Source organism: Hyphomonas sp., from assembly GCF_018402285.1.
Lineage (GTDB): Bacteria > Pseudomonadota > Alphaproteobacteria > Caulobacterales > Hyphomonadaceae > Hyphomonas.
In genome coordinates, this window is the sequence record NZ_JAGYJH010000001.1 from 1 (window position 1) to 56,065 (window position 56,065).

A 56,065-nucleotide genomic window follows, 5' to 3' on the forward strand; every position below is an offset into this window, starting at 1 on the left:
AAGGAAGGATGAATGGTGGGCGATGACGGGCTCGAACCGCCGACATCCTGCGTGTAAAGCAGGCGCTCTACCAACTGAGCTAATCGCCCCACCAGCGCCCTCATAACCGGGCGGGCGGCCTGAAGGCAAGTGCGCTTTGCCGCGCTGCGCAGCGCAGCCCCTCCAGCAGCACACCTGCCCCACCCCGCTCGCGCGCAAACAAAAAGCCCCCTCGTTTCCGAGAGGGCTTTTCCTTCAGTTCAGTCCAGGCTCGAAGCTCAGTGCGTGCGCACCGCGTCACCGTCACCGGAATTGCCCGGTCCGCCGCCAAGGCTCGCCTGCAGGCGGGCCTCGTCTTCTTCCGACCATTCGATCGGCGTCAGCGGCCCGGTCAGCGCCAGTTTCAGAACTTCCTGGATGTCGGACACAGGAATGATCTTCATGCCGGTTTTGACGTTGTCGGGGATCTCGTCGAGGTCCTTCTCGTTTTCCTTCGGGATCAGCACCGTCTTGATGCCGCCGCGCAGGGCCGCGAGCAGTTTCTCCTTGAGGCCGCCAATCGGCAGCACCCGTCCACGCAGGGATATCTCGCCCGTCATCGCCACTTCGCGGTTCACCGGAATGCCGGTCAGCAGCGAGACGATGGCCGTGGTCATGGCCGCGCCAGCAGACGGCCCATCCTTGGGCGTTGCGCCATCAGGCACATGCACGTGGATGTCGGTCGTGTTAAACACCGTCGGCTTGATGCCGAGCGCGACCGAGCGCGAGCGCACCAGCGAGCTGGCCGCCGAGATCGACTCCTTCATCACATCGCGCAGGTTGCCCGTCACCTTCATCGCGCCGCGGCCGGGCATCTTCACCGCCTCGATCGTGAGGAGGTCGCCGCCCACTTCCGTCCAGGCGAGGCCGGTCACGGCGCCCACCTGATCGGTTTCGTCGGCAAGGCCATAACGATGCTTCCGGACGCCCGCATACTGGGCGAGGTTCTCCGAATTGATGGTCAGGCTTGTGATGTCCTGCGTCGCCAGTTCGCGCACGGCCTTGCGGGCCAGGCGGGAAACTTCGCGCTTCAGGCTGCGCACGCCCGCTTCCCGGCTGTAATACCGGATCAGGTCGCGGATGGCGTCGTCGGTGACGATCCATTCCTCTTCCTTGAGGCCGTGATCCTCACGCACCTGGGGAACCAGGTGGCGCTTGGTGATCTCCAGCTTTTCGTCCTCGGTATAGCCTGCGATGCGGATGATCTCCATGCGGTCCAGCAAGGGCTGGGGCATGTTGAGCGAGTTCGCCGTCGTCACGAACATCACGTCGGAAAGGTCATAGTCGACCTCCAGATAGTGGTCGTTGAACGTGGAGTTCTGCTCCGGATCGAGCACTTCCAGCAGCGCTGAAGCCGGATCGCCGCGATGGTCCATGCCCATCTTGTCGATCTCGTCGAGCAGGAACAGCGGGTTGCCGCTCTTGGTCTTCTTGAGGCTCTGGATCACCCGGCCCGGCATCGAGCCGATATAGGTCCGGCGGTGGCCGCGGATCTCGCTCTCGTCACGCACGCCGCCCAGCGACACGCGCACAAAGTCGCGTCCCGTGGCTTCGGCAATCGAGCGCCCGAGCGATGTCTTGCCTACGCCCGGAGGTCCCACGAGGCAGAGGATCGGGCCTTTCAGGCGCCCGGTCCGCTTCTGCACGGCGAGGTATTCCAGGATACGCTCCTTCACCTTGTCGAGGCCGTAATGGTCGTCATCGAGCTGTTTCTCGGCCTTTGTCAGGTCGGTCTCGATATCCTTCCGCTTGCCCCAGGGCAGCGACAGCAGCCAGTCGAGATAGTTGCGCACAACCGTGGATTCGGCAGACATCGGCGACATCTGGCGCAGTTTCTTGATCTCGGCTTCCGCCTTGGTGCGCGCTTCCAGGCTCAGCGGCGTGTCGGCGATCTTCTGGTCGAGTTCGGCCAGCTCGTCGCGGTCAGAGCCTTCGCCCTGATCGCCCAGCTCGCGCTGGATCGCCTTCATCTGCTCGTTGAGGTAATATTCGCGCTGGGTCTTTTCCATCTGCCGCTTGACGCGGTTTTTGATCTTCCGCTCCATCTGCAGCATGCCCATCTCGCCTTCCATAAGCGAGAACACCTTCTCGAGGCGGTCCTTCACCTCCGGCATCTCCAGCAATTCCTGCTTGTCGGAGAGCTTCACCGAAAGGTTCGACGCCACCTGGTCGGCAAGCCGGCCGGGATCGGTCAGCTGGCTGATCGTGGTCACCGCTTCGGGCGGGATCTTGCGGTTGAGCTTTACGTAATTCTCGAACTGCTCCTGCACGGCGCGCATCAGCGCCTGCACATCGGTACCCGACGCATCGGCTTCCGGAATGGCCTCCACCTCGGCCTCGAAATATTCGGACCGGTCGTGCAGCGCCAACAGCTTAGCGCGCGTGCGGCCCTCGACCAGCACCTTCACGGTGCCATCTGGCAGCTTCAGCAGTTGCAGGATGGTCGCCAGAGTGCCAGTGGCATGCAGATCGCCGGTCACCGGGTTGTCGATCGCCGCATCCTTCTGGGCCACCAGCATGATCTCATTGTCGGACTCGTCGATCATCTCGAGCGCCCGGACGGACTTGTCGCGGCCCACAAACAACGGCGCAACCATGTCAGGGAAAACAACGATGTCCCGAAGCGGCAACACCGGCACTGTCTTGGTCTTTGGCATCTTCAAGTGCCTCCTTTGATTCGGGCCCCGCTGAGCAGCGACCCTTATACCCTGTCATGCCATATAGGGCATTACTGGGGCGACACTAGGAATGTGGAAACCCACCCCTGACCCTGCAAGCGATCGGCTGCTCAACAATGTTGTGAATTGAGCTCACGCAGCCGCCGCCCCCTTGCCCCGCCTCGCGAAGCCCTGCAGATGGTGCCCCTTGGCAGAATGCCGAAGGTTAATGCGCCGTTAAGGGCTTTAACCTCCTATCTGCCACGACAGTTCTGCCGGGGTTCGGCGGTGTTCAGTGACGGAGAAGCGGTCCAATGTCCTCAGCGCGGCAGATGAAGCAAGACGACCTGCTGGCCGGAACGGCGGGCTATTCGGCCAAGGATATCGAGGTTCTCGAGGGCCTTGAGCCCGTCCGCAAGCGCCCGGGCATGTATATCGGCGGCACCGACGAGCGCGCCTGGCACCATCTCTTCGCCGAAGTCCTCGACAACGCCATGGACGAAGCCGTCGCCGGCTATGCCAACCGCATCGACATCAAGCTCGACGCCGACGGCTTCCTTACCGTGGTCGACAACGGACGCGGCATCCCCATCGACCCCCACCCGAAATTCCCCAAGAAATCAGCGCTCGAAGTCATCATGACGACGCTCCACTCGGGCGGCAAATTCTCCGATAAAGCCTACTCCACCGCCGGCGGCCTCCACGGCGTCGGCATCTCGGTCGTCAACGCCCTCTCCGAGCTTGTCGAAGTCGAAGTGGCCCGCGACCGCACCCTCTATCGCCAGGATTTCTCGCGCGGCCAGCCGCTCGGCAAGCTCCAGAAGGTCGGCGCCGCCCCCAACCGGCGCGGCACATCGGTGCGCTTCAAGCCCGATTTCCAGATCTTCGGCGACAAGCTCCGCTGGCGCCCCCAGCGCCTCTTCCAGATGGCGCGCTCAAAGGCCTATCTCTTCCGCGGCGTCGAAGTGCGCTGGTCGTGTGATCCCGAGCTTCTGCCCGAGGATTCCAAAGTCCCCGCCGAAGCCGTCCTCTCCTACCCCAATGGCCTGGCTGACCAGCTCACCGAAGTCTTCGGCGACAAATCCACCATCACCGAAACCCCCTTCACGGGCCTCGTCGACATGGGCGCCGAGGGCAAGGTCGAATGGGCCATCGCCTGGACCCAGGCCGGCTTCGGTGAGGCAGACGGCTTTGCCCGCTCCTACTGTAACACCATCCCGACGCCCGAAGGCGGCACCCATGAGGCCGGTTTCCGCTCGGCCATCACCAAGGGCATCCGTAATTTCGGCGAACTCACCGGCAACAAGAAAGCTGCCGAAGTCACCGCAGAGGACATCATGGGCCATTCCGGCCTCCTTCTCTCGGTCTTCATCCGCGGCCCCGAATTTGTCGGACAGACGAAAGACAAGCTCTCCTCCACTCACGCCTTCCGCCTGGTGGAAAACGCCGTCCGCGATCACTTCGACCATTGGCTCGCCGGCTCCCCAAAGGAAGCGGGCAAGCTGCTCGGCTGGGCGATTGACCGGGCCGACGAGCGCGCCAAGCGCCGCAAGGCCAAGGAAATCAGCCGCAAGTCCGCCACCAAGAAACTCCGCCTGCCCGGCAAGCTCGCCGATTGCTCCGCCAAGGGCCCGGAAGGCACCGAGCTTTTCCTGGTCGAAGGCGACTCGGCCGGCGGCTCGGCCAAGCAGGCCCGCAACCGCGAGACGCAGGCGATCCTTCCCCTGCGCGGCAAGATCCTCAACGTCGAAAGCGCGTCCGATGACAAGCTTATGGGCAACCAGGAACTCTCTGACCTCTCCCTTGCTCTGGGCACCGACCTTGGCCGCAAGTTCAACATCGATGATCTGCGCTATGAGCGCATCATCATCATGACCGATGCCGATGTCGACGGCGCCCACATCGCCGCCCTCCTCATCACCTTCTTCTACCGGCTCACCCCCGGCCTGATCGAAAGCGGCCGGCTCTATCTCGCCCTGCCCCCGCTCTACAAGCTGTCGAACAAGGGCAACATCCACTATGCCATGGACGACGCCGACCGTGCCCGGATCATGAAGGAACACTTCAAGGGCAACCAGAAAGTCGACATGACCCGCTTCAAGGGCCTCGGCGAAATGAACCCGGCCCAGCTCAAAGAGACCACCATGAACCCGGCCAGCCGCACCCTCGCGCGCGTCACCTTGCCCGCCACCATGGACGACCTCGAAATCAAGCCCGCCGACCTCATCAACACCCTGATGGGCAAGAAAGCCGAACTCCGCTTCCGCTTCATCCAGGAAAACGCCGCCTTCGTCGAAGAGCTGGATATCTAAGCGCCGCCGCCCGCCCCGCCCCGGCACCTCCTGAGGCCATGCCCGATCGCCTTCCCCACCTCCCGCGCGCACCGCGGGAAGGTCAAGGCGTTTGCCTCATACAAAAAACCCCTCCGTCACCGGAGGGGTTTCTCAATTCCACAAACAGCGCCCGAAAATCAGGCTTTGCGCACCAGCGCCGTGTTTCCGTCCGTATCGCTGACGACAACCGTATCCCCGGCCAGGACCGGCGGCTCGCCCGGAACCGCTTCTGCGCCCCACACGGTATCGCCGATCTGCACCTGGCCGGACCCGGCCACGAAATCCTTCGTCGCCTGCCCATGCTGGCCGACAAGCCCGGCCATCCGCTTGTTCAGCGTCGGATGCTCCGGCGGCGGCCCGCGCCGCGAAAAGAACATCCGCCCGCCCGCAACCAGCACCACGGCCGCAATTCCGAACACCGCCAGCTGCCCCTGCCATCCGGCCAGGCCCTCTGGTGCAAGCCCGGTAAACAGAGCCGTCAGCATCGCGGCAATCGAGATCATCAGGAGGTCAAACGTCCCCGTCATCATCTCGATCCCGAAGAGCACAAGCCCCAGAGCAACCCAGTGCCACCAGGTCAGTTCACTCATCAGAAATTCCATCGAAAGCCTCCTTCAGCAGGCGGATGAATGGCTAGTCTTCACGCCGCGTCGGCGGCACGGCGCCCTGCGGGCGCGGCGGTGGCGCAGAGTTTTTCGCCGAGTCCGTCAGTCCTCGTATCCCCTCTATTGTGCCGAGGATCGAGGAGAATTCCGCCGGGATGATCACGGTGCGCTGCTGCGGCGAGGTCGCCAGCTTCTCGAACGCGGCCACATAGGCCTGGCCGAGGAAGTAGTTGATCGCGTTCACGTCGCCCCGCGCAATGGCTTCAGACACCATCGCGGTTGCCTTGGCTTCGGCTTCGGCTTCGCGCTCGCGGGCTTCGGCGTCGCGGAAGGCGGCTTCCTTGCGGCCCTCGGCCTGCAGGATCTGCGCCTGCTTCTGGCCCTCCGCCTTGAGGATGGCAGACTGTTTCTCGCCCTCGGCGGTCAGGATTTCGGCCCGCTTCAGGCGCTCGGCCTTCATTTGCCGCGCCATCGCCTCGGTGATGTCGGCGGGCGGGGTAAGGTCCTTTATCTCGATCCGGGTGACCTTGATGCCCCAGGGATGGGTCGCCGCGTCAATCGTGCCCAGAAGGCGCGCATTGATCTCATCCCGGTTCGACAGCACCTGGTCCAGGTCCATCGAGCCGACCACGGTGCGGATATTTGTCATCGAGAGGTTGGTGATCGCATGGGTGAGGTTGTTGACCTCATAGGCCGCCTGCACCGCATCGATCACCTGGATGAACACGATGGCGTCACACGAGACCATCGCGTTGTCGCGGGTAATCACTTCCTGCTGGGGCACGTCCAGCACGGTCTCCATCATGTTCATCTTCCGGCCCACCCGGTCGATGAAGGGCGTGATGACCGACACACCCGGGACGAGCGTGCGCGTGTAGCGGCCAAAGCGTTCCACGGTCCAGTTATGGCCCTGCGGCACGAATTTGAAGGCCGACACGATGCCGATCAGGCCAACGACGGCGATCAGCAGGAATACGGCGAGAAAAATATCCATGGGTCCCTCTCCACGTTGATTACACTTACGAATTGGGGAGGGTTTGCCGTTTTTCAATAAATCCGTACTGAAAATCGGCCTGCCACGTCCCCGCAGCAGGCCGATCATCGCTGTATTCGGTAACAGGCGCTTAAACGTGCGCCCGCTAAATCATCAGAGCTGGCCGAGCAGGTAGTCGGCGGCGGACACCTTGAATTCCCCGCCCGATTCCACGTTCAGTTCGGCTACAATGCCGTCCTTGACCAGCATGGAGTAGCGCTGCGAGCGCTTGCCCATGCCAAAGCCGGTGGCGTCGAGTTCGAGGCCAAGGGACTGCGCAAACGCGCCATTTCCGTCGGCCAGCATCCGCACGCTCTCTTCGGCGTGGGAGGATTTACCCCAGGCGCCCATAACGAACACGTCGTTCACCGAGGTGCAGACGATCTCGTCAACGCCCTTGGCCTTGAAGTCGCCTGCCTTGTCGACATAGCCCGGCAGGTGACGCGCCGAACAGGTCGGGGTGTAGGCGCCCGGCACCGCAAACAGCGCCACCGTCTTGCCGCCGAACACCTGCGCAGTGGTCACGGGCTTGGGCCCGTCCACGGTCATTTCCATAAAAGTCGCTTCCGGAAGCTTGTCGCCTACTTTGATCGCCATGGCAGTTTTCTCCTTGTTTGGCCCAACGAAATAGGCCGCTACGGCCCATCCCGCAATGCTTCCCCCACAAGACGGTCGGCGATCCGCGTGGTTTCCGGCAACCGGTAGCGCGGCGCGAGCCTGAGCACCCAGGCGCACGCCGTCTCCAGGCTCACCCGGTGCCCGCTCGAAACATACACCGGCGCCACCGCGTCCCGCGTGCGCAGCATCGCGCCGATCTCCTCGCCCCGGTCCATCAGCGCCGCCCGGCTGCCCCGCGCCGGTCCCGGCATCTCATGCGTCCCCGTCAGCCGCGTCTTGGCGCAGCCGATGGTCGGCAGCCCCGTCCAAACGCCCAGATGACAGGCAAGGCCAAACCGGCGCGGATGGGCAATGCCCTGCCCGTCACACACGATCAGATCCGGCGCCGCCGCCAGCTTCTCCAGCGCCGCCAGAACCGGCGGCAACTCCCGGAACGAAAACAGCCCCGGTACATACGGAAACACCGGCTCGCCCAGCACGATCTGCACGTCCATCACCTGCAGCGTCACCGCGTCCAGCACAACCGCCGCCGCCGCCAGCCGGCCGCTTGCGGCGTGATACGACACGTCCACCCCCGCCACCTGCGAGACCAGCCCCAGCCGGTCCTCACGCTCCACCCGCCCCGCCAGCTCCCGCTGCAGGGCCACGGCCTCTTTCGGTGTCAGATCCCAGGAATGCATGCCTGCACCCCTCCCTGCCCCCGCTTCATTGTCAATGCCGCGAACAAATGCTTGCAAATGCCTGCCGCCTGCCCCAGCCTTGAAGGCCGGAGCCTGACATGCAGATTGAAACGGACCTCACCGGCAAACTGCTGATTGCCATGCCTGGCATCGGCGACCCGCGCTTCGAGCGGTCGGTGATCCTTGTCTGCGCCCACACACCGGAATTTGCGATGGGCATCATCCTCAACAAGCCGATGGACGGGATCGACCTGCAGGAAATCATCGACCAGATGGACATCCCCCAGGATGTGGACCTGGAGGGCGTCACCATCCTGGAGGGCGGCCCGGTCGCTACCGGGCGCGGATTTGTTCTGCACACAGATGACGTCATCTGCGACGGCGCTACCATGGAGGTCGAGGACGAGACTCTGCATGACCGCCACGCGGGAAATCCTCGCCGCCATTGCCTCGGCTTCGCCGCCGCGCAAATTCGTGATGGCGCTCGGCTATGCCGGCTGGGGCGCAGGCCAGCTGGAAGAAGAACTCGCCCAGAATGCCTGGCTTATCGGCGCGCCCGATTCAGATCTCGTCTTCGGCGATGCCTATGAACACAAATGGCGACACGCCCTTACGCGGATGGGCGTCGATCTCTCGCGGCTTCAGTCTAACGCCGGCAACGCCTGAGGCGGCTCAGACCACCGGCGCGCGCAAGAGGTCAAACACATCCGCGCCGGCCGCTTCCAGCTTTTCCTCAAGCGCTTCCACGCCTTCGGCCTCGGCCAGGGCATACTCGCTGTCAGAGATCGGAATGATCTGCAGCCAGACGGTCCGGCCGCCGTCCTGCTCGAACAGACCAAAGGCCTCGTCCCAGAAAAACGGATGTACCAGCAACAGGTGCTGCATCTGGCTGCCTGGAAAATAGGGCTGCATCACATCCGGCAGGATCGTACCGAGCGCAATGCTCCACTCGCCCGCCTGCACCTCATGGGCAATATCGGCGAGCATCTCCACGAACGGGGTCTCATCGGCATAAAGTGCCCCGCACAGTTCCACGCCAAAGCCCATGGGCTCATCGTCCAGAACCAGTTCCCGGTCGCTGAGGCCGATGGTGGAGCAGGAAAGATAAGTCCCCTCCGGCGCGCCGGAAGACACCAGAACGTTCACGGACAGTCCATCCAGATAGGACTGCCCCATCACCTTGATCTCCCCGCCAAACTGGCCGGCAAGATAGTCTGCAATCGCGCGGTGGCGTGCGGGCGCCTGGCTCATTCGCGTTATCCCTTCAGGAAGGCCAGCGCCTTGACCGCGTCCATCGGACGGGCAAAGGCATAGCCCTGCGCATGGTCAAAGCCGAGCGCACGCAGGCGGCTGGCGTCTTCGCGCTTCTCCACGCCCTCGGCGGTGGACGACATGCCGAGCCGGCTCGCCAGAAGCGTGATGGTGGAGAGGATCGTGTCGTTGCGGTGCTGGCCAAGGCGGCTGGTCAGTCCATGATCGATCTTTAGGCTGTCGAACGGCAGGTCCGCCAGCCAGGCAAAGGAGGAATGCCCGGTGCCGAAATCATCGAGCACCAGCCCGGCCCCGACTGCTTTCAGCGCCATCGCGGCGGCCAGCGACTGGGTCTCGTCGCGCAGCGCCGCCTGCTCGGTCAGCTCCATGCGCAGCGCCCGCTCGGGCAGCTTGTAGCCATTCATCAGCGCCTCGATCAGCGCTGGCAGCGTGCTCTTGGTCAGCTCCCGCGCAGTAAGGTTCACATGCATGAAGATGTCGTCGCGCTTTGCCCCCTCGCGCAGGTTCGAGAGGGTCTCAGCCGAGCGGATCAGCATGTTGGAGGCCAGCGCCTGGTCCTCATAGCGGCTCGGCGGGGCGTTCACTTCCATCCCGTCCCAGCGCGCCAGCGCCTCGAAACCGACCACCCGGCCATCGCGCAGCGAGATGATCGGCTGGTAGACCGGCATCAGGTCCGGGCCGGGGCGCATGTCGCTCGGGTCGATCTCCGGGAAAGTCTCGCCCGACAGCAGCATGCCGCGCGCTTCACTGTCGGTCACGAAGGCGCCGACGAAATGGATGTCCCGTCCGTTGGAGAGGCGCAGGCCGCAGCGCACCGGACCGCCCTCGCCGGTGGAGAGCGCCTTGGCCAGCCGGCCCCGGCTGAGGCCCTCGACCATCTTCTCCAGCGCGTCGATGGACCAGTCCCCCGACAGGTCGGAGAGCAGGGTGCCGGTCGGCGCCTCGATGACGAGCCGTCCGGCCTCGCCGCGCCAGTGCCAGTTGCCCTGCGGCTCATTAGGGGTGGGTTTTGCCATGTGTTCTTGTTACCTAGCGGCGAATATCCGCTCTGACGAGAGCGAAAAGGATATGGTCGCGGCGCTGCCCGGCAATTTCCAGATAAGCGCTCGCCCGCCCCTCTTCAGCAAATCCCGTGCCTTCCAGCACCCGGCGGGAGCGCTCATTCTCCGGAACGATGCCTGCTTCGATACGCGCCAGGTTAAGCATCGGAAACGCCCATGTGCACAGGGTTTGCACCGCTTCGCGCATATAGCCCTGCCCGGCATGGGGCTCGCCCATCCAGTAACCAAGGCTGGCGCTGTTGGCCGGCCAGGGGCGCACCTGTGTCAGGGAGGCACCGCCCAGGAGGGCATTGTCGCTATGGCGGCGGATCAGGAACACATAGCCCGTCCCGGCTTTCCAGGCCTTGGTCCAGACATTCACGCGCCTCTGCCAGTCCTTCCGGCTCAGCGCGTCGCTGGGCCAGCTCGGCTCCCAGGGCTCCAGATAGGTGCGGCTTACCGCCCGCAGCGCCGCCCAGTCCTCATAGTCAGGCCGGCGCGCCGCCATCAGCGCCAGCCGCTCTGCCGGGATCACCGTATCGAGCGGCACATATGCCATGGCAGCCGCCTAGCCCGCGAACGCCGCGACGCGCGCGCGCACCGCCGCCGGGTCTGCCGGCATCCGTTCGAACACTTCGCCGCGGAGGCTCAACCCGGCGCAGCGGCTCGGCAGAGGCGCGTCCTCGCCGGTCGCTTCCCTGACGGTCTCGGGAAACTTCGTCGCCGCCGCCGTCGCCAGCACGATGGTTGCCACCGCGTCCGACGGCTTCAGGCGCCGCGCCAGATGCGTGCCCACCGCCGTATGCGGACAGATCAGCCAGCCGGTTTCCTGCCGGAAGCGTTCCATCTCGGCCAGCGTATCGGCATTGCCGACAGACGCCGCCGTCAGGCCGGTGCAGGAGAGCCGCGTGCGGGCGGCCTCGGGAATGTCCACCTCGCCCGCCTGCGCATAGGTCTCATAGGTGCGCCGCACCGCGTCCGCATCCCGGCCAGTCACCTCAAACAGCAGCCGCTCGAAGTTCGACGGCACGGCAATGTCCATCGCCGGGCTTGGTGTCGCCACCGCCGCAGCCCGCGTCATCTTTCCGGTATTGAACACCCGGGCCAGCGTGTCGTTCTCGTTGACCGCGCACTGGATCTCGAGGCCGCCGGGCAGCAGGCCGCAGCGTGCTGCCACATAGCCTGCCAGCGCGTCACCCATATTGCCGCTCGGGACCACGAAGCGCAGCGCCCGGTGGCCAAGCTGCGCGCTGGCCGTGGCGTAATAGACTGACTGGGCCGCAATCCGCGCCCAGTTGATCGAGTTGACGCCCGAGAGGCCGATCCCGGCGGCGAACGCCTTGTCCGCGAACATCGACTTGACCATCGACTGGCAATCATCGAAGTCACCGTCCACGGCGATGTTGAGGACGTTCTCTGCCCCGGTCGTCGTCATGAACAGGCGCTGCACCGGCGAGACCCGCTCATGCGGATGCAGGATCACGAGGCGTACATTCTTCGCCCCGGCAAACGCGCCAGCGGCGGCCCCGCCGGTATCCCCGGAGGTCGCGCAGGTCACCGTCATCCGCTGGCCCGACAGGCCGAGGAGATAGTCATAGATCTGGCCGATGATCTGCATCGCCACATCCTTGAAGGCGAGCGTCGGCCCATGGTGCAGCTCCATAAGCCACAGGCCCGGCCCGGCCTGCGTCAGCGGCGCCACCGAGCGGTGGGCAAACCGGCCATAAGCCCGCTGGCAGAGGCGGGCCATGACATCCCTGGGGATCGCGTCCCCGGCAAAGGCGGAAAGAATGCGCGCAGCCGTCTCGGCATAAGGTTCACCCGCCTTCGCCGGCGCAATCTGCGGCCAGCTTTCGGGCACGTAGAGCCCGCCATCGGCAGCCAGGCCCGCCAGGCACGCCCCGGCAAAATCCACAGGCTCGGCCTGACCCCGGGTCGAAACATACTTCACTCACTCGTCTCCCGCCTGAAGCGCAGCCGCCCGCGCTGGTAATGGAAGGCCAGATACACACCGACAAGCGCCATGGCGAGGCCCCACCAGGTGATCGCATAGCCAAAATGGCGCTCCGGCGGCAGGCGCTCGGCATCGCCCGGCTGGAGCAGAGGATTGGCGACCGGCTGAGGCGCCGGATCATCCATCCGCATCAGCGTTTCCGGCTCGAACACGCGGGGGATCACCCGCGCTGCCTGATCTGCCGGCAGCGACGCGGCCAGCCGCTCGGGATCGAGCGCATAGTAGATGCCCTTCTCCGGCTCATCCGGCGTGGTGAAGGCATTGCGCCGCTGGGGCGGATGCCACAGGCCCCGCAGGGTCAGCGTCTCGGGAGCTTCGGCAACCCTTACCGGCGGCGGCTCGATCGAATAGGCAATGGAGACCGGCAGGAAGAGGATACCCTCGGCCGTTTCGAACGCGGTCACCTGGCGCCAGGCCGCGTCGCCATCAGCATAGGCATAAACGGTCCGCTCCGTGCCGGGCAGTGTTGTGCCGGCGAGCTCGGCCCAGTCGGGCGCCACGCCCTTCTGCGCCATCTTCTCCCCATACCGGGCCCATTGCCAGTTCCCGAACATGATCAGGATGGAAAAACAGATGATGCTCAGCACGGTCATCACGGGCAAAGGACGAAACATCATGGGGTCATATCCGCGACAGGTTCTGACAGGCAGGAACACCAGAAAGACAAAGCCCGCCAGCGTGGGAACACCGGCGGGCCAGATTGTGTCACCGTGGGCCGCCCGGGGAGGCGGCAGCCGGCTTAGTGGCCCCCGCCGTGCACCAGATGTGGCACAACATAGACGAAGGCAAAGAGGAAGAGCCACACGACGTCCACGAAGTGCCAGTACCAGGCGGCAAACTCGAAGCCGAGATGTTTCTTGGGGGTGAGGTTACCGGCATACATGCGGATCAGGCAGACGATCAGGAAGATCGTGCCGATGACGACGTGGGCACCGTGGAAGCCGGTGGCCATGTAGAAGGCCGAGCCATAAAGGGTGCCGTCAAAGGTGAAGCCGGCATGGCTGTATTCGAGAACCTGAAGCGCCGTGAAGCCGAGGCCGAGCAGGATCGTGAGCCAGAGGCCAAGCTTGGCGCCGTTCATGTCGCCATGGGCGAGGGCATGGTGGGCCCAGGTCACCGTGGTGCCCGAGAGCAGCAGGACAAGGGTGTTCATCAGCGGCAGGTGGAAGGGATCAAACGTGGTCACTTCTGCCGGCGGCCACTGCGCAAAGCGGTTGAGCCCATCGGCGAACAGGGCGTTTGCCGAATCCCAGGTTGCGCCGACGCGGGCGTCCCAGAAGATGGAAAATTCAAAGAACGACCAGAACCAGGCCACGAAGAACATCACTTCAGAGGCGATGAACAGGATCATGCCATAGCGCAGGCCGATTTCCACCACAGGGGTGTGATCGCCGGTGCGGCCTTCCTTGATGACGGTCGCCCACCAGCCGAACATGACCCAGAAGACCATGGCAAAGCCGATCGCCATCAGCCACCAGGTGCCTTCAGCCAGGCCAAAGAGGCCTTTCATGTAGGTCACACTGCCGATTGCGAGAACGGTGACCGCCAGCGAGCCAAGGAGCGGCCAAGGCGAGGGGTTCACCAGATGATAATCGTGTTTGACGTCGCTGCCGGCCATTATTCAATCCCCTCCGGAATCGCATGTATTTCTCTGGCGCTGTTTATCGCCAGCGCGAGGCTTTTCGCAACTGTTTCAGCCCGGCGTGGCCGGATTTGCCGCACCCCCGGCCGCAGGGGCCGCAGTTGGCACAGGCCCCGACACTTCCGTTCTGGGCCCATAGTAAGTGCCGCTGTCAAAGAAGGTATAGCTGAGCGTGATGGTTTCCATATTCTTCGCCACCCGGTCTTCGATCATGTTGGGCGAGATGAAATAGACCACCGGCAGCTTGCGCGTTTCGCCCGCCGCAATCACCCGCTCGGAAAAGCAGAAGCATTCCAGCTTGTTGAAATAAGGCCCCGCCATGTGGGGGGTCACGTTATAGCTTGCGATGACGCGGATTTCCGATGCCGTGGGGTTGGTCACCTCATAGAAGGCGAGGCCATGCTGACCGATCTGGACGGTCTGCGAGACCTGCATCGGGCGGAACTGAAGCGGGCTGTCGGCGACATTTGCATCGAAGCGGACCTCAACGGTCTGCTCCAACATTTCCTTCGGGCCTTCGGTTGCCACCCGCGTGGTGCCGCCAAAGCCGGTGACCTCGCAGAAGGCCGAATAGAGCGGCTCGGCCGCAAAGGCGAGGGTCAGCATGCCCGCGGCAAAGCCCCCGGCGATCATCCCGATCTTTGTGTTTGAAAGTCCCATTACATCCTCCCCGAAATGCCTGTGCCGGTTGTCAGCCGCACGATCGTGGTAATCATCACCAGCAGGACAAATCCGGCCAGCGCAAGGCCGAGCCAGAGATTGCGCTTCTTGCGGGCAGCCAGTTCTTCCGGTGTAGTCGCGCGGACGTCCGGCTTCAGCGTGGGGTCTTCCATATCAGGCTCCAAAGACCGGGAAGTGCAGCCCGGCAGCATGCTCTGCCAGCACCGCGCCAAACAGCGCGAAGAGGTAGAGGATCGAGAAAAGGAATGTATTGCGGGCGAGCTTCATGTCAGCCCCCGGCGCGCCCTCGTCCCCCGCCTTAGAGCGCAGGATCCCCAGCGCGCAGGCGAGGAAGACAAGTCCGAGCGCGCCCGCCGTCACGCCATAGATCCAGCCGCCAAGGCCGGTGGCCAGCGGGCTGAGCGAGACCGGGATCAGTACCAGCGTATAGATGAGGATCTGCAGCCGCGTCGCCCTGGCGCCGTGCGTCACGGGCAGCATCGGCACGGACACCTTGGCGTATTCCTTGTGGGCCAGCAGCGACAGCGCCCAGAAATGCGGGGGCGTCCAGAAGAAGATGATGGCGAAGAGTATCCAGGCATCAAGGGGTGTGTTGCCGGTGACGGCGGCCCAGCCGATGACCGGCGGGAACGCCCCGGCCCCGCCGCCGATGACGATATTCTGCGGGGTCGCCCGCTTCAGCCACATCGTATAGATGACGCCGTAATAGAAGATCGAGAAGGCGAGCAGCGCGGCCGCGAGCCAGTTGGACGCCAGCCACATCAGCATCACCGAGACGCCCGACATGATGAGCCCCATCGTGAGGGCTTCGTCTTTCGGCACGGCGCCCGACGGAATCGGCCGCGTGGACGTGCGGCTCATGATGGCGTCGATGTCGGCATCATACCACATATTGATGGCGCCTGCCGCGCCTGAGCCGAGCGCAACGGCCAGCACGGCAATCGCCGCCATGGCCGGATGCATCATCACGCCCGTGATTCCGCTGGCGGCGGCCAGACCTGCGACAGCTGTAAACACCACCAGCATCATGATGCGGGGCTTCATCAGGTTCACATAGTCAGTCGCCGTCGCGGGACGCTTCAGGGGGTGCTGTCAGCTCAGTCATCTTTGAGGCCTCTCTCCGGCCGTCTAAACGAAGCGGCCCACACGCTTTTGCGCGAGGGCCGCCCCGGTTGGTTTAATTCTCCAGCCCGGTGCGGCGGGCCTGGCCAGTGCCTAGTGGCCGCCCTTGGTGTTGACCACCGGCAGTTCGTTGAACTGGTGGAATGGCGGCGGCGACGGCAGGGTCCATTCCAGCGTCGTGGCGCCCTCGCCCCAGGGGTTGCCGCTCTCGGTCGCCTTGCGGCGCTGGATGAAGGCAACGGCCAGCGAGATGAAGAAGATCAGCGTGGCAACCAGGGTGATCACATAGCCGATCGACGACCAGTAATGCCAGGTCGAGAAGCCATCGGCATAGTCGATATAGCGGCGCGGCATGCCCTGCAGACCCAGGAAGTGCTGCGGGAAGAACAGGACGTTCGAGCCGATGAACATCAGCCAGAAGTGCAGGCCGCCGAGGAAGCTGTTATACTTGATGCCGAACATCTTCTCGAACCAGTAGTACCAGCCAGCAAACAGCCCGAACACAGCGCCCAGCGACAGCACATAGTGGAAGTGAGCGACCACATAGTAGGTGTCGTGCAGGGCATGGTCGACACCGGCGTTCGCCAGCACCACGCCCGTCACACCGCCAACGGTGAACAGGAAGATGAAGCCAATGGCCCAGAGCATCGGCAGTTTGAACTCGATCGAGCCGCCCCACATCGTTGCGATCCAGGAGAAGATCTTGATCCCGGTGGGCACCGCGATGACCATTGTTGCGGCCACGAAGTAGGCCTTGAGGTCAACGTTCATGCCGACCGTGTACATGTGGTGAGCCCACACGACGAAGCCGATGACGCCGATCGACACCATGGCGTAGGCCATGCCGAGATAGCCGAAGATCGGCTTTTTCGAGAAGGTCGACACGATGTGGCTGATGATGCCGAAGGCCGGCAGGATCATGATGTACACTTCGGGGTGACCGAAGAACCAGAAGAGGTGCTGGAACATCACCGGGTCGCCGCCGCCGGCCGGCACGAAGAATTGCGAGCCGAAGTTGCGGTCGGTGAGCAGCATGGTCAGCGCGCCTGCGAGCACCGGCAGGGCCAGCAGCAGCAGGACCGCGGTGATCAGCATGCTCCAGGCAAAGAGCGGCATCTTGTGCAGCGTCATGCCCGGTGCGCGCATGTTCAGGATGGTGACGATGAAGTTGATGGCGCCAAGGATGGACGCGATACCGGCGGTGTGCAGCGACAGGATCAGAAGATCCATCGACGGGCCGGGGTGGCCGGTCGAACCCGACAGCGGCGGATAGAGCGTCCAGCCGCCACCGAAGCCATTGCCTGCCGGGCCGCCCGGAACCAACATCGACAGGATGGCGAGGATGAAGGCCGCCACGGTAAGCCAGAAGGAGATGTTGTTCATCCGCGGGAAGGCCATGTCCGGCGCGCCGATCATCAGCGGCACAAACCAGTTGCCGAAGCCGCCGATCAGCGCGGGCATCACCATGAAGAAGATCATGACGAGGCCGTGATAGGTGATCACGACATTGTAGAAATGCTTGGCCGCCGCGACGGCTGCGTCGCCTTCAAGGCCGAAGAAGGTGGTCTGGATCCAAAGCATCGGACCGATACCGGGCTCTGCGAGTTCCCAGCGGATGAGGCCCGACAGCGTATACCCGATGATGCCCGCGATGAGCGCGAAGATCAGGTAAAGCGTGCCGATATCCTTATGGTTCGTTGAGAAGAACCAGCGGGAAAAAAAGCCAGGTTTGTGATCGTGGCTGTGATGGCCGTGATCGAGGGCGACTTCGTCCATAGGCATGGGAAAGGCTCTTTCTCTCGGAACTTAGTTGGAAGCAAAATTAGTGCCGGCGTCAGCCGTGGCAATCTGGCGGACCGACGCAGCTGCGGCGTCGAAGTCACCCGCCTTCATCAGCTCTGCCCAGGCATCGAATTGCGCCTGCGGAACAACGCGCACTTCGATGGGCATGTAGGCATGGTCAACGCCGCAAAGCTCGGAACACTGGCCATAATACACGCCCGGCTCCTTCACGAGGAACCAGCCTTCGTTGAGGCGGCCAGGAATGGCATCGACCTTGATGGCAAACGCCGGAACAGCCCAGGAATGGATCACGTCCGCAGCGGCGGTATAGAAGCGGACATAGCGGTCAGCGGGCACAACCATCGGATAGTCGGTGCTCAGGAGCCGCAGGCCATCGGTCGGGTCAGAACTGCGGCCCTTGTGGAGGCCGTTGGAAACGAACTCCACCGGAAGGCCTGCCTCATCGACGATGTCGGCATAGGTGTAGGTCCAGTTCCACTGGTTGCCCTGGATCTTGACGTTGACAAAGCCAGCCTCGGCCGCGTCGGGGAAATAATCCCTGGTGAAGGCCTGGTGCTCGGCCGACTTTCCCTCGGCCAGCAGCTGCTTGGAGGTGGCAACGATCTGGCCAAGGTTGGGCGAGACGTTCTGGTAATAGAGGTTGGGGAAGGACAGGCCTGCAATACCGACCAGGATGAGCGCCGGGACAACCGTCCACACGATCTCGACCGTCGTGTTGTGGCTAAACTTGCGGGACACCTTGTTGGCCTTGGTGTTGTAACGCACCACGACCCAGATGAGCAGTGCCAGCACCAGCAGCGTGATCGCCGTGATGATCACGAGCAGCACGTTGTGGAAGTCATGTACACGCTCGGCGATTCGCGTTGCCGCGGGCTGCATGTTGATCGCGCCGTCTACGGGCTCGGCCGCGAAGGCAGGTCCGGCCAGCAAGGCAGCGGAGAAGGCGGCAAGGATGTGTCGCACGGATTCAACCCCAATTCGTCTCAATTTGGCCTCTAACTATACCAGCCGCGCCGGGAACCCCAGCGTTTTCCGCGCTCAAAATTGTCGCAGCGCATCGCCGGGCCAGAGGGGGTGTGCTATACTCCTTCGACCACCGGATACGGGAGGAAAACATGATCCGTACAGTTGTATTTGCGGCAGTTCTGGCCGCCCTGGCCCCCACCGCTGCGGCCCAGGTCACCGTCATCGGTGGCGGCCTGGCCAAGGATTGTTACCAAGCGGCGAAATACCGGTTGATGTCCGAGGCGGCTGCCGAAGCCCTGTGCACCAAGGCGCTCGAGCATGAAGCGCTCAATCTCAGCAACCGCGCGGCCACCTTCACCAATCGCGGCGTCCTGCGCATGCGGCAGGGCAAGCTCGACACGGCCCTGAGCGATTACAGCGCTTCCAAGCGCATTTCCCCCGATTCCGGACCGACCTGGCTGAACGAAGGCGCCGCCTTCATCCTCAAGCAGGACTACAACTCCGCCCTCGTGTCGCTGGACCGGGCTATCGAGCTCGACTCGATCGACCTTTACGCCGCCTATTACAACCGCGCCCTGGCCCGCGAGCGTACGGGCGATGTGGAAGGGGCCTATTACGACTTCTTGAAGTCCAAGGAACTCAACCCCGACTACACCCCGACGGACGACCAGCTCGCCCGCTTCACGGTGAATACGAACTGAAATTCAGGGGGCCAAATGTGACGATTGGCCCCCACCGCTGTCAGATGAACCCGCAGGCTGAGGCTTGTACCCGGACAGGTTCGCCCGCATCTTGGGGACATGACCCAATCTCTCCTGCCCTTTGACCTGACAGCCGCTTCCGCCATCCTGGCCGAGGCCACCCGCGGCGCTGATGACGGCGATCTCTATGTTGAGCGATCACGCTCGGAGAGCTTCGTTTTCGACGATGGCCGGCTGAAATCGGCCGCCTATGACACCGATCAGGGATTTGGCCTGCGGGTTGTGGCGGGCGAGGCGCAGGGCTCGGGCTATGCCTCGCAGCTGACCCTCGACGCCATCCGCCGCGCGGGCGACACCGCCGCGCAGGCCAAGCGCGGCCATTCCGGCTCGCTGGCGACCGGCCCGCAGCCGACCAACCGGCGCCTTTACGCCCCCATCGACCCGACGCTGGCGCCTGCTTTTACCGACAAGACGAACCTTCTGGCCGAAATCGACGCCTTTGCCCGCGTGAGCGATCCGCGCGTCGTACAAGTGTCGGTCTCGCTGTCTGGCAGCCACAAGGAAATCGACATCCTGCGCCCGGACGGCGCGCACTTCCATGAAGTACGCCCGCTGGTGCGGCTCAACGTGTCGGTCACGCTGGAAGAAAACGGCCGACGCGAATCGGCCGGCTCCGGCGCCGGCGGCCGCGCCGCCTATGACGAATGGATCGCCCCGGACCGCTGGAAGGCGATGGTGCGCCGCGCGATCGAGAAGGCGTCGGTAAACCTCAAATCCATCCCTGCCCCCGCCGGAGAGATGGAAGTCGTGCTCGGCCCCGGCTGGCCCGCCGTGCTTTTGCACGAAGCGGTCGGCCATGGCCTGGAGGGCGACTTCAACCGCAAGGGCACCAGCGTCTATTCCGGCCAGATCGGCCAGCAGGTTGCCGCCAAAGGCGTCACTGTGATTGATGACGGCTCGATCGAAGCCCGTCGCGGCTCGCTCTCCTTCGATGACGAAGGCACGCCGACCCAGCGCACCGTGCTGATCGAGGACGGCATCCTGAAAGGCTACATGCAGGACCGGATGAATGCCCGCCTGATGGGCATGGCGCCCACCGGCAATGGCCGGCGTGAAAGCTACGAGTCCCAGACCATGCCGCGGATGACCAACACGGTGATGCTCGGCGGAGACAAGGACCCCAAGGAGATCGTCGCCTCGATCAAACGCGGTCTGTGGGCGGTGGATTTCGGCGGCGGACAGGTGGACATCACGTCAGGCAACTTTGTCTTTCAGTGTACGGAGGCTTACCTCGTCGAGAACGGCAAGGTGGTTGCCCCCGTTAAGAACGCCACCCTGATCGGCCATGGGCCCACCGTGTTGCACGACGTGACCATGATCGGCAATGATTTTGCCATGGACGACGGCGTAGGCGTATGCGGCAAGGCCGGGCAGTCCGTTCCAGTCGGTGTCGGCCAGCCAACGCTGAAGGTCGGCTCCCTGACCGTTGGCGGAGCCGGATGAACATCCAGTCCATCCTCGCCTCGATGTTTTCCCTGAAGGGCGATGGCCGCGCCGCACCGCCCGTTCAACGGCTGACCGCGCGCGAGGCATATGACAAGCTTCGCGCCGGAGAGATCACCCTGATTGATGTGCGCACATCTGAGGAATGGCGCCAGAGCGGCGTGCCCGAAGGGGCCGGACGCGCCACCCTTCAGGACCAGGATTTTCTGAAACAGGTCATGCAGCATGCCGGAAGCTTTGAAGCACCGGTCGCCTTCATCTGCCGCTCCGGCCAGCGATCGGGCCAGTCCGCAGCCCAGGCGCGGTCTGTCGGCTTCACCCGTGTTTTCAACGTCGTTGGCGGCATGGAAGGCCCTGAGGGCTGGCTGGCCGAGCGCCTGCCAGTAACCTTCCCGCGATGAACCGTTGGGCCCGCATGCGCCGCGGGACAGCCCCAACATGACCCGGCCGGTTTTCATCCTGATCGGCCTTGCCGCCACCGGGCTCGCCATTCTCGGCGCCATCCTGCCCGGCATGCCTGCCACCGTGTTCCTGATCGTCGCGCTGTGGGCGTTCTCGCGCTCTTCAGACCGAATGACCCGGTGGCTCGAAAGCATTCCCATCCTGAGCGTCCCCCTGAAAGAAGCCCGCCGCTTCGAGGAACGCCGCACTGTGCGACCGGCAGTCAAGCGCGTGGCCGTGGGCTTTGCCTGGGGCTCTGCGCTGGTTACGGCGGGCGTGTCCCAGTCCCTCACCGCGCCGCTTGTGCTGATCGTCGCGCTGGCCGCCGTGGCCGCAACCGTCGTGATGATCCTTATACCGACAGACCGGGAGTCGCCGGACGTGCCGTGACCTCTCAGGAAATGCCGGGATCGACACATTCCCTGAGGCTCGTCAGATCATGAATGAGCTCCGGCATACCGTCGATACACAACTCCAGCGGATAGACGATCTTGTGCCGCGGAATGATCCTGCCATCGCGCCGCGCCGGCATGAAGCGCACCGCTTCCAACGCCGCTGTGGCGCTGGCGCAAAACTCCGGATGCGAACAACGCGGTTGGATATGGCTGGTCTGCCCGCGTGTATCGACGCAGAGCATCACCTCGCACTACCCCTGCAACATTACCCGGGCGGCGGCGCGGGGATAGGAGGGCATGGGCGGACGCACCGGGCGGGCCCTGGCGTCCGGCAGGCTGCCGCTCAAGCCATTTCTAACGCACCCACGATCCCGGCGCATTGGTGCGATAGCCCAGCGATGTGTAGGCCGCATCAATCAGGCTCTGGCCACGCTCGTTGAGCAGGAGGCCGCCGCCCATCTGGTTCATGGTGTAGGAAAACGCCATGCGCGCTTCGGGGTCGGCAAAACCGATGGAGCCGCCCGCGCCGACATGGCCGAAGGCTGCCTCGCCCAGGATGGCGCTGGTGCCCGGCCCAAGGCCGAGGCCACGATTGTCCATCGATTTCATATAGCCCGAAGCAAAGCGCGAGGGGATCAGCAGCGTCGCGTCACGCTGGGTCGCGGTGGTGACACGCCCCATGGCAGCGAGACGGTCAGCCGAGACGAGCTTGCCGCTGTTGGTGGCAAGCTCGGTATACCACTTGACCTGCCCGCGCGCGTTCGAGAGGCCGCCGCCGCCGCCGACCTCGGCAGCCTGGCATTTGCGGTCATTCCAGTCCCAGCCACCGGTATTGAGAAAGGATTTGTGCTGGATGGAATTGGGGTCCGTCATCAGCGCGATCGTGAACTCCGTAGGCTGATCTGTGGGCAGAGGCTGATACATGCGGATGGGCGCGATGTGCACCTGCTCGCTTTCGGGAAGGCCGATCCAGAATTTCGCGCCGGTTTTTTCGGCCACTTCCTCCCGGAAGAATGTGCCGAGCGATTTGCCCGAAACCCGGCGGACCAGCTCGCCCACCGTCCAGCCGAAGTTGACCATGTGATAGCCGTTGCGCGTGCCCGGCTCCCAGAAGGCTTCTTCGTCCTCCATCCGCTTGATCATGTAATCCCAGTCGCCAAAGCCGCCGGGCCTCACCGCGTCGCGCACCGTCGGCAGCGCGCTCTCATGATTGAGCATCATCTGGACGGTGGTCTTTTCTTTCCCGGCCTTGGCGAACTCCGGCCAGTATTCGCTGACGAGCGCGGAGGGGTTCAGCTCACCCCGGTCGATAAGAATATGCGCACAGGTGGCGACGGCGGCCTTGGTGCAGGAGAAGACGATGGAAATCGTGTCTTCCTGCCAGGGATCATTCGTCTCCGGATTGGCCATGCCGCCCCAGAGATCGACGGCAACCTCGCCGTCCACCGACAGGCAGACAGAGGCGCCGACTTCGCCGCGCGCGGCAAAGTTGCGCTCGAACGCCTCACGGACTTTTGCGAATTTGGGGTCACACTTTCCCTGCACGCTGGCGGCCATCTGATTTCCTCCCGGGGTTCTTTTGCCGGCAGGTTAGCGGGTTTGCGCGGCTTGGGGAGGGGTTGCGTTGGGGAAAGCAAAAGGGCCGCCCCGGATGGGACGGCCCTTGATGATGTTCAAGCCGGTAAGAAGATCAGGTTGCCGGTTCTTCGGTAGCGTCCTTGGTGGGTTTCTTCTTCTTCGGGGGTTCGGCGAGGTATTTGAAGGTAAGTTCCTCGCCATTCTTGTGGAGGTCGATCTTGACGACGCCGCCCTTCTGCAGCTGGCCGAAGAGGAGCTCTTCCGCCATCGGCTTCTTGACGAATTCCTGGATCGTTCGGGACAGGGGCCGCGCGCCCATTTCAGCATCAAAGCCGCGCTTGGCCAGCCATTCGCGCGCCGGTTTCGACACTTCGATGGAGACGTTGCGGTCTTCCAGCTGAACTTCCAGCTGCAGGATGAACTTCTCGACGACACGGTCGATGATCTGCGGCGTGAGGCCACCGAAGGTGACGATGGCGTCGAGGCGGTTGCGGAACTCGGGCGTGAACATGCGCTTGAGCGCCTCTTCCTGCTCTTCGTCCTTCTTGCCCCGGCCAAAGCCGATGGAGTTTTTCGCCGCGTCGGACGCGCCCGCATTCGTCGTCATGATGACGATGACATTGCGGAAGTCGACCTTGCGGCCGTTGGCATCGGTCAGCGCGCCGTTGTCCATCACCTGCAGGAGGATGTTGAAGAGGTCCGGGTGGGCCTTCTCGATCTCGTCGAGCAGGAGGACGCAATGCGGGTGCTGATCCACGCCGTCCGTGAGCAGGCCGCCTTCATCATAACCGACATAGCCCGGAGGCGCGCCGATCAGACGGCTGACGGTATGGCGCTCCATGTATTCGGACATGTCGAAGCGCAGCATCTCGACGCCCATGATGGAGGCGAGCTGCTTGGCAACTTCGGTCTTGCCGACACCGGTCGGGCCGGTGAACAGGTAGGAGCCGATGGGCTTATTGGGCTCGCGCAGGCCGGCGCGGGCGAGCTTGATCGAGGCCGAGAGGGCTTCGATGGCTTCGTCCTGACCGAACACGACACGTTTGAGGTCGGCGTCGAGCGATTTCAGCGCGGCCGCATCATCAGACGTGACCTGCTTGGGCGGAATGCGCGCGATCTTGGCGACGACCGCTTCGATGTCGCGGATGCCGACGGTTTTCTTGCGCTTGGAAGCGGGGAGCAGCCATTGGGCAGCGCCTGCCTCGTCCACGACATCAATCGCCTTGTCGGGCAGCTTGCGGTCGGTGATGTAGCGGTCCGACAGCTCGACGGCCGCCTTGATGGCGTCGTTGGTGTATTTCAGACCGTGGAAATCCTCGAACTTTGATTTCAGACCCGTGAGGATCTTGATCGCGTCCGGAACAGTCGGCTCGACCACATCGATCTTGCGGAAGCGGCGGGAAAGCGCACGGTCCTTCTCAAAGTGCTGCTTGTATTCCTTGAAAGTGGTCGAGCCCATGCAGCGCAGGCCGCCGGACTGGAGCGCAGGCTTCAGGAGGTTCGAGGCGTCCATTGCGCCACCCGAAGTGGCACCTGCCCCGATGATTGTGTGGATCTCGTCGATGAACAGGATGGCTTTTTCCTGCTGCTCGAGTTCCTTCATCACCGATTTCAGGCGTTCCTCGAAGTCACCGCGATAGCGCGTGCCAGCCAGCAGGGCGCCCATGTCGAGCGACCAGATGATGGCGTCGTCGAGGATTTCAGGCGCTTCGCCGTCAACGATGCGCTTGGCGAGGCCTTCGGCAATTGCCGTCTTGCCGACGCCGGGGTCGCCGACGAGGATCGGGTTGTTCTTGTTGCGGCGGCACAGCACCTCGATGCAGCGGTTGACCTCTGCATCGCGCCCGATCAGCGGGTCGATCTTGCCGGCCCGCGCCTTGGCGTTGAGATTGACGCAATAGGTGTCGAGTGCCTCATGGCCCTGCTTCACCGGTTCTTCCTCTGAGGCTTCTGCGCCGCGCGGGGTAGACGGGCGCGACATGCCCGGCTGCTTGGCGACGCCGTGAGAGATAAAATTGACCGCGTCATACCGCGTCATGTCCTGCTCCTGCAGGAAATAGGCGGCGTGGCTTTCGCGCTCGGAGAAGATCGAGACGAGCACGTTGGCGCCCGTCACTTCTTCGCGGCCCGAGCTTTCGACATGCAGGATGGCGCGCTGGACAACGCGCTGGAAGGCAGCGGTCGGCTGCACCCGGCCTTCGCTGTCATCAACGATAAGGCTGGAAAGCTCCTCGTCGATATAGCGGGCCAGGTCTCCGCGCAGGGCCTCGATATCCACCTTGCAGGCCCCCATGACTTCACGGGCATGCTCATCTTCGGTGAGCGCCAGAAGGAGGTGCTCAAGCGTGGCGTACTCATGATCGCGTTCGGACGCGAGCGTGAGAGCCTTTTCGAGAGCCGTTTCGAGAGAGGGTGAGAGACGTGGCAAAGGAGGTAGCCTTCCGGGGGTGTGTGTGAACGGGGCCTAGAGTCTGTATATAGTGGCTTAGTCTTCTTTCTCCATGACGCACTGGAGAGGATGTTCGTGCCGGCGTGCAAGATCGAGCACCTGGGCTACCTTGGTCTCGGCAACCTCGTATGTATAGACCCCGCATAGTCCCACGCCCTTCTGGTGGACGTGAAGCATGATCCGCGTCGCCTGCTCACGGGAGCGGTTGAAGAACCGCTCGAGGATGAACACAACGAATTCCATCGGCGTGTAGTCATCATTTAGAAGAAGGACGCGGTAGAGAGACGGCTTCTTGGTCTTGATCCGTGTTTCGGTGGCCAGGTCAAAGCCTGTGCCATCACCGTCCCCCGTCTGGCCGCCCCCGGGGCCGCCGGAGTTCGATGATCCATTCATCCGGACCGGATCGAAATCGCTGCTCATGGTAATCAAGATATACGTTCCTGTGCGAGATTGAAGATGCATTTACCGTCTAAATCCAGCTCTGCACGCTTTCACGGCAGACTGAGCGCAGCGGAAAGTTCATCAAGTCGCTTCCGGTTGGCTCCGAGATCCGAGTAGCCGACGCGGGAGCGCGAATAGGCAGCGAAGGTCGATCGGCCGGGCGCGCCATCAACCGGCAATATGGTGACGTCCACATCATCTTTAAACCGCAACAGCCTGGTTACGGCGATAAAGCGCACCTGCCCGGTCGCGCCGTCGGCGGCCACGAGCTTCCAGCTACCCCGTGCCTCGATCATTGCCAGCAGCCGCGCAAAGCTTTCTGCGGGCGGAAAAGGCAGCTCCGGCGGGGCCGCATCGGGCGCCTCCAGGGGCGTGAACCCGGCCGGCGCAATCAGCGCCGTATTCGGCTTGGCAGGGCGTCTAAGCGTCTTGAAGTCGATAAAGTCCGTCATGGTCTGATCACCTGTTGATCCATTCTGCCCGTTCAATGCTCCCGTTTTGCCCGGGCCGCAAAGGCGCGGTTGACGCGGCTGGCCGGGCGAAGCGACAGGCGTTCGGCAATCAGGGCATCGGCAAGCCCGTTTACCCGCCCCCGTATTGCCGCCTCGGTCAGCGTCCAGTCGATCACGTCGCGCTGGGCATGGCTACCGCCAAAGGTCGCGTAAATCTGCCGCGCCGGGAACAGCAGCTCTGCTGCATCCGCATATTTGCCTTTGCCGAAAGCCACGAGGCCTTCGATGACCGGGCGGCCGGTATGGGCCATCCAGTCGCGCATCTCGCCGGGCTCGGCACCTTCGGCCGCTACCAGCAGGTCCAGCGCGTCATTGCGGCGGCCCGCGCCGATGAACGCCATCGCCGCGTGCATGTCGTTGAACGGATAGCAGCGGCCGTCGGCATGCTGCGTCCAGGCCTCGGCCAGTTCATCCCAGCGCTCGCCAAGGTCTACCCCGATCACATGCAGCCGCCACAGCAGCGCGGCGGCATCGGCCATATTCATCGCCACCGTGCTTTCCCCGGCGCGGATCTCGTCGTCATAAAGCTGGAGCGCGGCCTCGAACTCACCGAGTTCCAGATGGCACAACGCCAGATGCCACCAGTTATGGATTTTCAGGAAATTGTCGGGCTGGGCCCAATGCTCCCGGCGGCGGCGGATGAAATCCCGGCCCTCATCGGCGCGGCCCTGCATTTCCAGCACGTGCACGACCGCATGGTGGGCCCAGCTGTCGTCGGCATTGCGCTCCAGCGCTTGGCGCCCGGCCGCTTCGGCGCGGGCATAATCGCCGGCCTCTTCAAGTCCGAACGCATGCATGCCCAGGAGGAACGAGCGCTCCGGCAGCTTGTCCCAGGCAGGCAGCGCGCGGGCGATCCGGTCGCGCAGGTTGCGCGCGTTGGCGGTAAGGAAATCCACCTGATGGCCAGCGAGCAGGGCAAGGTAATCGCGCGGATGGGAGGCAGACCAGATGTCGAGCGCCAGCCCGGCCTGCGTCCAGCTGCCCGCCGTGGCCGCCTGCAGCGCGCCCAGATGCGCCGCCTCGCGCTCATTGGCGGACGGGTTCTCCTTCTCGATATCCCGCAGGATGCGCCGCGCCCCGGCCGTCGCGCCCGGCTCGGTCGACATCACATAGATCCAGGCCTTGGCGATCTTGGCCATCGCGAAGTCAGGCGAATCGGCAATCGCATCATCCAGAGGCTCGACCGGATTGCCCCGGAAGCGCGCAAAGCGCTGACAGGACAGGTCAAACAGTTCCGCTGCCTTCGGACTGGCCCCCGCCAGTGGATTGCCTTGCCGGTCCTGAACCATTGCGACGCCCCCCAGACGCTGACTGCAGGAGATCATAGATCGGTTCGCGGCCCGGGCGAACCCGGTTTGAAGCTTCTGCGACGGTAGACGCTGGGGCAGCGGGAAAGAAAAAAGGCCGGACCAACCGGCCCGGCCTCTCAAATCTACGCTCTCACTCTACATCCGGGCGCCGGGAGGAAGCGCCGGAGCCGGAAAACCAGAGAGTGTCTTACTTCGCGACACGCGACATGAACGGCTTGGCTGCTTCGCGCCACGCGCCCAGGCAAAGCTCGGTCTGCGCAGTGAATTCGGCGGTGTAGGCCGAGAACATCGACTTGGCGTAGCCAGACTGGATCTGGAGCATCTCGCGCGGATCGCGGGCCGAGGCGAGGGCCTGGGTCATCTCGACGCCTTGCTCCATGGCCTGGGTCATGAAGTTCATGTTGCGGCTGCCGATCTCACGCATCGTTTCGGTCGACAGGGCGGCGCTGTCCTTGAGCGCTTTCACACCGTCTTCGGTATATTCGGAAAACTTGGATGCAAAACCGGCCATCGTGTCCATGCCAGCTTCGATTTTCTTCGTGGCAGCCTCGGCGGGACGCGCTTCTGCCTTTGCCCGGGGAGCGGATTTTGTGGTCGTGGCCATGGGGACATTCCTTCAGCTAAGGGAATTCTGACTGCGCGGACATAACACGCTACCTTCGCGGCCGCAATAAATTTTGTGCGCTGCAACATTAATCATTTTGCATGAGATTTGCATCAGGCTTTCAGATTACAAAACATTAGTCCGCTCATCCTGTGTTAAGCTGTGGTCAATAGAAATAGCTGAATCTAGGGTAGTCCTGGATGGTCCGGGGGGCGTGTTTAGTTCTGGAGGGTGCAGCCCATGGCAGCCATAGTCTGGTCCCGTGCATTTCGCGGGTCCGCCATAGCCGCCTCAGTATCGGTCACTGCCGCCGTTCTGGCGCCGGTTGCCCATGCTGAAAAATACGCCGCTATCGTTGTGGACGCCGATACCGGCGAAGTGCTGCACGCACGAAACCAGGACGATCCGCGTTACCCCGCCTCGCTCACCAAGGTCATGACGCTTTACCTGCTGTTCGACGCCATTGAGGCGGGCGAAGTCGGGCTCAAGGACAAGATCAAGGTCTCGCGCAATGCCGCGGCCCAGCCGCCTTCGAACCTGCGTCTGAGGGCTGGCGATACGATTACCGTCGAAGACGCGATCTACGCCCTCGTCACCAAATCGGCCAATGATGTTGCCGCTGCCGTCGCCGAATTCCTTGGTGGCTCCGAGCGCAAGTTCGCCGGCATGATGACCGACAAGGCCAGCGAGCTGGGCCTTGCCAACACCACCTTCCGCAACGCTTCGGGCCTGCCTAATACGGCGCAGCTGTCGACCGCGCGCGACCTGGCGATTCTCGCCGACGCGCTGCTCGACAATCACGGCGACTATTACCATTACTTCCAGAACCAGCGCTTCAGCTGGGGCGGGATGACCTACAAGAGCCACAACAAGCTGATTGGCAGCGTGGATGGCGTGGACGGGATCAAGACCGGCTACACCCGCGCCTCCGGCTTCAATCTGATGACCTCGGCTGAGCGCGATGGCCGCCGCGTGATCGCTGTCATGCTGGGCGGGGCTTCGGCCAAGTCGCGCGATGCGCATGTCACTGAACTTGTGGAATCGGCGTTCGCTGCCCTCGGCCAGACGCCTGAGGTTATTGATCCCAACTCCAAGCTGATGTCTTTCGCCGCTTTGCAGACGCCGCTCAACCCGAACGCCGCCGCCGAGCCGATGCTCAATGGCCGCCCGCTGAGCGCGATTCTCGCTGAAGCCGCCCCCAACCAGACTGCAGACCTGCTGCAGGAGCCGGAAATCGTCGAAGGCGACGCGAGCGAGCAGGCCCCGGCGCCGGCCGAAGAAATCGCTGCTGCTGCAGACTTCAACGTGCCCGCCACGCTGAGCGTCAGCGGCTATGAAAAGGCCCAGACCGGCATCACGGCAGGCCCCCCGCAGATCCTGCCTGCCCTCACGCTCAATGGCATCTCTGTGTCAGAATATGAGGCCAGACAGGCAGCCAAGGCCGCTGCCGGCAAGTCTGTCTCCGACTATACCCTCCGCCAGATGCGCCGCCGCTGACCGGGACATTTCTGCAGGCCACCGGGGCTTGATGCATCCGGCCAATTGCAGGAGAAGGCCCATACGCCAGACCGGCGTGAGGAGTTCCCGTCGCCTTGACCACGCAATCCGACCTCGATCTTGCCCGCACTGTCATCCGCACCGAGCGCGATGCCCTTGAAAAGCTTGAATCCGTCATCGGCCCGGAGCTGGCCGAGGCCGTAAACATCATCCTTGCCACCGACCGGCATGTGATTGTCGCAGGCGTCGGCAAGTCCGGCCATATCGGCCAGAAGATCGCCGCGAGCCTCGCCTCGACCGGCACGCCCGCCTTCTTCCTTCACCCCACTGAAGCCAGCCATGGCGACCTCGGCATGATTGTTCCGGGGTCTGTCGTTCTGGCGATTTCCTATTCCGGCGAGAGCCGCGAGCTGACCGACCTGCTGCGCTACTGCAAGGGCAACGCAATCCCGCTGATCGCAATGACCCGCGCGCGCCAATCAACCCTTGGCCGCTATGCCGATGTGGTGCTCGAAACGCCGGTTGTACCCGAAGCCTGCCCCAATGGCCTGGCGCCCACTTCGTCCACGACCATGGCGCTCGCCCTGGGCGACGCGCTCACAATCGTGCTGATGGCGCGGCGCGGCTTCTCGCGCGAAGAGTTCGGCTTCCGCCATCCCGGCGGCAAGCTCGGCCGCACGCTGCAGACGGCTGCAGATTACATCCGCGACCAGTCTGGCCCGCTGCCGCTCGCGGGCGCAAATGCCAGCTTCGAGGAGCTGGTCATCGCCGTGTCCGAAGGCCGCAAGGGCTGCGCCGGCATTGTGGATGAGGATGGCAAGCTGATCGGCATGGTCACGGACGGTGACCTGCGCCGGGCGATCCTCGCCGGGCGCCTGAAGGCTGGCGCATATGAAGTGATGACCCCGCGCCCGCAGACGATCAACCCGTCCGAGCGGATGATGAATGTCATCAAGAGCTTCAGCGAGAACCGGATCTCGAACGCCTTCGTGGTCGACGAGACCGGCGCGCCCGCCGGCCTCATCGACATGAAGGACCTTCTGGCCGAAGGCTATGTCTGAGCAGGCTACTTCGTCAGCTCGAACATCACGCTGAGATTGGCCGTGACGCCGACTTCACCGCCCGCAACCGGGGTTGATTCCATCATGCTGTCGGCCATCGCCATCCGCGCCATCTGCATCGGCTGGGGCGACTGTTCATAGCCTTCGGTGATGGTCACGATGCGGGCGACCCGCAGACCAGCAGCAGACGCGTAGAGCTCTGCCTTCGCAATGGCATCCTTCATCGCCTTGGCGCGGGCCTCGTTGCGCATTTCCTTGTCGTCATCGATGGCGAAGTTGACGCCCGAAAGCGTATTTCCGCCTGAAGAAACCAGCCCGTCGATCGTGTCGCCCAGGCGGCTGAGGTCGCGCACGCGCACGGTGACCTGATTGGACGCGACATAGCCTGCCAGTTTCTGCTGGCCGCGCTTCATGCCGGTGCGATCCTCGGTTTCGATATAGTCGTAACGCGGCTGCAGGCTGAGCCCGGAGGTCTGCATGTCGCGGTCGGCGATGCCGGCGGCGCGCAGCGCCTCGAACACGCCGTTCATGGCAGACGACTGGGCCGCCATCGCCTCTTTCGCCGTGGCGCGCTCCTCGGTCACACCGGCTGTGACGAACGCAATGTCGGGCGCACGATCGATCCGCGCTTCAGCCGATACATTGATGGTGGTTTCAGGCTGGATCGAGTTGGGATGTCCCATCTGTGTGCTCCCGGCTGGCGCGGCGTAGGCGGCCGCTCCCTGCGCGCAGGCAGCCGGAGCAAGGGCCATAACCAGCGCGATGGCGGACAAAGTTGCATGTTTCATGGATAATCACCTCTTAACCGGGAACCGGATGTGGATGTGTCTGTCTTGTATTCCGAAGAAGGCCGTTGCGTGGCAAGCCTGCGGGCCTTAAACGACTTTCCCTGTGGGGCCTGTAGCTCAGTTGGTTAGAGCGGACCGCTCATAACGGTTTGGTCGCAGGTTCAAGTCCTGCCGGGCCCACCAAGGATTTCCACAGGCAGAATGTCAACAAGTTCAACGCGATCAGCTTGGAGGGCAGGGCTGCCACGGAATTGCTCCAATTCCGTTACAAAGAATTGCGGTCTGATGTCGGCATTCATGCTATGCATCTGAAGGCCGCAGTGGCACTACTCGAGGGGTCTGCTTCGCGCGGGCGAGTGTTGAGGGAGTATACGTCGTGACACCCAGAGACGCCGCACGGCGTGCCATGGCCCTGACCCTCACATTCGACATCGTCATGGCTGGCCTGGCGATGTCGGCGGCGCATCTCGATACCCACCTCACCCAGGACAACCGCGACCCGTTCAACTATCTGAGCTGGCTGGCAGCAAGCGCCGCCTTCATGCTTGCAGCGTCCGTTGCTCTTGTGCTGGGCGGCATTCACCGTCAGGTCTGGCGCCATATGGGCGCGCCCGATGCGTGGCGCCTTGTACAGATCATCGGCCTGACGGCCCTGTTCTACCTGCCCGTGATGGTCACGCTGAACGGCCACCTCGAATCACCCGTTCCCACTCTGCTGCTTGCCATCGGTTTCTGGACCGTCGCGCTGTTTGGCGGACGGATGGTTGCGCGCTGGCGCTCCACCCAGCGCCCGATGCAGATCTTCCAGCAGCTGCCCAAGGACGGCCAGCCGATCCTGCTGCTTGGCAACCAGGAAAGCTGGATCGATGTCCTCCGGCGCCTCGAAGGCCGTGATTCGGAAAAGGCCGTGCGCGTGCTCGGTCTCGTCGAAATGGCGGCGCAGGAACCCGGCCGCGCCGTCCGCGGCGTGCCCATCCTCGGCAGCCTCAAGGAACTCAGCGACATCATCGAAATCATGGTGCTGCGCTATGGCGAGACCCCCTGGGTTGCCCTGACCGGCCCGGCCCGCACACCCGCGGTAATGCTGCAGGTTCTCGAAGTCACTTCACGCCACGGCGCCGAGATAATGGCGCTTGGCCATGACGCAGCCGCCCAGGTGCTCGAACCGCTGCGCCCGGCAGACCTCCTGGCCCGGCCCGAGCGGCATCTCGACATGGAGCCTGTGCGCAAGATCCTGACTGGCGCGCGCGTACTTGTCACTGGCGGGGGCGGCTCCATCGGCTCCGAACTCGTGCGCCAGGTCGCCCAGGAATCCCCGGCCGAGCTGACGATCATCGATTTGTCCGAGTACAATCTCTACAAGATCGAGATGGAGCTGAAGCGCGACTGGCCGAAGCTGAAATTCAGCTGCCATCTGGGCGACATACGCGACGAGAACCGTGTCGCGGGTATCTTCTCGGCTGCGCGGCCCGATACGGTCATCCACGCCGCTGCCCTAAAACATGTGCCGCTGATGGAGCGCCATGCCTGTGAGGCAATCCTGACCAACGTCGCCGGCGCGCGCATTGCTGCGCAGTCGGCCGTCGCGGCGGGCGCCAAACGCTTCGTCTTCATCTCGACCGACAAGGCCGTAGACCCGGACAATGTCATGGGGGCCACCAAACGGCTTGCCGAGCTCTGTATCGGGCGGATCCTGACGGAAACGGGCATGGCCGTTGCCATGGTGCGCTTCGGCAATGTTCTGGGCTCCTCGGGCTCTGTCGTGCCGCTGTTCGAGCGCCAGATCGCCCAGGGCGGCCCGGTGACGATCACCGATCCTGATGCCACGCGCTTCTTCATGACCATCGAGGAAGCCTCCGCGCTGGTGCTGCAGGCCGCCGCAATGGACGGGCCCGAGGGCGAAGCCGGCCTCTATGTGCTCGACATGGGCGACCCGATCCCGATCCGCCAGCTGGCCGAAACGATGATCCGCCTGAAGGGCAAGGTGCCCTATGTCGACGTCGCCATCGAGACAATGGGCCTGCGCGAAGGCGAGAAGCTGCACGAGGAGCTGACCTATCCGCACGAGGCGCTGCAACCGACCCCGATCAGCGGCGTTCACCGGGTGAGCTATGAAGCCGCCCATAACGAGCTGTTCAACAAACAGCTGACCCAGCTGATCGAGACCGCCCGCAGCCACCAGCCCGCAGAGGCCCTGCGCCTGCTCGGCATTCTGGTACCCGAATACGGCTCGGAACGCGCCGAACTGCTCAACCTCCGCCTCGCCTGATCCGGCAATCGCAAACAAAAAAGGGCGCCCCTCAGAGCGCCCCAGTGCAGAATTGGGATCTGGCCGCCATGGCCAGCATCACACGTCCACAAGCGGAACAAAGCTGCCATAGATCATGCGTCCCATGTCGGCGCCCACCGTATGCGGACCGAATTCCTGCATGCGGGGATCCGCCATGATCCTTTCCCAGCCAGCGTCCCGCGCGGCCTTGTCCTTCCAGTTGATCCAGGAGAACACTACCGCCTCATCCGGCTTGCGCAGGGAGGCGGTGTGGAAATCATTCACCGTGCCTTCGGGCAGGTTGTCACCCCAGGCATCGACGACCGAAATCGCGCCATACTCCTGGAACAGCGCCGCCATCTTTTCTGACGCCGCCGTATAGGCCTCCCGCTTGTCGGCGGGTACCGGCAGAACCGTACCGTCGATATAACCGGTCTTGACCGTAGCATCGCCAAGAATTGTCTGAAACCCGCCGACAATCATCCGCTTGCCATCAAATGGCATTTCGGGAAATTCCTTCCCCTGCATGTCGGCGATCATCTTCTGCTCGGCTTCATCGCTGGTTTTCCTATCGGGCCAGACAACCCAGGAGAACATTGCGGTCTCGTGAGGCTGTCGCATCACGGCCGAGTTGATGCAGTTGACCTTGCCCTGGGGCACATCATCACCCCAGCCTTCCACCATCGCCACTGCGCCGTAGTCCTTGAACATCGGCCAGGCCTCTTCGGCATGCTTGCGATAGGCATCCTTGTTGGCAGTCGGCACGGCCAGCAGAAATCCGCTTACATATGTCATTGCTCTTGCTCCTTCGCGCTCGGGGCATCTGCGCCATGGCGGCACGTGCCCCCGCTTCCCTTTCCTCGAGGGTTCCGGGCGGCCGCGCCCTGGCAGGTAATATGCGGGCTCTCGAGCCCTATCCCCATCTCCGCAGCAATCTCTGCCACGGGTTTTCCCGCCGTCATGGCACCATCCTTTCTTCGTTCTCAAGCCGGCTCATGCGCGGCAAAGACTTTCAGTTGCGCGTCAATCGCCCGCTTGAAAGCAGGCCTCCCGATGCAGCGGTCGCAATAGGCCTCCAGTGCCGGAAACTGCGCCAGCGTGCCGTCCCGCTTCAGTTCCCGCAGAACGCTCGCCATCAAAAGATCGGCGGCCGTAAAGCGTCCGGCTTCCAGATAGTCCCGGCCGTTCAGCCAACCGGACAGTTGATTGAGCCGCATGTCGAGCATGCCCCGCGCGCTTTTCAGATAGCCTTCCGCCCACGGCTTGCCGGCATTGAACAGCTGCGTCCCGGTCACATTCATCACATGAGGCTCAATCGAGTTGAGCGCGGCAAAGGCCCAGCTCATCACCCACGCCTGCGCCGCCGCTTCCCTGGGCATCAGGGCGTCCGATCCCTGCGCAACGTGCATCACGATGGCCGCAGACTCGAACATCTCAACCCTGTCATCCCGGTAAACCGGCACCTGTGCAAAGGGCTGGCGCGCGAGGTGCTCGGGCTGCAGCTTCTGCTCATGGTCGATCAGGCGATCTGTATACGGCATTCCTGCCTCTTCCAGAGCCCAGCGAACGCGCAGGTCCTTCACGAAACCCTGCGCGAACTCCGGCACCCAGTTGTAAGCGGTCACTTCCCGCATCTCCTGTCCTCCATCAGTCCCTGGCGGCGCTGCGCGCCTGCCTTATCCGCAACACCGCCCTTCCGGCGGCCCTGGCATCTTTCTCATTGACTTAAACGTTGATGTCAACATAATATATTTTTATGAAAACCGACCTGCCTTTCGACACGACGCTGGAAGTTTACGGCCGCTGTCTCTGCTTCGGCATGCACCGCGCCGCGCGCACACTGGCGCGCCGGTTTGACGCGGCCTTCGCCCCTCTCGGCATCAGCCACGGGCAGTATTCCCTGATGATGTCGCTGAACCGGCCGGACCCGCCCCGGCTTGGCGAGGCAGCCGCCTTCCTGGCCATGGACCGCACGACCCTGACGGCCAATCTCAAGCCGCTGGAACGGCTGGGCTATGTGAAAATTGTTCCGGATAAGGATGACAAGCGGTCACGCCGCCTGATCCTCACATCCGCCGGCCGCAAGGTCCTGGCCGCGGCCGTGCCCATCTGGCGCGCCACACATGACGAGGTGGACGCGCTCTTCTCCGGCAATCCGGCGGCGCTGCGAAACCAGCTGCTGGAGGTCGCCGCCGGCTGTTAAGCCTCCCGCCCTGAAACAGGAACACCGGCGGAGCTGCCCCCGCCGGTTATCCCGTTTACCTCAATGAGGCCAAGCTGATCCGGAAAAAAACCCCTCAGGCCCGCCGCGCCGAGCGCACATAGCGCACCATGCCGTCCGTAGAGGTCATGACCAGCGTATGGGTGTGCACGCGCGCGTCGCGGTGCAGCACGCCGTCCAGCAGGCTGCCCTTGGTCACGCCGGTTGCGCAGAATACGGTCTCGCCGGAGGCCAGTTCATTCAGGGTGTAGGTCTTACCAAAATCGGTGATGCCGACGCGGGTGGCGCGTTTCTTCTCGTCTTCATTGCGGAAAACGAGACGGCCAAACATCTGTCCGCCCACGCACTTCAGCGCGGCCGCCGCCAGAACGCCTTCCGGCGCCCCGCCCTGGCCGACATACATGTCGACCCCGGTCAGCGAATTGGTCGTGGCGATCACGCCGGCCACATCGCCGTCGGTGATCAGCGACACCCGCGCGCCGGCAGAGCGCAGCGAGTCGATGATGTCCTGGTGGCGCGGACGGTCCAGCACGCAGACGGTCATGTCCTCGACCTTGCGCCCCGCATGCTTGGCCAGCGCCTTGATGTTCTCTGCCGGGCTGGCGTCCAGGGTGATGATGCCTTCGGGATAGCCCGGGCCGACGGCCAGCTTGTCCATATAGGTGTCGGGCGCGTGCAGCAGGCCGCCGCGCGGCGCAATCGCCAGCACCGCGCAGGCGTCCGGCATGGCTTTCGCCGTCAGCGTCGTGCCTTCAAGCGGGTCGAGCGCGATGTCGATTTCCGGGCCTTTGCCCGTGCCGACTTCCTCGCCGATATACAGCATCGGGGCTTCGTCCCGCTCGCCTTCGCCGATAACGACGCGGCCCCGGAAGTCCACCGCATTGAAGGCCGAGCGCATTGCGTCCACCGCCGCGGCATCAGCCTTTTTCTCGTCGCCCCGGCCCACCATACGGGCAGCAGCGATGGCTGCTTCCTCCGTCACACGCACCATTGCGTCGGCGAGACTTGATGTCAGTACGCTGTTATCCATAGGTTTTTCTCCGAAAACGGGTCATCATTCATGTGTCTGCGAGCAGCCTAAGCAATTAGCTTGCCGTCTCGATCCTGATCAGTCTGGGGGCTTCCACGGTCACCCCGAGCGCCTCGATCCGGCCAATGGCCGACAGGATCTGCCGGCGCGGGCAGCGATGGGTCACCACGGCCACCGGGCTTGCGCCCGTTTCATCAGCCGAATCCTGGAGCAGCTTGTCCACCGACACGCCCTCCTCGGCCAGCGCCTCGGTCAGCGCGGCCAGCGTGCCGGGCTTGTCGGTCAGGCGCACGCGCAGGAAGAAAGGCGACACCTCCTCCTGCCCGCCCGCCACGAAGGGCTGGGCCACATGGTGCTCGGCGCGGCCAAAGGCGTTGCGGATGGCCGGGCGGAAGAGCTTGGCCACGTCCCCCATCACCGCGCTCGCCGTCGGGCCGGAGCCTGCACCGGGGCCGGTCAGCACGATCGCGCCCAGCGGGTCGGCCTCCACGCGCACGGAGTTCAGCGACCCGTCGATCCGCGACAGGGCATGCCCGATCGGCAGCGCCATCGGCTCCACCCGGCAGACCACGCCCTCGCGCGTCAGGACGCCTTCGGCGATGAGCTTGATGCGGAAACCCAGACGGTCGGCCAGACGCAGGTCCAGAAGGCCGATCTCCTCGATGCCGCGCACCGAAACTTTCGAGAAATCAAGGTCAGCCGAGAAGGCAATCGCCGATAGGATCGCCGCCTTGTGGGCTGCGTCCATGCCCGAAACGTCCAGCGTCGGGTCGACTTCGGCAAAGCCGCGCCGCTGGGCTTCGTCCAGCACGTCCTCATAGGACCGGCCGGTTTCCAGCATGGTGGAGGTGATGAAATTGCAGGTGCCGTTGAGAATGCCCGAAACCCGGGTCACTTCCGTGCCCGCAAGGCTGTCGCGCAGCACGCGCACCACCGGGATGCCCCCGGCCACAGCCGCTTCGAACAGCAGGTCGACCTGCTTTTCCGCCGCGAGGTTCGCCAGCATATTGCCATGCTTGGCAATCAGCGCCTTGTTGGCGGTCACCACATGCTTGCCCGCGCGCAGGGCCGATTCCACGGCAAACTTCGCCGGGCCGTCAGAGCCCCCGATCAGCTCGACAAATACGTCCACATTCGGGTCTTCGGCCAGCGTCGCAGCGTCGTCAAACCAGGTATAGGCATCGGTATTCACCGGCCGGTTGCGGTTCTGCGAGCGCGCGCTCACACCGGCAATCTCGACCTTTCCCGGCAGGCGCAGCCGGTCCTGACGCTGCACCAGCTCGATCAGCCCGGCGCCCACATGGCCGAGGCCGGCAATTCCAATTCTCAACGGGCCCATCGGGCACCCTCATTCGCTATTTCAATGTTCCGGCGGCTGCCTACCCTTTTTAGGGCATGGGGGGAAGGGCTGGCGAATGCGTATCCCGGCGCACACGCATTAATTGCCTGCAACGGGCGCCGATCCGTGCCCAATGCGAGGTTGCGGCCGAACGGAACCGATTCGTCTCCGGGGCGTTAAACCTTCAGCCACACCTCAACGAGGAGCCCCTGATGTCCAAGCGTATCCTGTTTGCGTCGATGTGCGTCCTGGCCAGTTGCACCCCCCACCAGGAGATCGACCGGGATGCCCCCGGGCGACATCTCCTCACCCTCCTTAGCTGATCCCCAGACCTCGACGCCGGCCGAGGCCGATGCCAAGTTCAAGGCAAGCACGGCAGATGGCGGCGCAGGCCAGGTCGATAGCGCCGTGGCAGCGGTCTACAAGATCCGTTCTACCGCCGACATTGCCCCCGCCGCGACCGCGATGATGACGCTCGCCGACAAGGACGAGGACGGACAGCTGACGCTGGAGGAATACGATCTTCTCGCCCCGGCCCTGGCCCAGGCGGACAATACCCAAAGCGCCAATGATGATGGCAGCACAGTGGAAAAACAGGGCGCAGCCGAATATGCCGAAACGTCTGACGCCGCGCCGATAAGCGTGGAAGAATTCTTCAACGAAACCGCCGGCGCTGATGGCACCATCTCCCGCGAGGACCTGGCATCGGCCCTGACAGCGCGCTTTGAAACGGCCGACGCCAATTCCGACGGCACGCTGACTGCTGAAGAAGCGGCAACCTTTTCCGCCAGCATGCGGTTTGGACGCGAATAACCCTCGCGCGCCAGCGTGAAGCGTCAATCCCGTGACGCTCCGTACACCGTCTATTTCTTCTTGATGCCTGCCTTGAAATCCGCCTTGCCCAGATCAAGCCGCTTCTTGAGGTCGGGCCCCGGCCTTTGCGGCGTGCCCGCCTTCCCATCCCCTTGAGGACCCGGAAGCTGCGAATACCCGCACTTCCAGCAGATCGAGACAAGAGGCGGAATGTACGACTTGCAGATGTAACACTCCCTGCTGCCCAGCTTCTCGTTTGACATCGCGCGCTCCCCTGACCGGCCAATCGCCACTCTCTGACCATAAAGGCGCAGAGCGGGGACATTTCGGGTCAGGCGGAAAATGCAGGGTGCATTCAGGCGAGCGGCCGCAATGCATGGTCCACCGTCGCAATGCGGTGCATTGCGCTGCGCTGAATGCACCCTTACGAATTACTCCGCAGCCGCCACAACCGGCTTGATCTCCTTCACGCCGCGCGAAGCGAGGAACTTACGGATGTTGCGGCCCGCCTGGCGGATGCGCTGTTCATTCTCAACGAGCGCGATGCGGACATAATCATCCCCATGCTCGCCAAAGCCAGCGCCCGGCGCCACAGCCACATGCGCTTCGTTGATCAGCTGCAACGCAAACTCAAGGCTGCCCAGATGGCGCAGCTGTTCCGGGATCGGCGCCCAGGCAAACATCGAGGCCTTCGGGCTCGGCACGGGCCAGCCCGCGCGCGTGAAGCTGTCGACCAGCACGTCGCGGCGGCCTTTATAGATCGCGCGGGTCTCGTCCACGCATTGCTGCGGGCCGTCAAGCGCAGCCACAGCGGCCACCTGGATCGGCGTATAGGCGCCATAATCGAGATAGGATTTCACGCGTGCCAGCGCGCCGACGAGCTTCTCATTGCCCGCCACAAAGCCCATCCGCCAACCGGCCATGGAATAGGTCTTCGACATCGTGGTGAACTCCACCGCGATGTCCTTTGCTCCGTCCACCTGCAGGATCGAAGGGGTCGGCTCCTCGAAATAGATCTCGTTATAGGCAAGGTCCGACAGCACCCAGAGGTCATGCTTCTTCGCGAACTTCACCGCTTCCTTGTAGAAGTCGAGATCGCACACCGCCGCCGTCGGGTTCGACGGGAAGCAGAGCACCATCGCGGTTGGCGGGGGCACGGAATACTTCACGGCCCGGCCAAGATTGGACAGGTATTGCTCGGGTGTATGCGCCGGGACGCCGCGGATCGAGGCCCCGGCAATGATGAAGCCGAAATGGTGCAGCGGATAAGACGGGTCTGGCGCCAGGATCACGTCGCCTGGCGCAGAGATGGCCTGCGCCAGGTTGGCAAAGCCCTCCTTGGAGCCGAGCGTGACAATCACCTCCCGGTCCTTGTCGAGCGTGACGCCAAAGCGGCGCTTGTAATAATCGGTCAGCGCCCGGCGCAGGCCGGGGATGCCGCGCGAGGCGGAATAGCCGTTCACGTCCGGCTTGCGTGCCGTCTCGATCAGCTTGTCGACGATATGCTTGGGCGTCGGCAGGTCCGGATTGCCCATGCCAAGGTCTATGATGTCTGCGCCCCTGGCGCGCAGCGCCGCTTTCGTGCGGTTCACCTGTTCAAACACGTAAGGCGGAAGGCGCCGGATCTTGTGAAAGTCGGTGTTCATTTTCAGAGGTCTCAATAGTCGTCTTGTGTGACGCGGGGAACATTGAACTGGCTGCGGATAGCAGCGACTTCGGCTTGGGTGAGGAAATCGGATTCCGGCGGAATGTCGCCAAACCCCTCAATCATGCTGTCGGCGATGGCGCGGATTTCCTCGGCTCCGCCCACCGCCACGCTAGCTCGGGGGCCTGCAAAGGCCGCCACCAGATCCTCGCCCTTGCCTGCGCGCGCGCGCAGGGCGGTCCCGGGCACGTTGCCGGGATCAACCACAGGCAGCTCCGAAAGCTCCGGATAGCCTTCGCCCCGGATTTCCGTCCGCCGCTCGCCATACCAGGCCGGCGCGCTGTTAACGGCTTCCCGCACCTTCGCATACGAAGATGAACATCCCGCAATGAGCAGCAAAGGCACAATCAGGAGGGGAATCGCCGTGTTTTTCATGGTTAAGCTCATTAAATGACAAACATTCTGAAGGATAGATAAGCCCAAAGAAGCGGGCGAAACTACGACACATGGGCGGAAACAACATACCAGCGTCTGAGACACCTTCCATCGCATCCCTGCTGATGGCGCAGGACCCCGCACATCTGCAAGTGCTGATGACCACACTGGCGCTGGCAAACACCGAATCCCAGGCCCTCCTTACTGAAGTGCTCACTGGCTCGGGCCCCCTTGGCACCGTCTCCCAGGGCGACCCCATGGGCGCGGCCGACGCCTTCGGCAAGGTCGGCATGAGCCTGGCGCAGAACCCCATGGCGCTGATGCAGGCCAACATGGACCTGATGCAGGGCTGGATGGGCCTCTGGCAGGAGATGGTCACCGAAACCCTCTCTGCCGAGCCCAGGCCCGAGAAGGACAAGCGCTTCGCCGATCCCGAATGGCAGACGAATCCAGGCTTCAAGTTCATCCGCAAGGCCTATGACCTCAACGCCCGCTGGATGATGAGCCTGGCTGACCGCGCGCCCGGCCTGGAAGAGCCGATCCACCTGCGCGCCAAATTCTTCATGCAACTGCTCACCGACAGCCTCTCGCCGACAAACTTCCTCGGCTCCAACCCGGCCGCGCTCAAAGCCTTTATCGAGAGCGGCGGGGAAAGCGTGCTCGCCGGCATCCGCATGGCCCGCGAAGACATCCGCAAGGGCGGCGGCAAGCTGCACATCACCCAGACCGACGAAACCCCCTTCAAGCTTGGTGAAAACATCGCCACAGCGCCCGGCCAGGTCGTCTTCCGCAATGACCTGATCGAACTCATCCAGTATGCGCCCACGCAGGAAACCGTCTACTCCAAGCCGCTGCTGATCTTCCCGCCCTGGATCAACAAGTTCTACATCCTGGACCTGCAGGAAAAGAACTCGATGATACGCTGGCTGGTCGACCGTGGGCTGACGGTTTTCGTCGTCTCCTGGCGTTCGGCCGATGGCGTGACAAAAGACTACACCTGGGACGACTACGCCAAAAGGGGTATCTATGCCGCCGTCGAAGCCGCCCTGCAGGCATCGGGCGCCAAGAGCCTCAATGCGGTCGGCTACTGCATCGGCGGCACGCTGCTAACCTCCACCCTCGCCCACATGGCCGCCACCGGTTACAAGAAGATCGACTCGGCCACTTTCTTCGCCTCGCAGTCGGACTTTGAACTCGCCGGAGACCTGAAAGTCTTCACTGATGGTCCGGGCCGGGACTATGTCTACGGCATCATCGACAATCACGGCGGCATCATGCCCGGCAAGGACATGTACGAGACCTTCAACTGGCTCCGCCCGATTGATCTCGTCTGGCGCTATGTCATCGACCAGTACATGCTGGGCAAGGAGCCCCGCCCGTTCGACCTGCTCTACTGGAATGCCGACCAGACCAATATCCCCGGCCCCGTCCACAAGCGCTACCTCTCTGAATGTTATGCGGAAAATCGCCTCGCCCGCGGCGAATACACCGTCCTCGGAGAGAAGATCGACATGGCCAACATCCAGATCCCCGTGATGCTGCAGGCCTCAAAGGACGATCACATCGTCCCGTTTGAAAGCGTCTACCGCTCGGCCAGGCGATTTGGCGGCGACACCACTTTTGTACTGTCCGGGTCCGGACATATCGCCGGCGTGGTCAACCATCCCGATGCTAAGAAATACCAGCACTGGACCAATGACAGCCTCGATCCGGCAACCGCCGCCGACTGGCTGCAGACCGCCACCGAAACCCCAGGCAGCTGGTGGCCCAGCTGGTGGGCCTGGCTGAAGCCGAAATCCGGCCGCAAGGTCAAGGCCGTGAAGCCCAAGGACATGGGCCTCGGCGCTGCACCCGGCACCTATGTCAAGGTCCGCCTCGAAGACATAAAGCTGCCGGCGCTCTAGGCGACCAGCCCCGCGCCCTCGTCCAGCCCCAGCGCAATGTTCAGATTCTGCACCGCCGCGCCCGAGGCGCCCTTTGCCCAGATTGTCCAGCCGCGCCACAAGCCGCGCCTGCTCATCTGTCCCGAAGACATAGATCTCCAGCCGGTTGGTGTCGTTGCAGCCTTCTGCATCGAGCCCCTTCAGCGCGTCGCCGTCCGTGAGCGGAACAACCTTCACGAACGCTTCGCCCGCATAGGCCCCCGTCAATGCCTTGTGGATGTCCTTGCGTTTCGGACTGCCCGGCAACGCCCAGAGCGGCAGCGGCACTTCCACGATCATCCCCTGCGCAAACCGGCCGACAGCAGGCGTAAACATGGGCAGGTGCGAGAGGCCGGTGAACTTCTTCATTTCCGGCGGATGCTTGTGCTGCTGGCCGAGGCCGTAGATGCGGAAGTTATCCTGCGTCTGGCGCTCTTCAAATTCGGCGATCATCGGCTTGCCGCCGCCCGAATAGCCCGACACGGCGTTCACGCTCACCGGCCAGCTGGCAGGAAGGATCCCGGCTGCCACAAGAGGGCGCACAAGCGCAATGAAGCCGGTGGGATAGCATCCGGGATTGGAGATCCGCTTGGCCGCAGCAATCGCCGCGCGCTGGCCCCTGTCCATCTCGGCAAAGCCATACACCCAGCCCGGCGAAATCCGGTGAGCGGTGGAGGCGTCGATGATGACGGTGTTGGGATTGGAAACCAGGCTGGCGGCCAGCCGCGAGGCATCGTCGGGCAGGCAGAGGATCACCACATCGGCCTTGTTGATCAGGCGCGCCCGCTCTTCGACATCCTTGCGCTTGTCGGCATGGATCGAGATCAGCTCCAGATCCTTGCGGCCCTTCAGCCGCTCGGCAATCTGAAGCCCGGTCGTCCCGGCCTCGCCATCAATGAAAACCTTGGGGATCATGGCGCCCCTCCGCGAAAACAAGGGCAAAAACAAACGGGCGCTTCGTTTCCGAAGCGCCCGCCAGACATTGGATATGCTGCTGCGATTAGCGCTTCGAGAACTGGAAGCTGCGGCGGGCTTTCGCCTTGCCGTACTTCTTGCGCTCGACGACGCGCGGGTCGCGGGTCATGAAGCCGAACGGCTTGAGCACGGCGCGAAGGCCGGGCTCATAAGCAACCAGAGCGCGGGAGATGCCGTGGCGGACCGCGCCGGCCTGGCCCATGAGGCCCGAGCCCTTGACAGTCGCGATCACGTCAAACTCGCTTGCGCGGCCAGCTTCGATCAGAGGCTGGGCAATCACCATGCGCAGAACCGGACGAGCGAAATACTGCTCCTGGTCGCGACCGTTGATGATGATCTTGCCAGTGCCGCGCTTGATCCAGACGCGGGCAGTGGCTTCCTTGCGGCGGCCAGTGCCATAGGCGCGGCCCTGGGCATCGATCTTGGGCTCAACGGATTTAACCGGCTGAGCAGAAGGCGCGCCCGTCATGGTGCCAAGGTCTTGCAGCGAGTTGGAGGTGTCGGTCATGTTTATCAGGCCGTTTTCGAGTTTTTGCGGTTCATCGCCTTGAAGTCGACGACTTCAGGCGCCTGTGCAGTGTGCGGGTGATCAGCGCCGGCGTAAACGCGCAGCTTGCCGAACTGTTTGCGCGACAGCGTGCTTTCGCGCGGCATCATGCGCTTGACAGCCATTTCGATCGCGCGCTCCGGGAAGCGTCCGGAAAGGATCTTGCCAGCGGTGGTCGACTTGATACCGCCCGGATAGCCGGTGTGGCGGTAATAAACCTTGTCGGCCAGCTTGTTGCCGGTGAACACAGCCTTCTCGGCATTGATAACGACGATGTGATCGCCAGTATCGACATGCGGAGTAAAGTCAGGGCGGTGCTTGCCGCGAAGGCGTTTGGCGACGTAAGAAGCAAGCCGTCCGACAACGACGTCAGACGCGTCGATCACGACCCACTTGTTCTCTACCCCTACGGGTGCGTTATACGTTTTCATCGCTCTGCTCAGAGCCTCTACTTTCGGAGTTCCAGGAATGCAAATTAAGGGCTGGCGTTTAAGCGCCGCGTTTCCCTTTGTCAACGCAGCCGCCGGGCTTAGCCTGCTTTTTGCGGTAAGCGCCTGTGGACGGCAAGAGGCACCCACCGCTGATCCTGATCAAGCTCCTGTAATTTCAGGACAAATTGAGCTTCCAGCGGTCTGGTCGACCCGTCCTTTGCAGGGCGAAATCCGCGATGTGGCGCTCTCTTCGGGCTCCGGAGCCATTCTGGCGGTCGCTTATGACGCTGGCGGCCTTGAATTTTTTGACATGGAAGGCGAGCGGCTGGGCGAACCGGCACGGTTCCATCTCAAGGATCTGGCCGATGGCCGCTCGGCCAGCATCGAAGGCGCCCAGCTTACGATCTTCCCGGGCGTGACCGAGGAGGGCACCCTTAAGGCGTATGTCTTCGGCAGCGGCCTGCTCGGTCCGGCCCAGATCGACCTGCCCATTCCCGAAGAGCGCATGGTCGAAGGCCTCTGTACCGGCGAGGCCGGCTCGCAGGGCCTGATGCGCCTCGCCTACTGGACCATCTCGGACAACCGTACCCTGCGCACCGGCATCGTAAGCCAGTCCGGCGATGAACTGTCCTGGACCGAAGAAGCCGCCACCGAGGCCGGTTTCCCGGTCACGTCCTGCGTCTTTGCCTATGACACGCTGATCGCGTCACCGCGCTCTGCCGCGTCCGCCTCGCTGACGCGCGGGGAAAACTCGGCCCTTCTCTCGATCGAGGAAGGCGGTCAGCTGCAGATCTCTACCGATCTTGGCATGACTACCAATGATATCGCTGTCCGCGACGGCATCACCATCACCGCGCCCGACAGCCCCACCGCCGTCACCGCCCATGGCACCCTGCCGGCCGGCGGGTATCCGGGCGGCGTCGTCGTCATCGCCGGCGAAACCAGCGACGGCACCCATCAGGTCGTCTTCGTCGATCCCAGCGTCATCACGCTGCAGTAAGCGTTGTGCGCTCTCGGGCCGCCTGCACGCCAGACCGTGTAGACGGCCCACAGCGTGATCACCACGCCGAGGCCCTGATGCACCAGCGCCAGCCCCATCGGCGCGGCGTTCACCAGCGTGAGAATGCCCCAGACCGCTTGCGCCGAAACCAGCACCGCCAGGAACGCGAACTCCCGGCTGAGGGTGCTCTTCCGGAACGCCCACGCCGCCACAAGGCTTCCTGCCCAGAGAATGTAGGCAAGCAGGCGGTGATTGAACTGCGTCGCCTCCCGCCCCTCAAACAGGCTCCGCACGCCCAGATCGGCGTGCATATAATGAGCGGGAAATACCTCCCCCGCCATCAGCGGCCAGTCGGTATAGGTCCGCCCCGCATCGAGCCCCGCCACAAGCGCGCCCGCCGCCATCTGCACAAAGATCAGCACCATCAGCGCCAGCGCCGCCTGCCGCGCCGCTTTTGGCGCCCCGGCCCGCTGCTGCCGCCCAAGGTCCAGCCACAGCCAGGTGATAAACGCCAGGATCAGCAGCGCCAGGGTAAAGTGCGTCATCAGCCGGTAAGGCGCGACCGACACCCGCTCGGTCTCGCCAATACCGCTCGCCACCATCCACCAGCCGATCGCCCCCTGCAGCCCGCCCAGCGCAATCAGCCCGGCAAGCTTCCAGGCAAGCCCCTGCCCCAGCCAGCGCCGCGCCGCGAAGACCGCAAACCCGGCCACCGCCACAAGCCCGATCAGACGCGCGATCTGCCGGTGTCCCCACTCCCACCAGTAAATGAACTGGAACTCGCCCATCGACATGCCGGCATTCTGAAACTGGTATTGCGTCGTCGACCGGTACTTCTCGAACTCGGCCAGCCATGCCGCCTCGCTCATCGGCGGCAGCGCGCCGCTGACAGGACGCCACTCTGTTATGGAAAGCCCGGAATCGGTCAGGCGCGTCGCCCCGCCCACCAGGATGATCGCATAGACCATCAGGGCCAGAAGGATCAGCCAGCGGCGTATCCAGCCTGCGGCAACGGGAGAAATTGCGTTTGTGCTCATGAAGCCTAGATCACTTGACGCGCGCGCCGATCAAGGGTCGCTGTGGTCGCAGGCCGCCCGGGAAAGGACGATTACGAACCCATGCAGAACCCGCGAAAGCCCATCGCCATGCTGGCCATGCTCGCCTGGCTCGTCATCTATATCGTGGCCATCGGCTCCCTGAGCGGTCAGATCGGCGCCCTTTCCGGCTGGCTCCAGATGCCCCTCTACATCCTCGCCGGCACTCTCTGGATCCTCCCCTTGAAGCCCCTCTTCGCCTGGATGAACGCGGTCGAGCCGCCCGAGGAAGACTGACCCCTGTGCCCTATCCCAGCCTCGCCGAAGCGTTCGAGACCTTCCGCCACCGTCTTCCCGCGCAGGCCCGCCTCTATGTCGGGGGCGCCAGCGGCGAGCCCCTTGGCCTTGCCCGCCTCTTCAAGGCAGAGCCCGAGCTTACCAGCGGCCTTACTTTCCTCGGCGCCTGGATCGCGGGCCTCAACTTCACCGACTGGGCCGGCTTCCATAACAACGCCTACGCCGAGACGATCTTCCTGCCCCCTGCCCAGCGCCCCTCCTATGAGGCTGGCCGCACGCGGTTCCTGCCGATGTCCTACAGCCAGGCCTGGCAGTGGATGGCCAGCACGCCGCTCCACGGCGCCGCCGTCCTCGTCTCCCCGCCAGATGCAGACGGCAACGTCTCCCTCGGTGTCAGCCCGGATTTCTCCCCGCTCATCTTCCAGCGCCGTGACGTGCCGATCTTTGCCATCATCAATCCGCACATGCCCGCGCCCCCGAATTCGCCAAAAATCCCGCTCTCGGTTTTTGCTCAGCTGGCGGAGGATGATCATCCGCTGATCGAACTCGCCACCAGCCCCCTGCCGCCCGCCTTCCAGACCATCGCCGGCCATATCGCCGCCCTCGTCGATGAAGGCGACACGCTCCAGTTCGGCGTCGGCAATGTGCAGCAGGCGATCCTCTCCGCCCTCAGGGGCCGGCGCGGCCTTTCCATCTATTCCGGCATGATCTCCGATCCCGTTCTGGGCATGCTGGAGGCTGACCCCGCCCTGCGCGTCGACACCGGCGTCGCAACCGGCACCCGCGCCCTTTACGAGCGGATGGCAACTGAGCCCCGCGTCCACTTCCACCCCGTCTCGAGAACCCATTTCGCCGGCGCGCTTGCCGCGGTCCCGCGCCTTCGGGCCATCAACTCCGTCATAGAGATTGACCTCTTCGGCCAGGCCAACGCCGAATTCATCGGCGGGCGCCAGGTCGCCGGGCAAGGCGGCCTCAACGACTTCCTGCGCGGCGCGGCCCTCTCCGAAGGCGGCCTCGCCATCACCGCCCTGATGGCCACCGCCAAGGGCGGCGAAATCAGCCGAATCGTCCCGCGTTTGCCTCCCAACGCCGTCACCGTCATGCGCACGGATATGGACGTCGTCATCACCGAATACGGCGCCGCCCGCCTGCGCGGCAAAAGCATGGAAGCCCGCGCCGACGCGCTCATCGCAATTGCAGACCCCCGGCACCGACCCATGCTGGCCGAAGAGTGGGAAGCGATGCGCAGGCGGATCTAGTCAGATCACGCCTCGCGCCTTCAGCGCCGCCGCCTCCGCTGCGCTCAGCCCCGCCTCCCGCGCAATCGCCTCCGAATGCTCGCCATAGCTTGCGAGCTTCGGATTGGGTTCTGGCGGCTCCTTCGCAAAGCGGATCGGCGGACCCACATGCCGGTTTCCGTCAGTATCGGTGAACACCATGCCCCGCTCTGCCGTAAACGGATCATCAAAGGCGGCTTTGAGGTCACGCACCGCCGCCCAGCAGCAATCCACTGGCTGCAGAAACGCCTCCCAATGGGCCAGCGGCTCGGTCGCAAACGTCTCGCGGAAATACGCTTTCAGCGGCTCCTGCCCGTCCCCGGGCGGTATCTTCGCATAGGGCAGAAGGTCCACTCGCCCCAGCGCCGCGAGCAAATTCTCCGCAAATTTCACTTCCGATCCACCGATCACCACAAATCCGTCATCGGATGTTCGATAGATGGAATTCATCGCCGCCCCTCCAAAACTGCGCATCTGGCGCGGTCTGGGCGCTTCATTCTTGCCAAATGTCGGCCCCAGGATATTCGGCGTCCAGGCAATGGCGGCGTCATACATCGACATGTCGATATAATCGCCCTCGCCGGTCTGGGTACGCCGGTACAGGGCCATAAGGATACCAGAAAGCGCCATGAGGGAGGAGGAGGCGTCGGCAAACGCAATCCCCGGCGGCGCGGGTTCATTGTCGCTCAGCCCCCGGCCCAGATCCATGAACCCCGTCATCGCCTGCACCACCAGATCATGCGCAGGCTTCTGCGCATGACGCCCCTCCTGCCCGAAGGCGGAGATGGAGCAGTAGACAATCTTGGGGTTCCTCGCCGAAACTGCCTCATATCCCACGCCCAGACGCTTCACCACGCCGGGGCGGAATGCTTCGACAAACACATCCGCCTGCTCGGCCAGCTTCAGCAGCAGCTCCACGCCCGCAGGGTCCTTCAGGTTCAGCTTCAGGCTGCGCTTGCCGCGTGCCACATTGCGAAACCACACGCTCCACCCGTCGGGCGTCGTCTCCCCAATCTCCCGCACCGGCTCGCCCACGCCATTGGCCGGCTCCACCATGATCACGTCCGCGCCATGGTCGGCCATCATCATCGTCATGTGCGGCCCGGGAAGGAACGCGGAGAGATCGAGAACTTTCAGGCCATCGAGTTTCATAAAGGTTCCTTCTAGAGGTTCATCTGAGACTGGGTGGTCAGCACAATCAGCTTGCCCGCCTCCGTCTCGATCCGCGTGTGCCAGACCTTCAGCCTGCGGCCAACACTTACCGGCGGGGCAGCCGTGGCTGATTTGTTATCCCTCATGGCTTCCTCCCAGTATCTCAGTGTCCTGCTCGCCAAGCTTCGGCGCGCGCGTTGCGACGGGCCGCTCGCCATTCACCCGGAAGGGTGAGGCCACCGTGCGCACGCCATCGGGCCGCGCCTCATGCGCCACTGTTTCGATCATACCAATCTCCTCCAGATACGGATTATCCAGCGCCGCCTTCACGTCCAGCACCGGCGCAAATGGAACCCGCCCGGCAAACAGCCCCGTCCACTCCGCGCTCGTCCGCTGGCTGAGCACTTCGTCCAGCAGCGGTGTCAGCGTTTCGAGGTTCCTGTGACGGTCTGCAATGCTGGCAAACCGCGCATCGGCTTTCAGATGCCCCGCTCCTGTCAGCTCGCAGAAGATGTCCCAGAATTTCGGCGTCTGACACATCAGGAGGCCCCAGCCATCCCCGGTCTTCACCAGCTGGCTCGGCGCAATCGAGGGGTGGCTGCCGCGCGGCAGGCGCCGCGTCTCATGCCCCCGGTTGAGATACCAGGTCGCCGGATAGGAGAGCTGATGCACGGCCGTATCAAAGAGGCTCACATCCATATCGCATCCCTCGCCCGTGCGCTGCGCGCTGACGATCCCGGCCAGCAGCGCCACCGCCAGATGGCTGCCGGTGTGGAAGTCGATGATCGACAGCCCCGCCCGGACCGGCGGCCCTTCCGGCTCTCCCGTCACCATCATGAAGCCCGCTTCTGCCTGCATGAGGTAATCATAGCCCGGCCAGCCTGCCCGCGAATTGTCTCGCCCGTAAGCAGACAGGTGCGCGCACACGATCGCAGGGTTCACGTCCTTCAGCGACGGATAGTCGATGCCGAGCTTCCCCGGCTGGTCCCCGCGCAGATTGTTGGCAACGGCGTCCGCTGTCTTCACAAGGCGCAGGAACGCCTCCCGGTCAGCCCCGTCCTTGAGGTCCAGATCAACCGACTTCTTCCCCTTCGAGAAGGTCTGGAAGAAGTCGCTGTCCCCCCCGCCCAGGAAGTAAGGCCCGAGCCCCCGCGAGACATCCCCGCCCAGTTCCCGGCACTCGATCTTGATCACTTCGGCGCCAAGGTCAGCAAGCAGCTGGGTGCCATAGGGGCCTGCCGCGTACTGCTCCACCGAGAGGATGCGGATGCCGTCGAGAGGGCGTTTCATGCGTGTCCGTTTCTGCCCGGAAGTGTCCCGGATTTGTCCTGTTTTGGCAGCCCCCCGTGTACCTGTCCGAACCGCCCGCGTCACCACCTGCCAGCGCGTCAGCCCGGCAGGTCGCAATGCAGCTATCAGGGAACTATAACCGCCTCAGACTGTTGGATAAGTCCCGCCGGAGATTGCCTCATGCCGCTGAAACTCAAGGATTCCTCGCTCCTGAAAACGGACGCTTTCATCGGCGGCAAGTGGCGCCCCGCCACCTCCGGCGCGACGTTCAACGTCAAGAACCCCGCCACCGGAGACCTCCTCGCCGCCGTCCCGAAAATGGGCGCCGATGAAACCCGCGCCGCCATTGACGCGGCCGCCAAAGCCTTCCCGGAATGGGCCGGCTTCCTGGCGGACAAGCGCGCCCAAATCCTGCGCCAGTGGTTTGATCTCCTTATGGAAAACCAGGCCGATCTTGCTGCGATCATGACCGCCGAACAGGGCAAGCCTTTCTCCGAATCCAAAGGCGAAATCGCCTACGCCGCCTCCTTCATCGAATGGTTCAGCGAAGAATCCCGCCGCACCTATGGCGACATCATCCCCGCCCACAAACAGGGCGCCCGCATCCTCGTCACCCACGAACCTTTGGGCGTTGCAGCAGCGATTACCCCCTGGAACTTCCCCGCCGCGATGATCGCCCGCAAGGCCGGCGCGGCCCTCTCGGTCGGCTGCGCCATGGTCGTCAAACCCGCCTCCGCCACCCCGCTCACCGCCCTCGCGATAGCAGCCCTCGCCGAACGCGCCGGCATCCCACCCGGCGTCCTCTCGATCGTCACAGGCTCAGCCGGCGACATCGGCGGCGAACTCACCAGCAACCCCAAGGTCCGCAAGGTCAGCTTCACCGGCTCGACCGAAACGGGCAAGAAACTGATGCAGCAAAGCGCCTCCACCCTCAAACGCCTCAGCCTGGAGCTTGGCGGCAATGCCCCTTTCCTCGTCTTTCATGACGCAGATCTGGATGCCGCCGTCGAAGGCGCCATCGCCTCGAAGTTCCGCAATTCCGGCCAGACCTGCGTCTGCGCCAACCGCTTCCTGGTGCAGGACAGCATCTACGACGCCTTTGCCGAAAAGCTTGCTGCCGCCATCGCGAAACTGAAAGTCGGCAATGGAATGGACGAGGGCACAGATCAGGGCCCGCTCATCGATGAAGACGCTGTCGAAACCGTCAAAGCCCATATACAGGACGCCCTCCTGAAAGGCGCCCGCATCGCCCTCGGCGGCAAGCCGCACGAACTGGGCGGCACCTTCTTCGAGCCGACCCTCCTGCTGGACGTTCCCGCCACAGCCCGTATCGCGCGGGAAGAAACCTTCGGCCCCGTCGCCGCCCTCTTGCGCTTCACGGATGAGGAAGAGGCCATCGCCATGGCCAACGACACCGAATTCGGCCTTGCCGCTTACGCCTATACAAAAGATCTCGCCCGCGCGTTTCGCGTCTCCGCCGCGCTAGACTATGGCATCGTCGGCATGAATGAGGGCCTCATCTCCACCGCCGTCGCCCCCTTTGGCGGCCGCAAGGAAAGCGGCTTCGGCCGCGAGGGCTCAAAATATGGCGTCAGCGATTATCTCGACATAAAATACACGCTGATGGGCGGTCTCGGCTAGGACCCAGCATGCAGAAGCAGTGGCCGGCAAAAGGGACAAGGATCATCGTGTCAAACAGGTTCCTGCTTCCAAAGCCTTCGGGAATCCACGCTCTGGAAGAAAGTCAGTGTACGCTTATCCGCCCGGGCAGGCCCGGCAGGACGGGAGCGGGCGGGTTTTACGCTCCAGCCACTCTCCAGGGATTTTGACCCGGGCAAGCCGGACCAAAAGCCGGCAGAGAACCCCGACTGGTCCGCCTCTTTCACGAGAGGTCACAAGATTGAGGGGCTCGGAGGATCAGCCGTCGCGCTGCCTTTCACCCAAGAGCGCGAGAGACCTGCGGGCTCTCGCCGGGTGCGCGGCGGGCGAGGCCGCCCACTCCGCAACCCCACCCCCACCCCCGGGCGCCACCCGCCCGGCCAAAGGCGCATGAAGCGGGCGCATCCCCTGATGACATCCCCTGCGCATCATCCTAAATGCTCATCATGAGCAATAATCTACGCATTCTGGCCGCCCAGCTGAACCCCGTCGTGGGCGACATCAAAGGCAATCTGGCGCTTGCGCGGCAGGCCTATGGCGAGGCCCGCGAAAAGGGCGCCCATCTCCTCGTGCTCAGCGAGCATTTCCTCCTCGGCTACCCCGCCGAAGACCTCGTACTGAAACCTTCGGCCGTCGACCAGTCGATGGAGGCGGTCCGCGCGCTGGCGGAGGAAACCAAAGGCGGCCCGGCCATCCTCATCGGCACGCCCTGGTCAGAGAGCGGCCGGCTCTACAATTCGGCCTGCTTCCTCGGCGGCGGCCTCATCAAGGCGCGCTATGACAAGCGCGAGCTGCCAAATTACGGCGTGTTCGACGAGAAGCGCCACTACACGCCGGGCGAAGGCCCGCCTCTGGTGGTCGAGCTGCACGGCGTGCGCATCGGCGTCGCCATCTGCGAAGACATCTGGCTGGAGCGCGTGCCCCGCGCCACCCATGCTGCCGGCGCAGAGCTGCTCATCGTGCCCAACGCCTCGCCCTGGCGCCGCGCCATCCAGGCCGAGCGCGCGGCCGCCTTCGACCGCTGGGCAGACCTCAAACTGCCCTACCTCTTCGTCAACCAGATGGGCGGCCAGGACGAGCTCGTCTTCGATGGCGCCTCCTTTGCCACCAACAGCACACACGGCGAACGCTGCGGCCTCGTCGGCCAGTTCGAGACAGGCACCGCGCTGGTCGAGTTCGATCCGTCCACGAAGCTGTTCTCCGGCCTTGGCCAGAGCTGCGCGGCAGACCTTGAAGGCTGGCACGCCGAATACCGGGCCGCCATGCAGGGGCTCGGCGATTATGTCCGCAAGAACAGGTTCCCCGGCGTTGTCCTCGGCATGTCAGGCGGCATCGACTCGGCCATCACCGCCGCCATCGCCGCAGATGCTCTTGGGCCGGACAAAGTCTGGTGCGTGATGATGCCGTCGAGATATACCAGCAGCCACAGCCTCGAAGACGCAAAGGCCTGCGCAGAAGCCCTCGGCTGCCGCTATGACACGATCAACATCCACCCCGGCGTTGAAGCGCTCGGTGAAATGCTCGGCGATGCCTTCGCCGGCACCAAGCCCGACATCACGGAAGAAAATATCCAGTCCCGCCTGCGCGCGGTCACGCTGATGGCCCTCTCCAACAAGTTCGGCCAGATGGTCGTCACCACCGGCAACAAGAGCGAAATGGCCGTTGGTTATGCCACGCTCTATGGCGACATGTGCGGGGGCTACAACGCCCTGAAGGACTTCTACAAGACCGAAGTGTTCGAGCTGTCGAAATGGCGCAATGCCGTCCATCCGAAAGACGCGCTCGCCCCGGCCGGTGAAGTCATCCCGGAACGGATCATCACCAAGCCTCCGTCAGCAGAGCTGCGCGAAGACCAGAAGGACGAGGACTCCCTGCCGCCCTATGACGTGCTGGACGATATCCTGCGCGGGCTGGTGGACCTTGAAGAAGACCTGGACGACATCCTCGCCCGCGGCCATGACGCAGCCACCGTGCGTCGCATCGAACATCTCGTCTACATCGCCGAATACAAGCGCCGACAGGCTCCTCCGGGCGTGAAAGTCGGCGGGAAGAATTTCGGCCGCGACCGGCGCTATCCGATCACCAACCGCTTCAGGGACGATTAGTTCGGTGGCAGGCGGTCACTCGACCGGCGGCGGCTCGACAGTCGAAGCGGTCGGGTCCAGCCCGAAGGCATCGAGGGCCATCATCTCGCGCACGGTCTCGACCTCCTCGGGACGGATGTCCTTGGCGTCGCCATAGCCGGTAATCGGGGAGGGGTAGATGCCTGGCTCAAGCACCGCTTCGTCAAACAGCAACCAGGCCTGCTTGCCACCCAGGCATGTTACGCGGACCCAGAGGTCCTCTTCATTTTCCAGCGCGCCGATATCGGTAATCTCGCGCAGCTCGCCTTCATTGATATCGAACTCGCGCCCGTTGAAGCTCATCACCGTGAACCCCTCACCGATATAGCGCAGATAGGTCAGCACATCGCCCGCTTTCAGGGGCAGCGTCTCGATGCCTGCATTGCCCACGAACTCGACCTCGGCATCCTCAAGAACGGTTACGGGCAGCTTCTTGGTCGCCACGAAATAATCTAGATCGTCAGCATCGTTGCGGGTGTTGTTCCACAGCTGGTAATTGGCGTAATGGGGCAGGAGGCAGGTAATGTCCTGCGGATCAGTCGGGTTGGGCCGAGCCCGCGCCGGCACCCGCACATCGGCGTCCAGCACGGCAAATCCCGGCGGATACTCGCCCGGCCAGCCGGGGCTGAGGAACCAGCTGGCATCATAGCCCGACAGAGCTGCGTAATCTGTCGGCGGGGCCTCCGGGGCGCTGTCGGCCTCGGTGCCTGACGCCGCTGCCGCATCGGCCGCCGCTGCGCCCTCGCTGCCCGCCTGCGGGGTTACGTCGCTCTGTCCACAGGCCGCCACAAAAAGGGCCGCCGAAACAATCCAGCCGAATCGCATATGCTGCTCCCAAACCT

Annotated in this window: 53 protein-coding genes, 2 tRNA genes and 3 pseudogenes; 19 read left to right on the plus strand and 39 right to left on the minus strand. The window is 63.6% G+C overall.

The genetic code is table 11. The annotated features are described in order from the left end of the window. Window positions 1-13: 13 nt before the first annotated feature. Together KG722_RS00005 and lon are read right to left on the minus strand one after the other, a co-directional pair. Window positions 14-89: transfer RNA gene (locus KG722_RS00005), tRNA-Val, on the minus strand. 168 nt (window positions 90-257) lie between these two features. After that, window positions 258-2,675, minus strand: coding sequence for an endopeptidase La (gene lon / locus KG722_RS00010; protein ID WP_213268361.1), 2,418 nt, complete (start codon window positions 2,673-2,675; stop codon window positions 258-260). Between the two features lie 332 nt (window positions 2,676-3,007). Between lon and parE the strand changes: the two genes are divergently transcribed. Continuing rightward, window positions 3,008-4,987: a DNA topoisomerase IV subunit B gene (parE, locus tag KG722_RS00015; RefSeq protein WP_300998100.1), complete on the plus strand. Its 1,980-nt coding sequence runs from the start codon at window positions 3,008-3,010 to the stop codon at window positions 4,985-4,987. A 158-nt stretch (window positions 4,988-5,145) separates the two neighbouring features. Here the strand turns inward: parE and KG722_RS00020 are convergent, their stop codons facing one another. The 4 genes from KG722_RS00020 to nfi all read right to left on the minus strand — a co-directional run bounded on the left by KG722_RS00020 (window position 5,146) and on the right by nfi (window position 7,944). Continuing rightward, window positions 5,146-5,610, minus strand: coding sequence for an NfeD family protein (locus KG722_RS00020; protein WP_213268363.1), 465 nt, complete (start codon window positions 5,608-5,610; stop codon window positions 5,146-5,148). 31 nt (window positions 5,611-5,641) lie between these two features. Then, window positions 5,642-6,607: an SPFH domain-containing protein gene (locus KG722_RS00025; RefSeq protein WP_213268364.1), complete on the minus strand. Its 966-nt coding sequence runs from the start codon at window positions 6,605-6,607 to the stop codon at window positions 5,642-5,644. Between the two features lie 153 nt (window positions 6,608-6,760). Beyond that, entirely contained in the window at window positions 6,761-7,243 is a 483-nt protein-coding gene (locus KG722_RS00030) for a peroxiredoxin (protein WP_213268365.1), read from the minus strand. Window positions 7,244-7,281: 38 nt separating this feature from the next. Continuing rightward, window positions 7,282-7,944 (minus strand): deoxyribonuclease V, encoded by a 663-nt coding sequence (nfi, locus tag KG722_RS00035; protein ID WP_213268366.1) that lies wholly within the window; start codon window positions 7,942-7,944, stop codon window positions 7,282-7,284. Between the two features lie 140 nt (window positions 7,945-8,084). On the opposite strand from nfi, the pseudogene KG722_RS14825 reads away from it, so the two are divergent. Beyond that, window positions 8,085-8,261: pseudogene (locus KG722_RS14825) on the plus strand (YqgE/AlgH family protein); the annotation flags it as partial. A 97-nt stretch (window positions 8,262-8,358) separates the two neighbouring features. Beyond that, window positions 8,359-8,610, plus strand: a complete 252-nt coding sequence (locus KG722_RS14830) for a YqgE/AlgH family protein (RefSeq protein ID WP_300998101.1) — start codon at window positions 8,359-8,361, stop codon at window positions 8,608-8,610. Between the two features lie 6 nt (window positions 8,611-8,616). Here the strand turns inward: KG722_RS14830 and KG722_RS00045 are convergent, their stop codons facing one another. The 11 genes and pseudogenes from KG722_RS00045 to coxB form a co-directional block, all read right to left on the minus strand. Then, window positions 8,617-9,195 carry a suppressor of fused domain protein gene (locus KG722_RS00045; RefSeq protein ID WP_213268367.1) on the minus strand — a complete coding sequence of 193 codons (579 nt, stop codon included), beginning with the start codon at window positions 9,193-9,195 and terminating at the stop codon, window positions 8,617-8,619. A 5-nt stretch (window positions 9,196-9,200) separates the two neighbouring features. Further along, on the minus strand, window positions 9,201-10,232 hold the full coding sequence (locus KG722_RS00050) for an EAL domain-containing protein (protein WP_213268368.1): 1,032 nt from the start codon (window positions 10,230-10,232) through the stop codon (window positions 9,201-9,203). A 13-nt stretch (window positions 10,233-10,245) separates the two neighbouring features. Further along, window positions 10,246-10,815: a GNAT family protein gene (locus tag KG722_RS00055; RefSeq protein WP_213268369.1), complete on the minus strand. Its 570-nt coding sequence runs from the start codon at window positions 10,813-10,815 to the stop codon at window positions 10,246-10,248. Window positions 10,816-10,824: 9 nt separating this feature from the next. Further along, complete coding sequence (gene thrC / locus KG722_RS00060; RefSeq protein ID WP_213268370.1) at window positions 10,825-12,207, minus strand: threonine synthase; 1,383 nt, start codon at window positions 12,205-12,207, stop codon at window positions 10,825-10,827. Beyond that, window positions 12,204-12,887, minus strand: a complete 684-nt coding sequence (locus KG722_RS00065) for an SURF1 family cytochrome oxidase biogenesis protein (protein WP_213268371.1) — start codon at window positions 12,885-12,887, stop codon at window positions 12,204-12,206. The genes thrC and KG722_RS00065 overlap by 4 nt, the downstream gene beginning before the upstream one ends. Window positions 12,888-13,009: 122 nt before the next feature. Then, window positions 13,010-13,888: a cytochrome c oxidase subunit 3 gene (locus KG722_RS00070; RefSeq protein WP_213268372.1), complete on the minus strand. Its 879-nt coding sequence runs from the start codon at window positions 13,886-13,888 to the stop codon at window positions 13,010-13,012. Between the two features lie 75 nt (window positions 13,889-13,963). Continuing rightward, complete coding sequence (locus tag KG722_RS00075) at window positions 13,964-14,572, minus strand: cytochrome c oxidase assembly protein (protein ID WP_213268373.1); 609 nt, start codon at window positions 14,570-14,572, stop codon at window positions 13,964-13,966. Next, a complete protein-coding gene (locus KG722_RS00080; protein ID WP_213268374.1) occupies window positions 14,572-14,745 on the minus strand; it encodes a hypothetical protein in 174 nt (57 codons plus the stop codon). The genes KG722_RS00075 and KG722_RS00080 overlap by 1 nt, the downstream gene beginning before the upstream one ends. A 1-nt stretch (window position 14,746) precedes the next feature. Continuing rightward, window positions 14,747-15,698, minus strand: a pseudogene (cyoE, locus tag KG722_RS00085) (heme o synthase). 110 nt (window positions 15,699-15,808) lie between these two features. After that, the gene (gene ctaD / locus KG722_RS00090) at window positions 15,809-17,491 is read right to left on the minus strand and encodes a cytochrome c oxidase subunit I (protein WP_366909849.1); all 1,683 of its coding nucleotides are present in this window, start codon (window positions 17,489-17,491) and stop codon (window positions 15,809-15,811) included. A gap of 30 nt (window positions 17,492-17,521) precedes the next feature. Beyond that, window positions 17,522-18,481 (minus strand): cytochrome c oxidase subunit II, encoded by a 960-nt coding sequence (gene coxB, locus KG722_RS00095; RefSeq protein WP_213268376.1) that lies wholly within the window; start codon window positions 18,479-18,481, stop codon window positions 17,522-17,524. 152 nt (window positions 18,482-18,633) lie between these two features. Here coxB and KG722_RS00100 point away from each other — a divergent pair, with 152 nt between their 5' ends. From KG722_RS00100 to KG722_RS00115, 4 genes are all read left to right on the plus strand, one after another. Next, entirely contained in the window at window positions 18,634-19,185 is a 552-nt protein-coding gene (locus tag KG722_RS00100; protein WP_213268377.1) for a tetratricopeptide repeat protein, read from the plus strand. Between the two features lie 99 nt (window positions 19,186-19,284). Next, the gene (gene tldD / locus KG722_RS00105) at window positions 19,285-20,688 is read left to right on the plus strand and encodes a metalloprotease TldD (RefSeq protein WP_213268378.1); all 1,404 of its coding nucleotides are present in this window, start codon (window positions 19,285-19,287) and stop codon (window positions 20,686-20,688) included. Beyond that, the gene (locus tag KG722_RS00110; protein ID WP_213268379.1) at window positions 20,685-21,089 is read left to right on the plus strand and encodes a rhodanese-like domain-containing protein; all 405 of its coding nucleotides are present in this window, start codon (window positions 20,685-20,687) and stop codon (window positions 21,087-21,089) included. The genes tldD and KG722_RS00110 overlap by 4 nt, the downstream gene beginning before the upstream one ends. A gap of 37 nt (window positions 21,090-21,126) precedes the next feature. Next, on the plus strand, window positions 21,127-21,519 hold the full coding sequence (locus KG722_RS00115; protein ID WP_213268380.1) for a YbaN family protein: 393 nt from the start codon (window positions 21,127-21,129) through the stop codon (window positions 21,517-21,519). 4 nt (window positions 21,520-21,523) lie between these two features. Here the strand turns inward: KG722_RS00115 and KG722_RS00120 are convergent, their stop codons facing one another. The 7 genes from KG722_RS00120 to KG722_RS00150 all read right to left on the minus strand — a co-directional run bounded on the left by KG722_RS00120 (window position 21,524) and on the right by KG722_RS00150 (window position 28,418). Beyond that, entirely contained in the window at window positions 21,524-21,769 is a 246-nt protein-coding gene (locus tag KG722_RS00120) for a hypothetical protein (protein ID WP_213268381.1), read from the minus strand. 109 nt (window positions 21,770-21,878) lie between these two features. Next, complete coding sequence (locus tag KG722_RS00125) at window positions 21,879-23,081, minus strand: serine hydrolase domain-containing protein (RefSeq protein WP_213268382.1); 1,203 nt, start codon at window positions 23,079-23,081, stop codon at window positions 21,879-21,881. A 133-nt stretch (window positions 23,082-23,214) separates the two neighbouring features. Then, the gene (clpA, locus tag KG722_RS00130; protein WP_213268383.1) at window positions 23,215-25,530 is read right to left on the minus strand and encodes an ATP-dependent Clp protease ATP-binding subunit ClpA; all 2,316 of its coding nucleotides are present in this window, start codon (window positions 25,528-25,530) and stop codon (window positions 23,215-23,217) included. A 57-nt stretch (window positions 25,531-25,587) separates the two neighbouring features. Next, window positions 25,588-25,944: an ATP-dependent Clp protease adapter ClpS gene (clpS, locus tag KG722_RS00135; RefSeq protein WP_366909850.1), complete on the minus strand. Its 357-nt coding sequence runs from the start codon at window positions 25,942-25,944 to the stop codon at window positions 25,588-25,590. A 98-nt stretch (window positions 25,945-26,042) separates the two neighbouring features. Then, window positions 26,043-26,444 (minus strand): DUF1499 domain-containing protein, encoded by a 402-nt coding sequence (locus KG722_RS00140; protein ID WP_213268384.1) that lies wholly within the window; start codon window positions 26,442-26,444, stop codon window positions 26,043-26,045. A 32-nt stretch (window positions 26,445-26,476) separates the two neighbouring features. After that, entirely contained in the window at window positions 26,477-27,829 is a 1,353-nt protein-coding gene (locus tag KG722_RS00145; RefSeq protein ID WP_213268385.1) for a tetratricopeptide repeat protein, read from the minus strand. Between the two features lie 172 nt (window positions 27,830-28,001). Beyond that, complete coding sequence (locus tag KG722_RS00150) at window positions 28,002-28,418, minus strand: phasin (RefSeq protein WP_213268386.1); 417 nt, start codon at window positions 28,416-28,418, stop codon at window positions 28,002-28,004. Window positions 28,419-28,658: 240 nt separating this feature from the next. Here KG722_RS00150 and KG722_RS00155 point away from each other — a divergent pair, with 240 nt between their 5' ends. Then, on the plus strand, window positions 28,659-29,915 hold the full coding sequence (locus tag KG722_RS00155) for a D-alanyl-D-alanine carboxypeptidase family protein (protein WP_213268387.1): 1,257 nt from the start codon (window positions 28,659-28,661) through the stop codon (window positions 29,913-29,915). A 95-nt stretch (window positions 29,916-30,010) separates the two neighbouring features. Next, a complete protein-coding gene (locus KG722_RS00160; RefSeq protein ID WP_213268388.1) occupies window positions 30,011-30,976 on the plus strand; it encodes a KpsF/GutQ family sugar-phosphate isomerase in 966 nt (321 codons plus the stop codon). A 5-nt stretch (window positions 30,977-30,981) separates the two neighbouring features. Here KG722_RS00160 and KG722_RS00165 read toward each other — a convergent pair whose 3' ends face one another. Further along, entirely contained in the window at window positions 30,982-31,764 is a 783-nt protein-coding gene (locus KG722_RS00165; RefSeq protein ID WP_213268389.1) for an SIMPL domain-containing protein, read from the minus strand. A 106-nt stretch (window positions 31,765-31,870) separates the two neighbouring features. Here KG722_RS00165 and KG722_RS00170 point away from each other — a divergent pair. Next, a tRNA-Ile gene (locus tag KG722_RS00170) sits at window positions 31,871-31,947 on the plus strand. Window positions 31,948-32,140: 193 nt separating this feature from the next. Continuing rightward, entirely contained in the window at window positions 32,141-34,033 is a 1,893-nt protein-coding gene (locus tag KG722_RS15300; protein ID WP_213268390.1) for a polysaccharide biosynthesis protein, read from the plus strand. 78 nt (window positions 34,034-34,111) lie between these two features. On the opposite strand, the gene KG722_RS00180 is transcribed toward KG722_RS15300, so the two are convergent. Together KG722_RS00180 and KG722_RS00185 are read right to left on the minus strand one after the other, a co-directional pair. Beyond that, window positions 34,112-34,828, minus strand: a complete 717-nt coding sequence (locus tag KG722_RS00180) for a DUF1428 domain-containing protein (RefSeq protein WP_213268391.1) — start codon at window positions 34,826-34,828, stop codon at window positions 34,112-34,114. Window positions 34,829-35,016: 188 nt separating this feature from the next. Beyond that, entirely contained in the window at window positions 35,017-35,667 is a 651-nt protein-coding gene (locus KG722_RS00185; RefSeq protein WP_213268392.1) for a glutathione S-transferase family protein, read from the minus strand. A 122-nt stretch (window positions 35,668-35,789) separates the two neighbouring features. Here KG722_RS00185 and KG722_RS00190 point away from each other — a divergent pair, with 122 nt between their 5' ends. After that, a complete protein-coding gene (locus KG722_RS00190; protein WP_213268393.1) occupies window positions 35,790-36,236 on the plus strand; it encodes a MarR family winged helix-turn-helix transcriptional regulator in 447 nt (148 codons plus the stop codon). Between the two features lie 94 nt (window positions 36,237-36,330). On the opposite strand, the gene glpX is transcribed toward KG722_RS00190, so the two are convergent. Together glpX and KG722_RS00200 are read right to left on the minus strand one after the other, a co-directional pair. After that, window positions 36,331-37,284, minus strand: coding sequence for a class II fructose-bisphosphatase (glpX, locus tag KG722_RS00195; protein WP_300998103.1), 954 nt, complete (start codon window positions 37,282-37,284; stop codon window positions 36,331-36,333). 55 nt (window positions 37,285-37,339) lie between these two features. Next, on the minus strand, window positions 37,340-38,623 hold the full coding sequence (locus KG722_RS00200; protein WP_213268394.1) for a homoserine dehydrogenase: 1,284 nt from the start codon (window positions 38,621-38,623) through the stop codon (window positions 37,340-37,342). Window positions 38,624-38,908: 285 nt separating this feature from the next. On the opposite strand from KG722_RS00200, the gene KG722_RS00205 reads away from it, so the two are divergent. Beyond that, window positions 38,909-39,436: a hypothetical protein gene (locus KG722_RS00205; protein WP_213268395.1), complete on the plus strand. Its 528-nt coding sequence runs from the start codon at window positions 38,909-38,911 to the stop codon at window positions 39,434-39,436. Between the two features lie 431 nt (window positions 39,437-39,867). Here the strand turns inward: KG722_RS00205 and KG722_RS00210 are convergent, their stop codons facing one another. Both KG722_RS00210 and KG722_RS00215 read right to left on the minus strand, forming a co-directional pair. Beyond that, window positions 39,868-41,082, minus strand: coding sequence for an LL-diaminopimelate aminotransferase (locus KG722_RS00210; protein WP_213268396.1), 1,215 nt, complete (start codon window positions 41,080-41,082; stop codon window positions 39,868-39,870). Between the two features lie 11 nt (window positions 41,083-41,093). Beyond that, the gene (locus tag KG722_RS00215; RefSeq protein WP_213268397.1) at window positions 41,094-41,516 is read right to left on the minus strand and encodes a hypothetical protein; all 423 of its coding nucleotides are present in this window, start codon (window positions 41,514-41,516) and stop codon (window positions 41,094-41,096) included. A 71-nt stretch (window positions 41,517-41,587) separates the two neighbouring features. Here KG722_RS00215 and phaC point away from each other — a divergent pair, with 71 nt between their 5' ends. Further along, window positions 41,588-43,420: a class I poly(R)-hydroxyalkanoic acid synthase gene (gene phaC / locus KG722_RS00220; RefSeq protein ID WP_213268398.1), complete on the plus strand. Its 1,833-nt coding sequence runs from the start codon at window positions 41,588-41,590 to the stop codon at window positions 43,418-43,420. Here the strand turns inward: phaC and argC are convergent. The 3 genes and pseudogenes from argC to rplM form a co-directional block, all read right to left on the minus strand. After that, window positions 43,417-44,353, minus strand: a pseudogene (argC, locus tag KG722_RS00225) (N-acetyl-gamma-glutamyl-phosphate reductase). The gene phaC and the pseudogene argC overlap by 4 nt on opposite strands. 85 nt (window positions 44,354-44,438) lie before the next feature. Beyond that, on the minus strand, window positions 44,439-44,882 hold the full coding sequence (rpsI, locus tag KG722_RS00230) for a 30S ribosomal protein S9 (protein WP_213268569.1): 444 nt from the start codon (window positions 44,880-44,882) through the stop codon (window positions 44,439-44,441). A gap of 44 nt (window positions 44,883-44,926) precedes the next feature. Next, window positions 44,927-45,391 carry a 50S ribosomal protein L13 gene (rplM, locus tag KG722_RS00235; RefSeq protein ID WP_213268399.1) on the minus strand — a complete coding sequence of 155 codons (465 nt, stop codon included), beginning with the start codon at window positions 45,389-45,391 and terminating at the stop codon, window positions 44,927-44,929. Window positions 45,392-45,629: 238 nt separating this feature from the next. Between rplM and KG722_RS00240 the strand changes: the two genes are divergently transcribed. Continuing rightward, a complete protein-coding gene (locus tag KG722_RS00240) occupies window positions 45,630-46,391 on the plus strand; it encodes a hypothetical protein (protein ID WP_213268400.1) in 762 nt (253 codons plus the stop codon). Here the strand turns inward: KG722_RS00240 and KG722_RS00245 are convergent. Further along, window positions 46,349-47,428: a COX15/CtaA family protein gene (locus KG722_RS00245; protein WP_213268401.1), complete on the minus strand. Its 1,080-nt coding sequence runs from the start codon at window positions 47,426-47,428 to the stop codon at window positions 46,349-46,351. The genes KG722_RS00240 and KG722_RS00245 overlap by 43 nt on opposite strands. 81 nt (window positions 47,429-47,509) lie before the next feature. Here KG722_RS00245 and KG722_RS00250 point away from each other — a divergent pair, with 81 nt between their 5' ends. Both KG722_RS00250 and KG722_RS15305 read left to right on the plus strand, forming a co-directional pair. Next, complete coding sequence (locus tag KG722_RS00250) at window positions 47,510-47,722, plus strand: DUF2842 domain-containing protein (protein WP_213268402.1); 213 nt, start codon at window positions 47,510-47,512, stop codon at window positions 47,720-47,722. A gap of 5 nt (window positions 47,723-47,727) precedes the next feature. Next, the gene (locus KG722_RS15305) at window positions 47,728-48,981 is read left to right on the plus strand and encodes an acetyl-CoA hydrolase/transferase C-terminal domain-containing protein (RefSeq protein ID WP_213268403.1); all 1,254 of its coding nucleotides are present in this window, start codon (window positions 47,728-47,730) and stop codon (window positions 48,979-48,981) included. Here KG722_RS15305 and KG722_RS00260 read toward each other — a convergent pair whose 3' ends face one another. From KG722_RS00260 to KG722_RS00265, 3 genes are read right to left on the minus strand one after another with little or no spacing between them, the layout of a single operon-like run. Then, the gene (locus tag KG722_RS00260) at window positions 48,982-50,151 is read right to left on the minus strand and encodes a CoA transferase (RefSeq protein WP_213268404.1); all 1,170 of its coding nucleotides are present in this window, start codon (window positions 50,149-50,151) and stop codon (window positions 48,982-48,984) included. An 11-nt stretch (window positions 50,152-50,162) separates the two neighbouring features. Further along, a complete protein-coding gene (locus KG722_RS14850; protein WP_300998104.1) occupies window positions 50,163-50,297 on the minus strand; it encodes a hypothetical protein in 135 nt (44 codons plus the stop codon). Beyond that, window positions 50,287-51,441, minus strand: a complete 1,155-nt coding sequence (locus KG722_RS00265) for a CoA transferase (protein ID WP_213268405.1) — start codon at window positions 51,439-51,441, stop codon at window positions 50,287-50,289. Before KG722_RS00265 ends, KG722_RS14850 begins: the two co-directional genes overlap by 11 nt. A 186-nt stretch (window positions 51,442-51,627) precedes the next feature. On the opposite strand from KG722_RS00265, the gene KG722_RS00270 reads away from it, so the two are divergent. After that, entirely contained in the window at window positions 51,628-53,082 is a 1,455-nt protein-coding gene (locus KG722_RS00270) for a succinate-semialdehyde dehydrogenase (RefSeq protein WP_213268571.1), read from the plus strand. A 464-nt stretch (window positions 53,083-53,546) separates the two neighbouring features. Next, window positions 53,547-55,205 (plus strand): NAD+ synthase, encoded by a 1,659-nt coding sequence (locus KG722_RS00275; RefSeq protein ID WP_300998106.1) that lies wholly within the window; start codon window positions 53,547-53,549, stop codon window positions 55,203-55,205. Between the two features lie 15 nt (window positions 55,206-55,220). Here the strand turns inward: KG722_RS00275 and KG722_RS00280 are convergent, their stop codons facing one another. Next, window positions 55,221-56,048: a hypothetical protein gene (locus KG722_RS00280; RefSeq protein ID WP_213268407.1), complete on the minus strand. Its 828-nt coding sequence runs from the start codon at window positions 56,046-56,048 to the stop codon at window positions 55,221-55,223. Window positions 56,049-56,065 lie beyond the last annotated feature (17 nt).

Coding starts and splice junctions, on each gene's coding strand:
- lon (WP_213268361.1), bottom strand. CDS start 2,675: ATGCCAAAGACCAAGACAGTGCCGGTGTTGCCGCTTCGGGACATCGTT.
- parE (WP_300998100.1), top strand. CDS start 3,008: ATGAAGCAAGACGACCTGCTGGCCGGAACGGCGGGCTATTCGGCCAAG.
- KG722_RS00020 (WP_213268363.1), bottom strand. CDS start 5,610: ATGGAATTTCTGATGAGTGAACTGACCTGGTGGCACTGGGTTGCTCTG.
- KG722_RS00025 (WP_213268364.1), bottom strand. CDS start 6,607: ATGGATATTTTTCTCGCCGTATTCCTGCTGATCGCCGTCGTTGGCCTG.
- KG722_RS00030 (WP_213268365.1), bottom strand. CDS start 7,243: ATGGCGATCAAAGTAGGCGACAAGCTTCCGGAAGCGACTTTTATGGAA.
- nfi (WP_213268366.1), bottom strand. CDS start 7,944: ATGCATTCCTGGGATCTGACACCGAAAGAGGCCGTGGCCCTGCAGCGG.
- KG722_RS14830 (WP_300998101.1), top strand. CDS start 8,359: ATGACCGCCACGCGGGAAATCCTCGCCGCCATTGCCTCGGCTTCGCCG.
- KG722_RS00045 (WP_213268367.1), bottom strand. CDS start 9,195: ATGAGCCAGGCGCCCGCACGCCACCGCGCGATTGCAGACTATCTTGCC.
- KG722_RS00050 (WP_213268368.1), bottom strand. CDS start 10,232: ATGGCAAAACCCACCCCTAATGAGCCGCAGGGCAACTGGCACTGGCGC.
- KG722_RS00055 (WP_213268369.1), bottom strand. CDS start 10,815: ATGGCATATGTGCCGCTCGATACGGTGATCCCGGCAGAGCGGCTGGCG.
- KG722_RS00065 (WP_213268371.1), bottom strand. CDS start 12,887: ATGATGTTTCGTCCTTTGCCCGTGATGACCGTGCTGAGCATCATCTGT.
- KG722_RS00070 (WP_213268372.1), bottom strand. CDS start 13,888: ATGGCCGGCAGCGACGTCAAACACGATTATCATCTGGTGAACCCCTCG.
- KG722_RS00075 (WP_213268373.1), bottom strand. CDS start 14,572: ATGGGACTTTCAAACACAAAGATCGGGATGATCGCCGGGGGCTTTGCC.
- KG722_RS00080 (WP_213268374.1), bottom strand. CDS start 14,745: ATGGAAGACCCCACGCTGAAGCCGGACGTCCGCGCGACTACACCGGAA.
- ctaD (WP_366909849.1), bottom strand. CDS start 17,491: ATGGACGAAGTCGCCCTCGATCACGGCCATCACAGCCACGATCACAAA.
- KG722_RS00100 (WP_213268377.1), top strand. CDS start 18,634: ATGATCCGTACAGTTGTATTTGCGGCAGTTCTGGCCGCCCTGGCCCCC.
- tldD (WP_213268378.1), top strand. CDS start 19,285: ATGACCCAATCTCTCCTGCCCTTTGACCTGACAGCCGCTTCCGCCATC.
- KG722_RS00110 (WP_213268379.1), top strand. CDS start 20,685: ATGAACATCCAGTCCATCCTCGCCTCGATGTTTTCCCTGAAGGGCGAT.
- KG722_RS00115 (WP_213268380.1), top strand. CDS start 21,127: ATGACCCGGCCGGTTTTCATCCTGATCGGCCTTGCCGCCACCGGGCTC.
- KG722_RS00125 (WP_213268382.1), bottom strand. CDS start 23,081: ATGGCCGCCAGCGTGCAGGGAAAGTGTGACCCCAAATTCGCAAAAGTC.
- clpS (WP_366909850.1), bottom strand. CDS start 25,944: ATGAATGGATCATCGAACTCCGGCGGCCCCGGGGGCGGCCAGACGGGG.
- KG722_RS00140 (WP_213268384.1), bottom strand. CDS start 26,444: ATGACGGACTTTATCGACTTCAAGACGCTTAGACGCCCTGCCAAGCCG.
- KG722_RS00145 (WP_213268385.1), bottom strand. CDS start 27,829: ATGATCTCCTGCAGTCAGCGTCTGGGGGGCGTCGCAATGGTTCAGGAC.
- KG722_RS00150 (WP_213268386.1), bottom strand. CDS start 28,418: ATGGCCACGACCACAAAATCCGCTCCCCGGGCAAAGGCAGAAGCGCGT.
- KG722_RS00155 (WP_213268387.1), top strand. CDS start 28,659: ATGGCAGCCATAGTCTGGTCCCGTGCATTTCGCGGGTCCGCCATAGCC.
- KG722_RS00165 (WP_213268389.1), bottom strand. CDS start 31,764: ATGAAACATGCAACTTTGTCCGCCATCGCGCTGGTTATGGCCCTTGCT.
- KG722_RS00180 (WP_213268391.1), bottom strand. CDS start 34,828: ATGACATATGTAAGCGGATTTCTGCTGGCCGTGCCGACTGCCAACAAG.
- KG722_RS00185 (WP_213268392.1), bottom strand. CDS start 35,667: ATGCGGGAAGTGACCGCTTACAACTGGGTGCCGGAGTTCGCGCAGGGT.
- KG722_RS00190 (WP_213268393.1), top strand. CDS start 35,790: ATGAAAACCGACCTGCCTTTCGACACGACGCTGGAAGTTTACGGCCGC.
- glpX (WP_300998103.1), bottom strand. CDS start 37,284: ATGGATAACAGCGTACTGACATCAAGTCTCGCCGACGCAATGGTGCGT.
- KG722_RS00200 (WP_213268394.1), bottom strand. CDS start 38,623: ATGGGCCCGTTGAGAATTGGAATTGCCGGCCTCGGCCATGTGGGCGCC.
- KG722_RS00205 (WP_213268395.1), top strand. CDS start 38,909: ATGCCCCCGGGCGACATCTCCTCACCCTCCTTAGCTGATCCCCAGACC.
- KG722_RS00210 (WP_213268396.1), bottom strand. CDS start 41,082: ATGAACACCGACTTTCACAAGATCCGGCGCCTTCCGCCTTACGTGTTT.
- KG722_RS00215 (WP_213268397.1), bottom strand. CDS start 41,516: ATGAAAAACACGGCGATTCCCCTCCTGATTGTGCCTTTGCTGCTCATT.
- phaC (WP_213268398.1), top strand. CDS start 41,588: ATGGGCGGAAACAACATACCAGCGTCTGAGACACCTTCCATCGCATCC.
- rpsI (WP_213268569.1), bottom strand. CDS start 44,882: ATGACGGGCGCGCCTTCTGCTCAGCCGGTTAAATCCGTTGAGCCCAAG.
- rplM (WP_213268399.1), bottom strand. CDS start 45,391: ATGAAAACGTATAACGCACCCGTAGGGGTAGAGAACAAGTGGGTCGTG.
- KG722_RS00245 (WP_213268401.1), bottom strand. CDS start 47,428: ATGAGCACAAACGCAATTTCTCCCGTTGCCGCAGGCTGGATACGCCGC.
- KG722_RS00250 (WP_213268402.1), top strand. CDS start 47,510: ATGCAGAACCCGCGAAAGCCCATCGCCATGCTGGCCATGCTCGCCTGG.
- KG722_RS00260 (WP_213268404.1), bottom strand. CDS start 50,151: ATGAAACTCGATGGCCTGAAAGTTCTCGATCTCTCCGCGTTCCTTCCC.
- KG722_RS14850 (WP_300998104.1), bottom strand. CDS start 50,297: ATGAGGGATAACAAATCAGCCACGGCTGCCCCGCCGGTAAGTGTTGGC.
- KG722_RS00265 (WP_213268405.1), bottom strand. CDS start 51,441: ATGAAACGCCCTCTCGACGGCATCCGCATCCTCTCGGTGGAGCAGTAC.
- KG722_RS00275 (WP_300998106.1), top strand. CDS start 53,547: ATGAGCAATAATCTACGCATTCTGGCCGCCCAGCTGAACCCCGTCGTG.
- KG722_RS00280 (WP_213268407.1), bottom strand. CDS start 56,048: ATGCGATTCGGCTGGATTGTTTCGGCGGCCCTTTTTGTGGCGGCCTGT.